Annotated in this window: 56 protein-coding genes (1 of these 56 cut by a window edge); 31 read left to right on the forward strand and 25 right to left on the reverse strand. The window is 59.2% G+C overall.

Annotated elements, in window-relative coordinates:
* The first annotated feature begins 78 nt into the window (after positions 1–78).
* The 3 genes from AC0ZWN_RS02585 (at position 79) to ppnP (ending at position 3,043) form a co-directional block, all read left to right on the forward strand.
* Positions 79–2,040 (forward strand): acetyl/propionyl/methylcrotonyl-CoA carboxylase subunit alpha, encoded by a 1,962-nt coding sequence (locus AC0ZWN_RS02585; RefSeq protein WP_476333954.1) that lies wholly within the window; start codon positions 79–81, stop codon positions 2,038–2,040.
* A 70-nt stretch (positions 2,041–2,110) separates the two neighbouring features.
* Positions 2,111–2,653 carry a 3'-5' exonuclease gene (locus tag AC0ZWN_RS02590; RefSeq protein ID WP_093435082.1) on the forward strand — a complete coding sequence of 181 codons (543 nt, stop codon included), beginning with the start codon at positions 2,111–2,113 and terminating at the stop codon, positions 2,651–2,653.
* 105 nt (positions 2,654–2,758) lie between these two features.
* Complete coding sequence (gene ppnP / locus AC0ZWN_RS02595; RefSeq protein ID WP_003226701.1) at positions 2,759–3,043, forward strand: pyrimidine/purine nucleoside phosphorylase; 285 nt, start codon at positions 2,759–2,761, stop codon at positions 3,041–3,043.
* Positions 3,044–3,113: 70 nt separating this feature from the next.
* Here ppnP and AC0ZWN_RS02600 read toward each other — a convergent pair whose 3' ends face one another.
* Both AC0ZWN_RS02600 and AC0ZWN_RS02605 read right to left on the reverse strand, forming a co-directional pair.
* Positions 3,114–3,920, reverse strand: coding sequence for an MOSC domain-containing protein (locus AC0ZWN_RS02600; RefSeq protein ID WP_095048434.1), 807 nt, complete (start codon positions 3,918–3,920; stop codon positions 3,114–3,116).
* Between the two features lie 167 nt (positions 3,921–4,087).
* Complete coding sequence (locus AC0ZWN_RS02605; protein ID WP_064391361.1) at positions 4,088–5,023, reverse strand: chemotaxis protein CheV; 936 nt, start codon at positions 5,021–5,023, stop codon at positions 4,088–4,090.
* A 454-nt stretch (positions 5,024–5,477) separates the two neighbouring features.
* Between AC0ZWN_RS02605 and AC0ZWN_RS02610 the strand changes: the two genes are divergently transcribed.
* From AC0ZWN_RS02610 to AC0ZWN_RS02620, 3 genes are all read left to right on the forward strand, one after another.
* Positions 5,478–5,945: a hypothetical protein gene (locus AC0ZWN_RS02610; RefSeq protein ID WP_093435088.1), complete on the forward strand. Its 468-nt coding sequence runs from the start codon at positions 5,478–5,480 to the stop codon at positions 5,943–5,945.
* Positions 5,946–6,432: 487 nt separating this feature from the next.
* Positions 6,433–7,326: a sensor histidine kinase gene (locus AC0ZWN_RS02615; RefSeq protein ID WP_093435091.1), complete on the forward strand. Its 894-nt coding sequence runs from the start codon at positions 6,433–6,435 to the stop codon at positions 7,324–7,326.
* A complete protein-coding gene (locus AC0ZWN_RS02620) occupies positions 7,323–7,982 on the forward strand; it encodes a response regulator (protein ID WP_093435094.1) in 660 nt (219 codons plus the stop codon). Before AC0ZWN_RS02615 ends, AC0ZWN_RS02620 begins: the two co-directional genes overlap by 4 nt.
* Here AC0ZWN_RS02620 and yegS read toward each other — a convergent pair.
* On the reverse strand, positions 7,966–8,883 hold the full coding sequence (yegS, locus tag AC0ZWN_RS02625) for a lipid kinase YegS (protein ID WP_099756837.1): 918 nt from the start codon (positions 8,881–8,883) through the stop codon (positions 7,966–7,968). The two genes, AC0ZWN_RS02620 and yegS, sit on opposite strands and share 17 nt — an antisense overlap.
* Positions 8,884–9,195: 312 nt before the next feature.
* Here yegS and AC0ZWN_RS02630 point away from each other — a divergent pair, with 312 nt between their 5' ends.
* Positions 9,196–9,504, forward strand: a complete 309-nt coding sequence (locus AC0ZWN_RS02630; RefSeq protein ID WP_175559630.1) for a hypothetical protein — start codon at positions 9,196–9,198, stop codon at positions 9,502–9,504.
* Between the two features lie 61 nt (positions 9,505–9,565).
* On the opposite strand, the gene AC0ZWN_RS02635 is transcribed toward AC0ZWN_RS02630, so the two are convergent.
* Positions 9,566–10,792, reverse strand: coding sequence for a molybdopterin molybdotransferase MoeA (locus AC0ZWN_RS02635; RefSeq protein ID WP_476333956.1), 1,227 nt, complete (start codon positions 10,790–10,792; stop codon positions 9,566–9,568).
* Positions 10,776–11,315 (reverse strand): molybdenum cofactor biosynthesis protein B, encoded by a 540-nt coding sequence (gene moaB / locus AC0ZWN_RS02640; protein WP_093435105.1) that lies wholly within the window; start codon positions 11,313–11,315, stop codon positions 10,776–10,778. Before moaB ends, AC0ZWN_RS02635 begins: the two co-directional genes overlap by 17 nt.
* A gap of 81 nt (positions 11,316–11,396) precedes the next feature.
* Here moaB and mobA point away from each other — a divergent pair, with 81 nt between their 5' ends.
* Positions 11,397–11,999, forward strand: coding sequence for a molybdenum cofactor guanylyltransferase MobA (gene mobA, locus AC0ZWN_RS02645; RefSeq protein ID WP_476333957.1), 603 nt, complete (start codon positions 11,397–11,399; stop codon positions 11,997–11,999).
* A 78-nt stretch (positions 12,000–12,077) separates the two neighbouring features.
* A complete protein-coding gene (locus tag AC0ZWN_RS02650; RefSeq protein ID WP_007908660.1) occupies positions 12,078–12,299 on the forward strand; it encodes a YgdI/YgdR family lipoprotein in 222 nt (73 codons plus the stop codon).
* An 80-nt stretch (positions 12,300–12,379) separates the two neighbouring features.
* Here the strand turns inward: AC0ZWN_RS02650 and AC0ZWN_RS02655 are convergent, their stop codons facing one another.
* The 3 genes from AC0ZWN_RS02655 to AC0ZWN_RS02665 form a co-directional block, all read right to left on the reverse strand.
* A complete protein-coding gene (locus AC0ZWN_RS02655; RefSeq protein WP_476333958.1) occupies positions 12,380–13,270 on the reverse strand; it encodes a pseudouridine synthase in 891 nt (296 codons plus the stop codon).
* Positions 13,271–13,340: 70 nt separating this feature from the next.
* Positions 13,341–13,658, reverse strand: coding sequence for a transcriptional regulator (locus AC0ZWN_RS02660; RefSeq protein WP_093435111.1), 318 nt, complete (start codon positions 13,656–13,658; stop codon positions 13,341–13,343).
* Between the two features lie 112 nt (positions 13,659–13,770).
* Positions 13,771–14,007, reverse strand: coding sequence for a glutaredoxin family protein (locus tag AC0ZWN_RS02665; protein ID WP_116256544.1), 237 nt, complete (start codon positions 14,005–14,007; stop codon positions 13,771–13,773).
* A 207-nt stretch (positions 14,008–14,214) separates the two neighbouring features.
* On the opposite strand from AC0ZWN_RS02665, the gene AC0ZWN_RS02670 reads away from it, so the two are divergent.
* Positions 14,215–15,927: a cation:proton antiporter gene (locus AC0ZWN_RS02670; RefSeq protein ID WP_476333959.1), complete on the forward strand. Its 1,713-nt coding sequence runs from the start codon at positions 14,215–14,217 to the stop codon at positions 15,925–15,927.
* Here the strand turns inward: AC0ZWN_RS02670 and AC0ZWN_RS02675 are convergent.
* Positions 15,924–17,132, reverse strand: a complete 1,209-nt coding sequence (locus AC0ZWN_RS02675) for an ammonium transporter (RefSeq protein ID WP_476333961.1) — start codon at positions 17,130–17,132, stop codon at positions 15,924–15,926. The two genes, AC0ZWN_RS02670 and AC0ZWN_RS02675, sit on opposite strands and share 4 nt — an antisense overlap.
* A gap of 305 nt (positions 17,133–17,437) precedes the next feature.
* On the opposite strand from AC0ZWN_RS02675, the gene AC0ZWN_RS02680 reads away from it, so the two are divergent.
* The 8 genes from AC0ZWN_RS02680 (at position 17,438) to AC0ZWN_RS02715 (ending at position 28,808) form a co-directional block, all read left to right on the forward strand.
* Positions 17,438–17,752: an ElaB/YgaM/YqjD family protein gene (locus AC0ZWN_RS02680; protein ID WP_007908653.1), complete on the forward strand. Its 315-nt coding sequence runs from the start codon at positions 17,438–17,440 to the stop codon at positions 17,750–17,752.
* A gap of 2 nt (positions 17,753–17,754) precedes the next feature.
* Positions 17,755–18,141 carry a phage holin family protein gene (locus AC0ZWN_RS02685; protein ID WP_007908652.1) on the forward strand — a complete coding sequence of 129 codons (387 nt, stop codon included), beginning with the start codon at positions 17,755–17,757 and terminating at the stop codon, positions 18,139–18,141.
* Positions 18,138–18,476 carry a hypothetical protein gene (locus AC0ZWN_RS02690; RefSeq protein ID WP_476333963.1) on the forward strand — a complete coding sequence of 113 codons (339 nt, stop codon included), beginning with the start codon at positions 18,138–18,140 and terminating at the stop codon, positions 18,474–18,476. Before AC0ZWN_RS02685 ends, AC0ZWN_RS02690 begins: the two co-directional genes overlap by 4 nt.
* Before the next feature lie 123 nt (positions 18,477–18,599).
* Positions 18,600–19,763, forward strand: coding sequence for an EAL domain-containing protein (locus tag AC0ZWN_RS02695; protein WP_099756841.1), 1,164 nt, complete (start codon positions 18,600–18,602; stop codon positions 19,761–19,763).
* A gap of 76 nt (positions 19,764–19,839) precedes the next feature.
* A complete protein-coding gene (locus AC0ZWN_RS02700) occupies positions 19,840–21,168 on the forward strand; it encodes a deoxyguanosinetriphosphate triphosphohydrolase (RefSeq protein WP_093435126.1) in 1,329 nt (442 codons plus the stop codon).
* Between the two features lie 367 nt (positions 21,169–21,535).
* A complete protein-coding gene (locus tag AC0ZWN_RS02705; RefSeq protein WP_007908640.1) occupies positions 21,536–22,162 on the forward strand; it encodes a response regulator transcription factor in 627 nt (208 codons plus the stop codon).
* Positions 22,163–22,170: 8 nt separating this feature from the next.
* The gene (locus AC0ZWN_RS02710) at positions 22,171–25,815 is read left to right on the forward strand and encodes a transporter substrate-binding domain-containing protein (RefSeq protein ID WP_476333964.1); all 3,645 of its coding nucleotides are present in this window, start codon (positions 22,171–22,173) and stop codon (positions 25,813–25,815) included.
* Between the two features lie 47 nt (positions 25,816–25,862).
* The gene (locus AC0ZWN_RS02715) at positions 25,863–28,808 is read left to right on the forward strand and encodes an HD domain-containing phosphohydrolase (RefSeq protein ID WP_476333965.1); all 2,946 of its coding nucleotides are present in this window, start codon (positions 25,863–25,865) and stop codon (positions 28,806–28,808) included.
* On the opposite strand, the gene AC0ZWN_RS02720 is transcribed toward AC0ZWN_RS02715, so the two are convergent.
* Positions 28,809–29,291: a GAF domain-containing protein gene (locus tag AC0ZWN_RS02720; protein ID WP_093435133.1), complete on the reverse strand. Its 483-nt coding sequence runs from the start codon at positions 29,289–29,291 to the stop codon at positions 28,809–28,811.
* The gene (locus AC0ZWN_RS02725; RefSeq protein ID WP_095048448.1) at positions 29,288–30,178 is read right to left on the reverse strand and encodes an ATP-binding protein; all 891 of its coding nucleotides are present in this window, start codon (positions 30,176–30,178) and stop codon (positions 29,288–29,290) included. The genes AC0ZWN_RS02720 and AC0ZWN_RS02725 overlap by 4 nt, the downstream gene beginning before the upstream one ends.
* 167 nt (positions 30,179–30,345) lie before the next feature.
* Between AC0ZWN_RS02725 and AC0ZWN_RS02730 the strand changes: the two genes are divergently transcribed.
* Complete coding sequence (locus tag AC0ZWN_RS02730; protein ID WP_476333966.1) at positions 30,346–32,667, forward strand: hybrid sensor histidine kinase/response regulator; 2,322 nt, start codon at positions 30,346–30,348, stop codon at positions 32,665–32,667.
* On the opposite strand, the gene AC0ZWN_RS02735 is transcribed toward AC0ZWN_RS02730, so the two are convergent.
* From AC0ZWN_RS02735 to msrB, 3 genes are all read right to left on the reverse strand, one after another.
* Positions 32,651–33,112 carry a MarR family winged helix-turn-helix transcriptional regulator gene (locus tag AC0ZWN_RS02735; protein WP_476333967.1) on the reverse strand — a complete coding sequence of 154 codons (462 nt, stop codon included), beginning with the start codon at positions 33,110–33,112 and terminating at the stop codon, positions 32,651–32,653. The genes AC0ZWN_RS02730 and AC0ZWN_RS02735 overlap by 17 nt on opposite strands.
* On the reverse strand, positions 33,109–33,594 hold the full coding sequence (locus AC0ZWN_RS02740; protein WP_016985485.1) for a glutathione peroxidase: 486 nt from the start codon (positions 33,592–33,594) through the stop codon (positions 33,109–33,111). Before AC0ZWN_RS02740 ends, AC0ZWN_RS02735 begins: the two co-directional genes overlap by 4 nt.
* Positions 33,595–33,703: 109 nt before the next feature.
* On the reverse strand, positions 33,704–34,099 hold the full coding sequence (gene msrB / locus AC0ZWN_RS02745) for a peptide-methionine (R)-S-oxide reductase MsrB (RefSeq protein WP_093435141.1): 396 nt from the start codon (positions 34,097–34,099) through the stop codon (positions 33,704–33,706).
* A 224-nt stretch (positions 34,100–34,323) separates the two neighbouring features.
* On the opposite strand from msrB, the gene AC0ZWN_RS02750 reads away from it, so the two are divergent.
* Together AC0ZWN_RS02750 and htpX are read left to right on the forward strand one after the other, a co-directional pair.
* Positions 34,324–35,535 (forward strand): pyridoxal phosphate-dependent aminotransferase, encoded by a 1,212-nt coding sequence (locus AC0ZWN_RS02750; RefSeq protein WP_007908620.1) that lies wholly within the window; start codon positions 34,324–34,326, stop codon positions 35,533–35,535.
* Between the two features lie 303 nt (positions 35,536–35,838).
* Positions 35,839–36,726, forward strand: coding sequence for a protease HtpX (htpX, locus tag AC0ZWN_RS02755; protein ID WP_007908619.1), 888 nt, complete (start codon positions 35,839–35,841; stop codon positions 36,724–36,726).
* A 201-nt stretch (positions 36,727–36,927) separates the two neighbouring features.
* Here the strand turns inward: htpX and AC0ZWN_RS02760 are convergent, their stop codons facing one another.
* The gene (locus AC0ZWN_RS02760) at positions 36,928–37,575 is read right to left on the reverse strand and encodes a thiopurine S-methyltransferase (protein ID WP_476333969.1); all 648 of its coding nucleotides are present in this window, start codon (positions 37,573–37,575) and stop codon (positions 36,928–36,930) included.
* A 103-nt stretch (positions 37,576–37,678) separates the two neighbouring features.
* Between AC0ZWN_RS02760 and AC0ZWN_RS02765 the strand changes: the two genes are divergently transcribed.
* Positions 37,679–38,446, forward strand: a complete 768-nt coding sequence (locus AC0ZWN_RS02765; protein WP_257355719.1) for a DODA-type extradiol aromatic ring-opening family dioxygenase — start codon at positions 37,679–37,681, stop codon at positions 38,444–38,446.
* Positions 38,447–38,549: 103 nt separating this feature from the next.
* Here AC0ZWN_RS02765 and AC0ZWN_RS02770 read toward each other — a convergent pair whose 3' ends face one another.
* On the reverse strand, positions 38,550–40,223 hold the full coding sequence (locus tag AC0ZWN_RS02770; RefSeq protein WP_008088238.1) for a DEAD/DEAH box helicase: 1,674 nt from the start codon (positions 40,221–40,223) through the stop codon (positions 38,550–38,552).
* A 422-nt stretch (positions 40,224–40,645) separates the two neighbouring features.
* Between AC0ZWN_RS02770 and AC0ZWN_RS02775 the strand changes: the two genes are divergently transcribed.
* The gene (locus AC0ZWN_RS02775; RefSeq protein WP_093435147.1) at positions 40,646–41,437 is read left to right on the forward strand and encodes a crotonase/enoyl-CoA hydratase family protein; all 792 of its coding nucleotides are present in this window, start codon (positions 40,646–40,648) and stop codon (positions 41,435–41,437) included.
* A gap of 108 nt (positions 41,438–41,545) precedes the next feature.
* Here AC0ZWN_RS02775 and AC0ZWN_RS02780 read toward each other — a convergent pair whose 3' ends face one another.
* On the reverse strand, positions 41,546–42,301 hold the full coding sequence (locus AC0ZWN_RS02780) for a spermidine synthase (RefSeq protein ID WP_476333971.1): 756 nt from the start codon (positions 42,299–42,301) through the stop codon (positions 41,546–41,548).
* A gap of 153 nt (positions 42,302–42,454) precedes the next feature.
* Between AC0ZWN_RS02780 and AC0ZWN_RS02785 the strand changes: the two genes are divergently transcribed.
* Positions 42,455–43,801, forward strand: a complete 1,347-nt coding sequence (locus AC0ZWN_RS02785) for a class II 3-deoxy-7-phosphoheptulonate synthase (protein ID WP_093435151.1) — start codon at positions 42,455–42,457, stop codon at positions 43,799–43,801.
* A 98-nt stretch (positions 43,802–43,899) separates the two neighbouring features.
* Here the strand turns inward: AC0ZWN_RS02785 and AC0ZWN_RS02790 are convergent, their stop codons facing one another.
* Together AC0ZWN_RS02790 and AC0ZWN_RS02795 are read right to left on the reverse strand one after the other, a co-directional pair.
* Positions 43,900–45,126 carry a winged helix-turn-helix domain-containing protein gene (locus AC0ZWN_RS02790; protein WP_476333972.1) on the reverse strand — a complete coding sequence of 409 codons (1,227 nt, stop codon included), beginning with the start codon at positions 45,124–45,126 and terminating at the stop codon, positions 43,900–43,902.
* Positions 45,127–45,206: 80 nt separating this feature from the next.
* On the reverse strand, positions 45,207–45,428 hold the full coding sequence (locus AC0ZWN_RS02795) for a DUF1127 domain-containing protein (protein WP_093435156.1): 222 nt from the start codon (positions 45,426–45,428) through the stop codon (positions 45,207–45,209).
* 96 nt (positions 45,429–45,524) lie between these two features.
* On the opposite strand from AC0ZWN_RS02795, the gene AC0ZWN_RS02800 reads away from it, so the two are divergent.
* The gene (locus AC0ZWN_RS02800; protein ID WP_007908606.1) at positions 45,525–46,379 is read left to right on the forward strand and encodes a LysR substrate-binding domain-containing protein; all 855 of its coding nucleotides are present in this window, start codon (positions 45,525–45,527) and stop codon (positions 46,377–46,379) included.
* Here the strand turns inward: AC0ZWN_RS02800 and AC0ZWN_RS02805 are convergent.
* On the reverse strand, positions 46,369–47,118 hold the full coding sequence (locus AC0ZWN_RS02805) for a sulfite exporter TauE/SafE family protein (protein ID WP_175559623.1): 750 nt from the start codon (positions 47,116–47,118) through the stop codon (positions 46,369–46,371). The two genes, AC0ZWN_RS02800 and AC0ZWN_RS02805, sit on opposite strands and share 11 nt — an antisense overlap.
* A 109-nt stretch (positions 47,119–47,227) precedes the next feature.
* Here AC0ZWN_RS02805 and AC0ZWN_RS02810 point away from each other — a divergent pair, with 109 nt between their 5' ends.
* The 4 genes from AC0ZWN_RS02810 (at position 47,228) to AC0ZWN_RS02825 (ending at position 50,503) form a co-directional block, all read left to right on the forward strand.
* Positions 47,228–48,184, forward strand: a complete 957-nt coding sequence (locus tag AC0ZWN_RS02810) for a LysR family transcriptional regulator (protein WP_476333974.1) — start codon at positions 47,228–47,230, stop codon at positions 48,182–48,184.
* Positions 48,185–48,256: 72 nt separating this feature from the next.
* The gene (locus tag AC0ZWN_RS02815; protein WP_176471266.1) at positions 48,257–48,712 is read left to right on the forward strand and encodes a MarR family winged helix-turn-helix transcriptional regulator; all 456 of its coding nucleotides are present in this window, start codon (positions 48,257–48,259) and stop codon (positions 48,710–48,712) included.
* 326 nt (positions 48,713–49,038) lie between these two features.
* The gene (locus AC0ZWN_RS02820; protein WP_016985496.1) at positions 49,039–49,458 is read left to right on the forward strand and encodes an organic hydroperoxide resistance protein; all 420 of its coding nucleotides are present in this window, start codon (positions 49,039–49,041) and stop codon (positions 49,456–49,458) included.
* Between the two features lie 34 nt (positions 49,459–49,492).
* A complete protein-coding gene (locus tag AC0ZWN_RS02825; protein ID WP_476333976.1) occupies positions 49,493–50,503 on the forward strand; it encodes an alpha/beta hydrolase in 1,011 nt (336 codons plus the stop codon).
* A 122-nt stretch (positions 50,504–50,625) separates the two neighbouring features.
* Here the strand turns inward: AC0ZWN_RS02825 and AC0ZWN_RS02830 are convergent, their stop codons facing one another.
* Together AC0ZWN_RS02830 and earP are read right to left on the reverse strand one after the other, a co-directional pair.
* On the reverse strand, positions 50,626–51,195 hold the full coding sequence (locus AC0ZWN_RS02830; protein ID WP_007908599.1) for an elongation factor P: 570 nt from the start codon (positions 51,193–51,195) through the stop codon (positions 50,626–50,628).
* 48 nt (positions 51,196–51,243) lie between these two features.
* Positions 51,244–52,386 carry an elongation factor P maturation arginine rhamnosyltransferase EarP gene (gene earP / locus AC0ZWN_RS02835; protein WP_476333978.1) on the reverse strand — a complete coding sequence of 381 codons (1,143 nt, stop codon included), beginning with the start codon at positions 52,384–52,386 and terminating at the stop codon, positions 51,244–51,246.
* A 124-nt stretch (positions 52,387–52,510) separates the two neighbouring features.
* Between earP and AC0ZWN_RS02840 the strand changes: the two genes are divergently transcribed.
* Together AC0ZWN_RS02840 and AC0ZWN_RS02845 are read left to right on the forward strand one after the other, a co-directional pair.
* Positions 52,511–52,918: a hypothetical protein gene (locus AC0ZWN_RS02840; RefSeq protein WP_476333980.1), complete on the forward strand. Its 408-nt coding sequence runs from the start codon at positions 52,511–52,513 to the stop codon at positions 52,916–52,918.
* Between the two features lie 2 nt (positions 52,919–52,920).
* Complete coding sequence (locus tag AC0ZWN_RS02845) at positions 52,921–53,403, forward strand: GreA/GreB family elongation factor (protein WP_034155245.1); 483 nt, start codon at positions 52,921–52,923, stop codon at positions 53,401–53,403.
* 9 nt (positions 53,404–53,412) lie between these two features.
* Here the strand turns inward: AC0ZWN_RS02845 and cysB are convergent, their stop codons facing one another.
* From cysB to AC0ZWN_RS02860, 3 genes are all read right to left on the reverse strand, one after another.
* The gene (cysB, locus tag AC0ZWN_RS02850; protein WP_003183769.1) at positions 53,413–54,387 is read right to left on the reverse strand and encodes an HTH-type transcriptional regulator CysB; all 975 of its coding nucleotides are present in this window, start codon (positions 54,385–54,387) and stop codon (positions 53,413–53,415) included.
* Positions 54,388–54,500: 113 nt separating this feature from the next.
* Positions 54,501–55,004 (reverse strand): universal stress protein, encoded by a 504-nt coding sequence (locus tag AC0ZWN_RS02855; RefSeq protein WP_016985500.1) that lies wholly within the window; start codon positions 55,002–55,004, stop codon positions 54,501–54,503.
* A 97-nt stretch (positions 55,005–55,101) separates the two neighbouring features.
* Positions 55,102–55,707, reverse strand: partial view of a 5'-nucleotidase gene (locus AC0ZWN_RS02860; protein WP_093435175.1) — the 3' portion only. 300 nt of this gene lie beyond the right edge of the window; 606 of the gene's 906 nt are visible here — the last part of the coding sequence; the start codon falls outside the window, past its right edge; the stop codon is at positions 55,102–55,104.

The following is a 55,707-nucleotide window of genomic DNA, read 5'->3' on the forward strand; positions in this document are numbered from 1 at the left end:
GTTCATAAATCCCCTGTGGGAGCGAGCTTGCTCGCGAAGAGGCCAGCACCTGCGACGCAACTTCTGAGGAAATAGCCCATGCCCGCCATCCACAAAATCCTGATCGCCAACCGCGGTGAAATCGCCTGCCGCATCCAGCGCACCGCCCAAGCCTTGGGCTATCGCACCGTCGCCGTCTTCAGCGATGCCGACGCCGATGCCCTGCACGTTCAGATGGCTGACCAAGCCGTTCGCATTGGTCCGTCCCCCGTTCAACAGTCATACCTCAACATCCCGGCGATCCTCGACGCCGCTCGCCGCAGCGGTGCTGACGCGATCCATCCCGGCTACGGCTTTCTTTCGGAAAACGCCGAATTCGCCCGTGCCTGTGAACAGGCCGGGCTGATCTTCATCGGCCCCAGCGTCGAAGCCATCGAATTGATGGGCAGCAAACGCCAGTCAAAAATCGCCATGCTCGAAGCGGGTGTACCGTGCATCGCCGGTTATCAAGGTACCGAACAGGACGACGCCACTCTGCTGCGCGAAGCCGAGCGAATCGGCTACCCACTGATGATCAAGGCCAGTGCCGGCGGTGGTGGGCGCGGCATGCGTCTGCTGCAAAATGCGGCTGATCTGCCGGCGCAACTGCGCACCGCGCGCTCCGAAGCATTGAACGCGTTCGGCAGCGACGAACTGATCCTCGAACAGGCGCTGATCGAACCGCGGCATGTCGAAGTGCAGCTGTTCGGCGATCAGCACGGCAACCTGATCTACCTGGGCGAACGTGACTGCTCAATTCAGCGTCGCCATCAGAAAGTCATCGAAGAGGCGCCATGCCCGGTGATGACCGCCGAGTTGCGTCAGGCCATGGGTGAAGCGGCATTGAAAGCCGGGCGCGCAGTGAACTATGTCGGCGCCGGCACCGTTGAGTTTCTGCTCGACACACGCGGCCAGTTCTACTTTCTGGAGATGAATACGCGTCTGCAAGTCGAGCACCCGGTAACTGAACTGATTACCGGGCTGGATCTGGTCGCATGGCAATTGCTCGTTGCCGAAGGTCAGCCGTTGCCGCTGACCCAGGATCAGGTTCAGCTCAACGGACATGCCATGGAGGTGCGGCTTTACGCCGAAGATCCCGCGCAAGACTTCCTGCCACAAACCGGCCGAGTGCAAGCCTGGGAACCGGCGCTGCAGCACGGTACGCGAATCGACCATGGTTTGCTTGAAGGGCAATCGGTCAGCCCGTTCTACGACCCGATGCTCGGTAAGCTGATCGCCTCGGGTGCGACTCGCGAGGAAGCCCGACGCAAACTGTTGCGCGCGGTACAGGACACGGTGCTATTGGGTGTACAGAGTAATCAGCGCCTGCTCGTCAGTCTGTTGCAACACCCGCAGTTCATCAGCGGCGACTTCAGTACTGCCTTGATTGCCCGGCACTTCAGTGATCACCCTTGCCTGCACCGCTCCATTCCGGATGCCGAGCAGTTGGCGATCGCAACGGTACTTTTCTATCAAACCAGCGCCCGCAGCCACCGCGCACCACTTAACGGCTGGCGCAATAACGCGAATGTGCCGCTGCATTATCGCCTCGGCCTCGACGATCAGACCTGGACCGTGCAACTGCTCGCTGAGGCACAAGGCGTGTTCAAGGTGCAGATAGCCGAACGCACACTTGAATTGAAACTTATCGATCACGATGCCCAGTCGGTCACGCTGGAAGTTGACGGCCTTCGTCAGCGCCACACCTACCGCCAGAATGACGAGCAACTCTGGTTGTTCTGCCATCCCGGCAGTCTGCGCCTTGAGGATCGAACTCACGCCGTGATCGACAGTCAGACCAGCGTCAGCTCCGGAACCCTGAAAGCCCCCATGGACGGTGCCATCGTCGAAGTACTGGTCAGCGAAGGCAGTCCGGTCAGTAAGGGTCAGTTGCTGGTGGTGCTGGAGGCAATGAAAATGGAGCACCCGCTCAAGGCCGGTATCGACGGCGTGCTCAAGCGGGTGCAGGTCAAGGTCGGCGATCAGGTAAAAAATCGTCAGGTTCTGTTGCAGGTCGAGTAGTCAGCCACACGCCCGTGCGGGTTTTGACTACGCTCTGAGTTATCAGAACGCGGAAATCAGGAACCCTGCGATGCCTCACTGGCTGGTCATAGATCTGGAAGCCACCACCGATGAGGGTGGCTGGCCAGTCACCGAAATGGAAATTATCGAGATCGGCGCCACCCTGGTCGATCGCGCCGGGCGCGAGCAGGATCACTTCCAGCGTTTCGTCAAACCGACGCGACGGCCGTTGCTCACGCCTTTCTGTCGTGAACTGACACACATCACCCAAGCCAATATCGACTCGGCGCAAGTGCTGACCGAAGTCTGGCCGGCGTTCGAACGCTGGCTCGCGCAACATCAGACACGCCTTGAAGGCTGGGCCAGTTGGGGCGATTACGACCGCAAGCAGTTGTTGCAGGAATGGCAGCGTCTGCAAATCGACAGTGGCTTGAGCAAAGTGCCGCACATGAATCTCAAACAACGCTTCGCCAAGGCCCGCCGCCTGGAGCGTCCATTAGGCCTCAACGGTGCACTGCAATTGGCCGGCATGCAGTTCAGCGGCCAGCAGCATCGGGCACTGGAAGATGCGCGCAACACCGCGCGGTTGTTGCCACTGGTCTTGCCACTCTAGGGTCAATTCGAGAACTCACCAGACAGACGCCGGGCAGGTGACGGCGCGAAAAGCCTTGTGCATACTGGCCGCCTCCAATTTCTAACCCTTTTCGAGGAATCGCCCATGTTTAAAGTCAACGAGTACTTCGACGGCACCGTCAAGTCGATCGCCTTTGGCACCGCTGAAGGTCCGGCGACCATCGGCGTCATGGCCCCGGGCGAATACGAATTCGGCACCGCTCAGCGTGAAATCATGCATGTGGTTTCCGGCGCACTGACCGTCAAACTGCCCGACAGCAGCGACTGGGAAACCTTCGCCGCCGGCAGCCAGTTCAACGTCCCGGCCAACAGCAAGTTCCAGCTGAAAGTTGCGGTCGACACCGCTTACCTGTGCGAGTACCGCGGCTAAACCCACGGCTTTCACTGTGATAAAAAATGCCCGTGTCCAAGGACACGGGCATTTTCGTTTCAGAGACGGATTACTCGAGAATCTCCACCGGCATGCCGACTTCGAGTCGGCCATTGTTGTCGTTGACCAGATTCTGGCCGAACATCGCACCATCGGCTTCGGCGCGGTACTTCTGCAAGGTGGCCAGAGGCTCGCGATCGGCACTGCGCTCACCGGTTTGCGGGTCGATGGTGGTGAGGATACAACGCGAACACGGCTTGACCACGCGGAATTCGACATCGCCAATGCGAATGCGCTTCCAACTGTCTTCGGCATAAGCCTCACTGCCTTCGATCACCAGGTTCGGCCGAAAACGCAGCATTTCCAGCGGTCGTCCGACCTTTTGCGCAAGATCCTGCAGGGATGCCGCGCCGATCAACAACAGTGGAAATCCGTCAGCGAACGCAACCTGATCGTCATCCTTGCCGAAGCCTGCCTGGGTGGTCCGGGCGCGATCCAGCGGCACCTGCACCAGCCGGGTCGGCTTGCCGATGAAATCGCTGACCCAGCGCGCCGCCTCATCACCGGCATCCGGCACGCGCAAGGTATCGCGCCAGATCGTCACGCCACGCAGTTCGGCATCGTTGCCCGGCAAGGCGATTTCGATGGGAGGCTGTTGCGGCGCACTAAGGGTCAGACCGCCCTGCGCATTCCATAGCGCCGACAACTGACTCATCTTCGCTTCAGCGCGCTGGGTCAGAAAGCGCCCGCTGGCCTCGTCCACGAGCATCCAGCGTCGATCGCCATCAAGCCCCAGCTTGTCGAGATCAACACTTTGCAGCACATCGACTTTGCCGGATTTCAACGGGTAACGATAAAGCGCGCTCAGACGCAGCATGGCCAGCTCCCTGGAGGGTAAAAACGCCACCCTATACGAGCTTGATCAGGAATCAAAGAGCAATAACTGTAGGAGTGAGCCTGCTCGCGATAGCGGTGTGTCAGGTAATGATTCGGGGCTGACACACCGTTATCGCGAGCAGGCTCACTCCTGCAATGGGTGTGTGATCAGGCCGGAACTTCGTCGAGCATCAGACGCTGGCGAACGACGTCGACCAGTTTGTCCGGCTGGAATTTGGAGAGGAAGTTGTCGCAGCCGACCTTCTTCACCATCGAGTCGTTGAAGCTACCGGACAGCGAGGTATGCAGCACCACGTACAAGCCACGCAGACGCGGATCGTTACGAATTTCGGTGGTCAGGCGATAGCCGTCCATTTCCGGCATTTCCGCATCGGTGAAGATCATCAGCAGCTTGTCGGTCATGTTCACGCCGGTATCGGCCCAGGCCTTGAGCATGTTCAGCGCCTTCAGGCCATCGCTGGCAATATGCATTTTCACCCCGAGCTGGCCGAGGGTGTCGCGCAACTGCGAGAGTGCCACGTTGGAGTCGTCCACCAACAGCACTTCACGGCCACGGGCGCGCTCGAGCACCGGATCATCGAGTTTTTCACGCGAGACCTTGGCGTTGTACGGGACGATTTCGGCGAGGACTTTCTCGACGTCGATGATTTCCACCAGTTGATCGTCGACCTTGCTGATCGCGGTCAGATAGTGCTGACGCCCGGCGCTGGTCGGCGGCGGCAGAATGGCTTCCCAGTTCATGTTGACGATGCGATCCACACCGCCCACCAGGAAGGCCTGCACCGAGCGGTTGTATTCGGTGACGATGATCGTGCTGTTGGGCCCCGGCACCAACGGACGCATACCGATCGCCTGCGACAGATCGATCACCGGCAAGGTCTGACCGCGCAGATTGACCACTCCGCATACAAACGGGTGACGCTGCGGCATCAAGGTCAGTTTCGGCAGTTGCAGCACTTCCTGAACCTTGAACACGTTGATCGCGAACAACTGACGCCCGGCCAGTCGAAACATGAGAATTTCCAGGCGATTCTCACCCACCAGTTGCGTGCGTTGGTCTACCGTGTCGAGAATGCCGGCCATCAATGACTCCTGGGCTTGTTCTGATGAATTCACTATGTGAGGTTATCGGCGGCAAATCGCAGTTCTTGATTGCCATACCCGACCCCATCAAAAATGCCATGAACAGGCATTGATGTCACATTAACATCATGGTTTACTGGCCCGGTGATTTTCATCTGCTACATTCTCTGCGGCGCGACCTCGGTTTGCACGGTAGGTTCCCGCGCCTAAGGGATTCCCCTAGTAACAATCAGGCCCAACCTGATATTCGCAATATCCAATAGCCATTAATGTGACGCCATTCTCATTGCATGAACGGAGTCAGGCTATTGTGTGCGATCGCAGTTCAGTGGAAACAAGCCCTCTGGAACCTCTCAGTCTGTGCACTTGCACGGCTGGGCGCGATCTCCCGACGATTCACGATCGTCGCCACACACGGCATTCCCTCATCAGACATGACGTTGTGGAGATAAGCATGCCAATGGACCGCAAAGAGTGGGTACAACGCTTCCCCGAATTCCTTGTCGAGGCTGAGCAACTCCTGGCCAAGTCCGAAGAATGCCTCAGCCATCTGCAATTGATCAGCAATGACAAGGACGCCATCGAGTGCATGCTCGGTACTCTGCTGAAACTCGCACGCAGGGCTGAAGCCCTCGCGCTGGAGGCGATTTCCGAGTTTTCCCTGCACATTTACAGTCTGCTCAACCTCAATCAGGATCACGTCGACCTTCACGAACAGGCCCTGCAAGCCTTGCAGGATTGCTTCACATTGATGGCCTGGCAGCTTGAACTGGTCGATCAGCAGACAGGGCAACTGAGTCTGGATGAAAGTGAGCAGGCTTCGCTGCTCGAAGCATTCGCCTTCCAGGTCAACCAAAGCCGCCATCAACCACCCCGGACGGGCAAACGATTGCCCCAACTGCCCTACTCGGGACAAGCCTGACCCGCACTCGATACCCGCGCAAGCACTTGGAACACAAGCGTTGAACGTCGCAATTGAATAGTTCATACCTGCCAGCGACAAGTCGAACTAAATAATCACTGAAAGCCGACGCCGATATTTTTTGCCGGCCTCAGGGTTTACCTGTGTGCAAACAAGCACAACTTCAGGCAACACTGACATCTATCGAACACAACAAATCGACTTTTCCATTATGGAACTTGCGTCCAATATCACGTATTTCCTGACTCAATGGACATATATAGCAAACGCGACCAACGGTATCTTAAGTGGTATTATGCCGCCCATTAGTTGCTTTCAAATTAGTGGCACAGTGACCTCAGAGATCGCTATCCACTGATAATTGGGCGGCCAATACGTTTACTGAACCGCGTTGAAATCAATAACATAATTGATAGCATTTTCAGACAGAGACCCGTCAGCCTCCGGCCGGTCTGCCCGCAGCGAACATCCATTGGCTCCATCCGTTATGTACGCCAGCCTCAAGTCAATCACTACATGGCCACCCTCCCGCGAAAATGCTCGCCGGTTCACACTCATACTGTGTGTCGCGGCCACGCTCGGCAGTCTGCTGACCTACGCTCTTTCAACACCACTTTGCCTGGGATTGCTGCTGCTCGATATCGCTGCTACTGCGTGCGTCTGGGTGCAATATCGACTGTCACGCAAATCGATCAAGTTTCAGCCGCAGGAACTCGCTGACCGCTTGCTGGAAGTCCAGGAAAACGAGCGCCATCGCCTCAGCCGCGAACTGCACGACGATATCGGCCAACTGCTGACGGCCGCCAAACTGCAAAGCGAATGGCTCAAGCGGCGCATGCCCGACGACTTGCAGGAACAATGCACCGCGTTGTGCGACACCCTGGAAGAAACCCTCAACAAGGTGCGCGACGTTTCAGCCATTCTCAACCCACGCCAGTTGACCAGCCTGGGACTTGAAGCCAGCCTGCGTGCGCACCTGCTCAAGACATTGGCCAACACTAACGTGCACTGGAGCCTCGATTGCCAGCAGCGGCTCAATGGCATTCCGGAAGAAATGGCAGTCGCCGCCTTTCGTATTACCCAAGAGGCTGTTACCAATATCCTGCGTCATGCACAGGCAAAAAATCTGGTGATACGCGTGCAACGTCTGCCCAAAGGTCTGACGTTGCTGATCAGCGATGACGGCCTGGGATTCGCCCCGGCGGCCAACCCCGGTCGTGAAGGACAACGAGGCATGGCCGGGATGGCCGAACGTATCGAGCAACTGGGTGGCACCCTGAACGTCATCAGCGAACCGGGCAAAGGCACTCAAATCGAAGCACTCTTCCCGTGGGCGCCACGCGCACTCGAGCGGGCCAGTACGAATAAGGTTATGCGTTGACTTGCAACTTACTTCTGGTGGATGACCACTCGCTGATCAGGGCCGGCGTGCGCGCTCTGGTGCTGGATATTCCCGGTTACGCGGTGATTGGCGAGGCCAATGACGGTTCGCAGCTGCTCGAAATGGTCGAGCAACTGAATCCGGATATCGTGTTGCTGGATATCTCCATGAAAGAAACCGGTGGCCTGGAAGCCCTGCAACGGCTCAAGCGGGTACGCCCGCAGAGCAAGGTGCTGATCCTGTCGATGCACACCGATCCGGCGCTGATCATGCAGGCGCTGGAATCCGGCGCCCACGGCTACCTGCTCAAGGACACCACAGCGACAGAACTTGAGCATGCACTGGAAGCCCTGCGCAACAACGAGCGCTACCTGAGTCCGGCCATCGCCCATACCGTGATCAATCAAGCCCTGACCCGTAATCAGAAGCAGCAGCCGGAGGCAGCCGACTCGCACAATCTGACAGCGCGCCAACTGGAAATCCTGCGCTTGATCGTGCGCGGAAAATCCACACGGGAAATCGCCAATGGCCTGGGCCTGAGCATCAAGACTGTCGAGACCCACCGTTCACAAATCATGAAGCGTCTGCAAATCTACGACGTGGCGGGTCTGGTGCTGTTCGCCGTGCGTGAGCAGATCATCAGCCTGGACGACTGATCAGCCCGGCGCTGCTCAACAAAGGAGAATGTTCCGGCAAATGCACGCGCAACGCCGCCGGACGCGCCTCGAATCGCATGCTGTCACCTTCGAGCGGTTCGCCATCAAGATTGATGCACAGCCCCTCGGCCACCTTGATTTCGACCCATGGCAAACGGGTGCGAACAAACATGTTGTCGATCCCGAAACCATCGCTGAGCAGCGTCTTCAAGGTGCCCACCAACTCCTGTGGCGCCGGTAGAATACTGATATCCAGCAAGCCATCATCGGCCAGCGCCTCCGGGCACAACACGTGCCCACCGCCGGCCTGTCGGCCATTGCCGATACCCAGTGCCAACAGCTCGCCACGCCAGTGAAAATCCGGCCCCTGAAGTTCGCCGTAAGCGGCATGCAGCTCGCTGAATCGTGACAAGCCAGTGAACAGATAAGCAGCACCGCCAAGTACTTTTTTCAGGTCCTCGGAGGTATTGGCCGTGACCTGGCTGCCGAAACCACCGGTGGCCATGTTGAGAAAAATCTGCCCGCCCACTTCACCCAGATCGATGGCGCGCGGTGGCACATCGAGCAGCTCAAGGGCTTCGGCAGGCTCCAGCGGTACGCCGGCGGCACGGGAAAAATCGTTGGCAGTGCCCAAAGGCAGGAGTACGAGGCTGGCTTTGCCAGGATGCGCGGCGAGCGCTTCGGCGATATCGCGCAAGGTGCCATCGCCGCCCCCGGCAATGATTTTCGTGTAGCCGTCGGCCAAAGCTTGTTCTACCCAGCGCTGTGCGTCCCCTGCCTCCCAGGTCAGACGCACGGCCAGCTCCCAGCCTTGCTTGCGCTTGTCCTCGACGGCGGTGCGTACCGCCTCGTTGAGTGCCTGCTTGCCATGCAGAATCAACAGCGCCCGGCGTTCACTCATAACATCACTCCCAAATCGATCGGTTAAGACATCTTGACCACTGGCGCACGCAAAAAAGCCGTCATACCCGTAATTAATTCAGCCTCCTGGCGCCGGACGTCCTACACAGCGGTACTTTTTCTTACAAAACATGCGGAATCGGCTTAATTGACCCGGTTCGAGCATTGCGTCACCGTGTGTTGGCGGTATCGATTTTCAATCCAACACACAAGGACGTGCATGTAATGAGTGGATACACCCCATGGGCTCTTGCCGGTTCGAGAGCTGGAAAAGGTTGCAAGCAAACAGTTGAAACAATCGGTGGATGCTTCCATGCCTGGTCATGAAGCGAGAATACCCATGAGCCCGGTTGGACCGATTGTCGAAAGTCGCGCGAATCACAAGTCCGATTTCAAAAACAGCGCCAGAACCACTGGAGAAGTTGATATGGAACCCCGTGTTACCGAGCTGGAAACCCATCTCAAATACCTTCGACGGGACATGGACGAAATTCGTGGTGATGTCCGAACGATCAAACACCGGCTTGCCTACTCGGCGGGTGCAACAGCGGTAGTGCTGGGTTTGCTGGGCTGGGTGGCCAATAGCCGATTCGATCAGCTTGTGACATTGATCAGCAATTAATTGAATCAGTCATTGCAGGCGCCGCCTGAGTCAGCCGACGCCTGCATTTACAAGATAGCGATCAGTCGAGCAAGTCACTCAGCGGGATGAAGACCACTTCGTCTCCGGCGCTCAGCGTGCGACCTTCCAGCACCTCGACCAATCCATCTGCCCACGCGGCGCTACGCAGTACACCTGAGCTCTGGTTGCGGTAGACAGTCGCCCGTCCTTGCTCAAGGCGGCCTCGCAGGTACTCACGCCGATTGCCTGCCACCGGCCAGTCAAACCCCGCTGGCACGGTGAACTTCAACGGCTCGACGACCCGAACGCCCTGACGGCGTAACAGATAAGGCCGAGTGAGCAGCGCAAAGGTCACCAGTGTCGACGCTGGGTTGCCTGGCAAGCCAATGACTGGCACGTTGCGGAAATGGCCAAAAGTTAGCGGTTTTCCGGGTTTGATCGCCAGCTTCCAAAGGGCAAGCTCGCCCTCTTCACGCAATGCGACACCCAAAAAATCCGCCTCACCCACCGACACGCCACCGGTGGAAAGAATCAGATCAACATCCTGCAACTCACCCAGACGCGCTCGGGTTGTGGCCAGATCGTCCGGAAGAATACCGGCATCAACTACCTCACAGCCCAGGCGTTGCAGCCAACTGCACAGCAACACTCGATTGCTGTTGTATATCTGTCCCGGCCCCAGGGCCTGGCCCGGCTCGACCAATTCATCGCCAGTGGAAATCACCGCGACACGAACCTTGCGCACGACCTTCAACCCGGCGCAGCCCAACGATGCGGCTAATCCCTGCTCTATCGGACCCAGCCGAGTTCCGGCGGGCAGGATCAGTTCACCGACTGTGGTTTCCTGACCTTGCGGGCGAATGTTCTGCCCGGCCTTCATCGGTTCAAGGAAACGCACCCTTTCATCGGTTTGAACCTCAGCGTTTTCCTGCATTTCCACGCAATCAGCGCCCGCGGGCACCGGCGCCCCGGTGAAGATCCGTGCACAGGTGCCCGGCTTCAGCGGTTCGGGGGATTGCCCGGCAAACACCTTCTGACTGACCGGCATCGGTTCGCCCGTCCAGTCGGCCAGATTCAGCGCATAACCGTCCATGGCGCTGTTTGGCCAGGGTGGCAGATCCAGCGTCGAAATCAGGTCTTCGCCCAGCACACGCCCCTGAACATGAGCCAGCGGCAAATACTCATGATCGACAATCGGCGAGGCCTCGGCCATGTCGAGCAGGCGCTCCAGCGCCAGCTCGACCGGCATCAGCGCTCCGGTCTTGCCCGGCTTACCCACGGGATTCACAAGGCGCTGCCTGCTTCAAGTGAGTCACGAAGTTGCACGGGCGATGACGCGCGTCCAACTGCTCGCCCAGGATGCCATCCCAACCGGTGCGTACGGCATTGGTCGAACCTGGCAAACAGCACACCAGCGTGCCGTTGGCCAAACCGGCCAGCGCACGGGACTGAACTGTCGAGGTACCGATATCGGCTACCGAAATCTGCCGGAACAACTCTCCAAACCCGTCGACCTGTTTATCCAGCAGGCAGGCAACCGCTTCCGGCGTGCTGTCGCGACCGGTAAATCCGGTACCGCCGGTGATCAGCACGACCTGCACGACATCGTCGGCAATCCAGGTGGCGACTTGCGCGCGAATTTTGTAGAGGTCATCTTTGAGCAAAACCCGCTCCGCCAAACGGTGGCCCGCCGCCGTCAAGCGATCGACGAAGACCTGGCCTGAGGTGTCGGTTTCCAGAGTTCGGGTGTCACTGACTGTCAGCACCGCAATATTGAGCGGCACGAAAGGTACATCAGCCTTGGCTTTCATAGGCTCGTCCAGTTGTAGGAGAAACAGCCCGGTGTTATATCACAGCGCCCTATTTTTTCGCCGCCCCTCTGGAGAGCAGCCATGACCCGCGATTCGCAATTGCCCCCCTGCTCCATTCTGCTCCTGGCAGGCGGGCGCGGCCAACGCATGGGCGGTCAGGACAAAGGCCTGGTCGAGTGGCTGGGCGAACCGTTGATTGCACATTTGCAGCGTAAGGTACGCGGGCTGACTGACGACCTGATCATCTCCTGCAACCGCAACCGCGAGCGTTACGCACCGTTTGCCGATCAATTGGTGGTCGACGACGAGGGCGATTTTCCGGGGCCATTGGCGGGTATTCGTGCCGGTCTCAAAGCGGCGCGCCATAGCCACCTGCTGGTTTTGCCGTGCGACGTTCCGCGAATTGACGCCGCGCTACTGCAAAGCATGCGCGAGACTGCCAATCAGCATGCTGAAAAACCTTTAATGTTGCGCCATGACGAGCATTGGGAACCCTTGCTGTGTGTGATTCCGGTGGCTCTTCTAACGGCTTTCGAAGATGCCTGGAATGCCGGTGAACGCAGCCCCGGCCGAGTCATGCGCGGTCTCGGCGCCACTGCCCTGGAGTGCCCTGACAACGACCCGCGGCTGGCCAACCTGAACACCCCCGAACTGTTAAATTCCCACAACACTGTGTCAGACTGACACCATTCAAGGAACTCTCAAGCCTTGTATACGTCTCAAGCTCAGTAACCAAAAGAATTCCCATTCGGAGACACACCCATGACTCAACGGACCCTCGCCACTTTCATGCTCGCACTGGGCCTTGCCACCCTCGCCGGTTGCTCGTCGCCTACAGTGATCACCTTGAATGACGGTCGCGAAATCCAGGCCGTCGACACCCCGAAATACGATGACGATTCGGGCTTCTACGAGTTCAAACAGCTGGACGGCAAAGAAACCCGCATCAACAAGGATCAGGTTCGTACCGTTAAAGAGCTGTAAGCTCTGGATCGACACCGGATACAGAAAAGCCCGCATTGATTGCGGGCTTTTTCATGGGCGCTCGAAAAGTGAAGTCGATATCACCACTGCAAGGTGATCCGGCTCTCGAATTCGCGCTCCTCACCGGTCACCGGGTCGATAAACCGCAGGCCTTGCGCCAGCAGCTTCAGCGGATTGGCGTAATCGTCCTCGACGTCTTTCAACACCTGCGGATAAAACGGATCGTTGCAGATGCTCGCCCCCAGCGCAGCCATGTGGACGCGCAGTTGATGTTTCTTGCCGGTCACCGGAAACAATCCATAACGCCACAAATCGCCATGCTTTTCCCGAACCTCCACCGCCGTTTCGGTATTGCTGGCACCCACGCCTTCCTGCATGCGGAAAAACGGTTCGCCATCGACCAGACGGCTTTTGTGCACCAAGGGGAAATTCAGATCGGGCAGTGCCGGAGCGATGGCCTCATAACGCTTGTCGATCTGCCGCGTGGGGAACAGCGACTGATAAGCCGATCGGGTTTGCGGATTGGCCGAGAAAATCACCAGTCCCGCCGTATGCCGGTCGATGCGGTGCAGCGGCACCAAGTGAGGATTGTCCAGGCGATGAATCAGCCTGCGCAACAGGGTTTGCTCAACGTATTCGCCGGCGGGCGTCACCGGCAGAAAATGCGGTTTGTCAGCCACCACCAGATGTTCGTCTGCATACAGAATCGACTCGACTACCGGGATCGGCTTCTCGTCCGGCACTTCGCGAAAATAATGAATCCGCAAACCTTCCTTGTAAGGCAAGTCCACCGGGATCGGCTGGCCATGGCCGTCCAGCACACGTCCCCGAGCGATGCGGTCCAGCCATTGCTCACGGTCAATGGCGCTGAAATGCTCGCACAGGCAATCGAGTACGGTCAGCCATTTACCGGGCGGCAGATAAAGTGTGCTCGCCTGATTCTGAGCAGCGGAAAATGTAGATGTGGACATACGAAAATCGAACCCTCAATGCAGGGCGGCATTATCCAGCACTGAGGGAAACGAACCTAGCGCAGAATGTTCAGGCCGGAATTGTTTTCAGCGCTGCGGCATCAGTGAATTCCTTGAGCCAGCGCAATACATCAACTGCCTCCCAGCGGCCCGGATCGTACAAGGCGTAGAGCAGCCCCTGATAACCGACCACATCCAGTTGCTTGTGGTAACCGGCACGCTGAAACAAGGCCTCGATTTCGGCAAAGCAAGTATTGAAATGCAGCTTGTTGAACGGCGTCTTGCCTTCCGTGACCAGCCCGTCCAGGCGCAATTCGAGAACGGCCTCGCGCACCACGTCAACCGACATCCGGTTCACGCTGTTTTTCAACTGTTCGACATTGACCACGGTTCATCCCTCTGACGCATTTACTGTATGAACATACAGTAACCGATGAAAACGCAAAATGCCAAGGAATGCATGGCAGTAGCGACCGGCGGGATAAACCAGAAAATGCGGATTAACCCAGAAACGCAACGACCTCATCAGCGCTGAATGGCCAGTCCAGCTCAGCCCCGCTGTCGACACGGCGCAACACCGGAATCCGCAGGCTATAAGCCGCATACCAAGCCTCATCCTCAGCAATATCGACCAGTTCAACCAACAAACCATGCTCGACAAGAGGCATCAGCTCGGCTTCGGCGACTTCACACAAGTGGCATCCAAGGGTGCCGAACAGCTGACATTCAGGAGGCATGATTGCTCAACCAAAAAATGAGTGGGCCTATTCTAGGCCGCACCTGAAAACCCGTCGAGCCAGCGCCGCCCAAAGGCTCCAGCCCCTCAACAAAGGGTCACAGGCAAAACCCTGACGCAAATCAGTCCACAGAAAAATCATTTGCGCGATCCTCCCGGTCTTTTTGCCTCTACGCTTGAAAAGCCTGATCTGCCATCGGAGTGTCCAGTGTTTGCCAATCTGTTGATCATTCTCGCCTCGTCCCTCGTGGTCATTGCCCTGTTCCGTCGCCTGCGGTTGCCACCGGTTCTGGGTTACCTGTGCGTGGGACTGCTGGTCGGGCCGAGTGCCTTCGACTGGGTCAACGAAAGCGAACACTTGCCTGACGTAGCCGAGCTGGGCGTGGTGTTTCTGTTGTTCTCACTGGGCCTGGAATTCTCCCTGTCGAAGATGATCGCCCTGCGCCAGGTGGTGTTTCGTCTCGGCAGCCAGCAGGTGCTGATCAGCACCGCACTGCTCGGTTTGCTGCTGATGCTGTTGGGCATGCCGATGACGCCGGCGCTGTTGCTCGGTGCCGGACTTTCGCTGTCATCAACGGCGATTGTGACCAAAGAATTGGGCAGCCTCGGCGAGGTGTTCAGCAGTCATGGCCAGAATGCTGTCGGCGTTTTGCTGTTTCAGGACGTTATCGCGGTATTGCTGCTGACGTTGGTGCCGGTGTTCGCCGGCAGCAGCGAGCAAGTCTGGTACTGGGCGTTGCCTTTGACCCTGGCGAAAACCGTGGTGCTGTTCGTCGGTCTGCTGCTGGCCAGTCGCTGGTTACTGCCGAGGCTGTTTCATGAAGTGGCCGCGTCACGCTCGGCAGAACTGTTTGTGCTGCTGGCGCTGGTGATTGTGCTGTTGACCGCGTGGCTAACGCACCTGCTGGGGCTGTCCCCTGCCCTTGGTGCATTTCTGGCCGGCATGTTGCTCGGTGAAAGCCACTATCGACACCAGATCGAGGCGGATATCCGGCCGTTCCGCGACATTCTGCTCGGGGTGTTTTTCGTCAGCATCGGCATGCTCATCGACCTGCAACTGTTCGTCAGTCACAGCCTGCTGATCCTCGGGCTCACCGTCGGTTTGATGGTGATCAAGGGTATCGTCGTGGCCCTGCTGGTGAAGTGGCGCGGCAGTGACAGCGAAACAGCATGGCGCAGCGGTCTGGCGCTGGCCCAGGGGGGCGAGTTCTGCTTCGCCCTGATGGCACAGATGCAGCAACACAGCATGATGCCCGAAGCACTGAGCGACCTGCTGCTCGCAGCGACGTTCTGCTCGATGTTGTTGACGCCCCTGTTGCTGCGCGCAGCGCCACGCATCGCAGCAGTGCTGCATCGCAAACCCAATCAGGAGGCGCAGATCGAAGAGATCAGCGCACTCAATGCCGACCTCAACAAGCATGTGGTGATTTGCGGCTACGGCCGCGTCGGCCAATCCATCGGTCGTTTCATGCGCAACGCCAAGCAGCCTTTTATTGCGCTGGACAATGACCCGGTGCGGGTACAGGAAGCCGCCAGTGGAGAAAGCGACGTGCATTACGGCGACTCGTCGCGCGGCGACCTGCTGACCGCCGTGGGCCTGCTACGCGCCAGACTGCTGGTGGTTGCTGTGGATCAGAGCGACATTGCCCTGCGTATCCTCAAGGAAGCACGTCGGCTCAACGCCCACGTGCCGATATTGGTGCGTACCCGCGACGACAGCCAGTGGGCCGAACTGAAAGCCGCCGGCGCCACCGAAGTGGTGCCGGAACTGTTGGAATCGAGCCTGATGCTCGCCTCTCACGCCTTGATCATGCTCGGCTTGCCGGCGCATCAGGTGCAGGAAAAAGTCGATCAGGTGCGCATCGATCGGTATCGCCTGCTTCACGGTTTTTATCCCGGTAGCGACGATGCCGAGACTTAATCCTGACTTACCGCGCCGATCTTGTGCAGCGACAGGTCGGCGCCGTAATACTCTTGTTCCTGACTCAGGCGCAGCCCGTGCAGCGCCTTGATCACGCCGTACACAGCGAAGCCACCGATCAGCGCCACCGCAACACCCAGCGCGGTGCCGATCAACTGGCTGATCAAGCTGACGCCGCCAATACCGCCGAGCGCAGTCTGGCCGAAGATCCCGCAGGCAATCCCGCCCCACACGCCGCACAACCCGTGCAATGGCCACACACCCAAGACATCGTCGATGCGCCATTTCACCTGGGCGGCGGTAAAGCACCAGACAAACAGTGCACCGGCGATCGCGCCAGTCACCAGCGCGCCGACCGGATGCATCAGATCCGACCCGGCACAGATCGCCACCAACCCTGCCAACGGGCCGTTATGCAGAAAGCCCGGGTCATTACGTCCGACAAGCAGCGCCGCCATGGTGCCGCCGACCATCGCCATCAACGAATTGACCGCCACCAGGCCACTGACGCCTTGCAGCGTCTGCGCGCTCATCACGTTGAAGCCGAACCAGCCGACAATCAGAATCCACGAACCCAAGGCCAGAAAGGGAATGCTCGACGGTGCGAACGCCACCAGACGACCGTCGCGATAACGGCCATTACGGGGCCCCAGCAGCAATACCGCCGCCAGCGCCAGCCAACCGCCCATGGCGTGCACCACCACGGAACCGGCAAAGTCATGGAAAGCGGCACCGAACTGTGCCGTCAGCCACGCTTGCAAACCGTAGTTGCCGTTCCAGATCATGCCCTCGAAAAAGGGGTAGATGAACGCGACAATCAAGGCCGTGGCGCACAACTGCGGCACGAAACGCGCGCGCTCGGCGATACCGCCGGAAATGATCGCCGGGATCGCTGCGGCAAAGGTCAGCAGGAAGAAAAACTTCACCAGTCCATAACCGTGATCGGCACTCAGTACCACCGCCGGCTGCATAAACGTCACGCCATAGGAAATCCAATAGCCTATAAAGAAATAGGCCAGGGTCGAGACGGCGAAATCACTGAGAATTTTCGACAGTGCATTGACCTGGTTTTTCTGGCGCACCGTGCCGACTTCCAGAAAGGCGAAACCGGCATGCATCGCCAGCACCATCACCGCACCGATCAGAATGAACAAGGTATTGGAGCTGTGAACCAGGGTGTCCACAGCGCTTTGCAGATTTTCCATAAGCAGGCAGACCTAAAGGCGAAAAAGGCACCAAAGCGGTTCATGCGCACATTTCATGCACCAAGTTGCGACCACGCAGTCACAGATCCGAAGGTCCGGCGAACCGCTTTGGCGCACGAGGTCGATGTCCTGACACGAACCGGGCTTGTTTGGGATAAGGTTTCTCAATGCGCACGCCCGGCGACAGCGCACAACCGCCGGGGAACGCACCACGACACAGCAAAAGTTGTACCAGTCATTTGTACTGAACCTTCGCGCAAGGCTCATACTCGAACGCTTCAGACGTCACTTACGGAGATCCACCCATGGCCAGCATCAAGGCAAAGACCGCTCAAGAAATCCTGATGAACGACTTCCAGACTTTGGTCGCCGACACCGAGCGCTTGCTCGAGCACACCGCCACCCTGGCCGGCGATCAGGCCGATGAGCTGCGCGAGCAGATTCACGACAGCCTGCTGCGCGCCCGCGAAACCTTGAAACTGACCGAAGAAACCTTGCGTGATCGCGGCCAGGCGGCGGTCACTGCCACCGAAGATTACGTCTCGGCCAACCCTTGGCAGTCCGTCGGTATTGCCGCCGGTGTCGGCTTCCTGATCGGCCTGCTGGCTACCCGGCGCTGATTATGTCGATCGGTGAATCCGGCCCGACTGCGGGCACCGCCTCTTCCACGCGACGCCTGGGCGCCGCCGTTCTCGGTCTGCTGCACAGCCATGTCGAATTGTTCGGCATTGAATTGCAGGAGCAGAAATCACGTACCGTCAGCCTGTTACTGTTCGCAGGCCTGGCGTTGGTTTTTGCCCTGTTATTACTGGTGGGCTTATCGACACTGGTGATGATTGTGTTCTGGGACACTTATCGCCTTGCTGCGATCATCGGCCTGTGCGTGTTCTATACCCTGGCCTCGATCTTCTGCGCGCTGCGCCTCAAGGCTGCGATCTTCGATGAGTCCTCGCCTTTCCACGGCACGCTCGAAGAGCTGGCCAACGACCGGGAGCGCCTGCTGCCATGAGCCTGCCTGAACTGCCACACAACAGCTCGCGTCGGGAAATGCGCAAGGCGTTGATCCGCCTGCGCATGGAAATGCATCGTCAGGAAATCCGCCATGAAGCCGGGCAAGTGATGCAGCCTCTGCAGCGCATGCGCGGCATGTCGCAAAATCTGCAAGGTGGTTTCGGCATCAAACACGCGCCTTTGTGGGGCGTGGCCGCCGTTACGCTATTGGGATTCGTCACCGGCAAAGGCGCGAAAAGCGGCGGTGTCGGTGGCCTGACCCGCTTGATCCGGCTCGGCACCAGCCTGGGGCCGCTGATCAAACTGGTGATGCAGAGCTCGGCGAAACGCTAAACAGATACATCTGGCTACATTCTTGCACTGTCGGCGGGATGAATCTCTTTATCCGGAGATTCGATCCCGTGCGCCTACCCGGTCGGCGGGGTTCACCAGAACAAGAACCACTAAGGAGGCCCCGTGATCGACGGGCAACCGCTCGCCTGCTTTCAGCCTTTCATCGATACCGCCACCGGACGCATTGCCGGCGTCGAAGCACTGGGGCGCCTGCGCCAGGCCGACGGTCAACTGAACTCGGTTGGGCCTCTATTCGCCGACCCGCGCACGCCCGCCATTGCCCTGCGCCGTCTCGACCGGCAGATCCGCGATAACGCCTTGAGCCGCTTGCATGAAGCGCCGGCAGACTGGTTTCTCAGCCTGAACATGTCGCCACGCTGGATCAGTCGCCTGCGCGCCGATCAGGCCTTGCCCAGTCTCAAGCAATTGGCACGCTACGACATCGATCCGCAACGCATCGTCTTCGAGATCACCGAACTGGGTGGCAATGGTCAACGTCTGGCCGAAGTCGTCGCGCGCTATCGCGAGGCGGGAGCAAGAATCGCCATCGACGACTTTGGCGCCGGCTACTCGCAACTGGATCGGGTGCTGGCGCTGCAACCGGACATTCTCAAACTCGATATGCGCCTGTTCCAGGCCGCGGCACTGGGCGGGCCGAGCAGCGACGTGGTCAAGGCCCTCGCGCAGATGGCCGAGAAGACCGGCTGCTGGATCATCGCCGAAGGCGTCGAGACCGAAGCGCAGTTGAATTTCGCCCTGGAATGCGGATCGCGCTATGTGCAGGGATTCCTGTTCGCACGGGCACAGGAGGCGTTTTTCCCCAGTGACGCGTTCGTCCAACGCTTCGCCGAGCTGCGCCAGCGCTATGTCCGGCAGAAACTCGTGGAGCGCGGACGACTGATGCAAATGCGCCAGCAACTCGCTGAACTGATGTCGATCCTGCAAGCCTGGGCTCAGGCCCATGCCCCTTTGAGCGCTTTGCCACAACTGGACGCCTTCCCCTGGCTGCTGCGGTTTTATCAATGCGATCGCCACGGCACGCAACTGACGCCCAATCTGGAATGGCGGCAGCATGGCTGGGTCGCCGACAATCGCTATCTGGGGCACAACTGGTCGTGGCGCCCGTACTTCTATCATTTGCTCGCCGAAGGTTGGGAGGAGCGGCGCTTGACGCTCTCCAATACCTACCGCGATGCCACCAGCAATCAGTACTGCCTGACAGCCGGGCAGTTTTTCGACAACGGTGAACGTTTGCTGCTGATCGACATTGACGCCGCCGGACTGTAGTTCCGCTTGCAGGGGCGGACGTGAACCGGGAAGCTAGGGGCCAACGCCCCCAGTCACCTGACGGAGAGAATCAGCCTTGGATTGGCACACCCTGCTCAACCGCGAACGCCTCGGCAAGCCGCTGCACAGCCCGCAAGAACTTGGCCGCAGCCCTTTCCACAAAGACCATGACCGCATCATCTTCTCCGGCGCCTTCCGCCGTCTCGGGCGCAAGACCCAGGTCCACCCGGTCACCAGCAACGATCATATTCACACGCGCCTGACCCACTCGCTGGAAGTCAGTTGCGTCGGCCGTTCGCTGGGCATGCGGGTGGGTGAAACCCTGCGCAATGCCTTGCCCGAATGGTGCGACCCGGCCGATCTCGGCATGGTGGTGCAATCGGCGTGTCTGGCCCACGATATCGGCAATCCGCCGTTTGGTCATTCCGGTGAAGACGCCATCCGCCACTGGTTCCAGCAGGCCGCCGGACGCGGCTGGCTCGACGGCATGAGCGAAGCCGAACGCGCCGACTTCCTCAATTTCGAAGGCAATGCCCAGGGTTTCCGGGTCCTGACTCAGCTGGAGTATCACCAGTTCGACGGCGGCACCCGACTGACCTACGCCACCCTCGGCACTTACCTGAAGTACCCGTGGACCGCGCGCCACGCCGACTCCCTGGGCTACAAGAAACACAAATTCGGCTGCTATCAGAGCGAGTTGCCGCTGCTCGAGCAGATCGCCCACAAACTGGGCCTGCCGCAAATCGAAGACCAGCGCTGGGCGCGTCATCCGCTGGTGTACCTGATGGAAGCCGCCGACGACATCTGCTACGCGCTGATTGATCTCGAAGACGGTCTCGAAATGGAGCTGCTGGAGTACGCCGAAGTCGAATCGCTGCTGCTCGGGCTGGTGGGTGATGATCTGCCGGAAACCTATCGCCAGCTCGGCCCGCAGGATTCGCGCCGACGCAAACTGGCGATCCTGCGCGGCAAGGCCATCGAGCATTTGACCAACGCCGCCGCACGGGCCTTTGTCGAGCAACAGGACGCCCTCCTCGCCGGCACGCTGCACGGCGATCTGGTCGAGCACATGCACGGCCCGGCCAAGCGTTGCGTGCTGAATGCCAAGGACATCGCCCGCAAGAAAATCTTTCAGGACAAACGCAAAACCCTGCATGAAATCGGCGCCTATACAACGCTCGAGATTCTGCTCAACTCGTTCTGCGGCGCGGCGCTGGAACAACACAACGGTCGTACACCGTCATTCAAAAGCCGGCGCATTCTCGATCTGCTGGGCAGTAACGCACCGGATCCGCAGGGATCGTTACACACGTCGTTTCTGCGCATGATCGATTTCATCGCCGGCATGACCGACAGCTACGCCAGCGACATGGCGCTGGAAATGACCGGGCGCTCCAGTCACTGACCCGCTCGCCTACGGGCGGCCATAACGATGGCCGCCCGTATCCACACAGCCTGTGATTATCGACCCACAAGTGTCGACTGGCGTCTGATATGGCTGGAATAGCGGCAATTATTGCGCCGACGAATCAGCAACTTTAAACATCTTTAAAAAGCCATTTACGGCCAGTACTTGCAAATCATTCAAGTCAAACTATAAGCCCGTTCAAATCCAGCACTTCCTTACGTCAAACCTAGTTTGGTTGTAGTCCGTTTCTTCATTAATTGTAGGATTAATCCGATATCGTGACTGAAGCCATGTCACTTCATGCGAGTGCTCATTCAACTGAGCTAAGGTGCGCGCTTTATTCGTGCTTGCATGGGATTTGATTATGAACTCCGTTTTTATTGTCGACGATCACCCGGTCATCCGTCTCGCCGTTCGAATGCTGCTGGAGCATGAAGGTTACAAGGTCGTCGGTGAAACCGATAACGGAGTCGATGCCATGCAAATGGTGCGCGAGTGCATGCCCGATCTGGTCATTCTCGATGTGAGCATCCCCAAGCTGGATGGCCTCGAAGTACTGGCTCGCTTCAATGCCATGGGTTCCCCGTTAAAGATCCTGATCCTGACGGCACAGTGTCCGACGCTGTTCGGCATTCGCTGCATGCAATCCGGCGCATCGGGTTATGTCTGTAAACAGGAAGACTTGAGTGAACTGGTCAGTGCGATCAAAGCGGTACTGTCCGGTTACAACTATTTCCCCAGCCAGGCATTGAATCCGGTGCGCAGCGACGACATCCGTTTTGCCGAACTTGAATTATTCAAATCCGTTAATGATCGCGAGTTGATGGTCTTGCAACTTTTCGCCCAGGGTCGCACTAACAAGGAAATAGCCAAGGGCATGTTTCTGAGTAATAAAACCGTCAGCACCTACAAAAAACGTCTGATGCAAAAACTCAAGGCCAAATCCCTTGTAGAACTTATCGAGATGGCCAAACGAAACGCACTCGTGTGAGAGCCCGCATGCCTAGCCGTTTAAAGGACTATTTAATTGCGTTGAGCGCAGGTTTTTACCTGAGCGCCAATGTGTTCGCCATGCCCGGCAGCTCACCTGACTATGCCTTGCTCAGCCGGTCGGCGGACGAGCCAGTGCCGGTCACGCTCGAACACTCCCAACGGCAGTGGCTGCTGACACGTAACGAACTGGTCGTCGGCACCTCCGCGCCCGACTACCCGCCTTTTGACATGACGACCAGCGGCAAGGATTACGAAGGTCTGACGGCCGATTACGCCGGGCTCCTCGGCCAGGCCACCGGTCTACCGATCCGGGTGCAGCGCTTTCCCTCTCGGGACGCGGCGATTAGCGCACTGGTCGATGGCCGGATCGACCTGCTCGGTACCGCGAACGGTTTCGAAGCGGGCAATGCCAACCTGGCGCTGTCGATACCCTACGCCGTTGACATGCCGGTGCTGGTTACCCGCGAGGACGAAACCCGCTCACTCACCGAAGGCCTGGCCGGGCTGCGATTGAGCATGGTCTATCACTATCTGCCGTTGCCCGAAGTCAAAGCGCTGTACCCCAAAGCGCTCATCACCTGCTACCCCTCCTACCAGAATGCAATCAACGCCGTGGCGTTCGATCAGGCCGATGTGTTTCTCGGCGACACGCTTTCAACTCACTACATGATCAACAAGGGTTATCTGAACAACGTGCGCATGGCCAATTTCGGCAAGCAGGAAGCCCAGGGATTCAGCTTCGCCGTGCGCCGCAACAACCCACAACTGCTGGCGATCATCGATGCAGTACTAAAAGCTGTGCCGGCCAGTGAGCGTGACAATATTGCCAAGCGCTGGAGCGCTGGCAGTGATCTGCTGCTCACCGACCGGAAACTGCAACTGACCCAGCGCGAAGAAGCGTGGCTCAAACAACATCCGGTCGTCAGTGTGGTGGTCAATGAAGCGTTCGCGCCGCTGACATTCTTTGACAACGACGGTAATTTTCGCGGCATCAGTGCCGACCTGCTCGAGCTGATCCGCCTGCGCACCGGCCTGCGTTTCGAGATCCGTCGCAGCCGCAACGACGCGGAAATGATCCAGCAGATCGACCGTCATCAAGCCGATCTGATCGCCGCATTACTGCCGACGGCGGAGCGCGAGAAAACCCTCAATTTCAGTCGTCCCTATCTGGAAAACTCCTACGTTCTGCTGACCCGCAAAAGCGCGGATGGTCCGACCAATCTGGGCAAGCTCAAGGGCAAGCGACTGGCGATTGCCCAAGGCAATCCGATGGTCGAGTACCTGCGTCGGGAATATCCGCGCATCCAGTTGATCGAAACGGCAGATACGTTCAGCGCGGTGTCCCAGCTCGCTGAAGGCCATGTCGACGGTGCGGTGAACTCGCTGGTGATTGCCAACTACTTCATTTCTTCACGAATCTTCAATCAGGCGCTGCAGATCACCACCACGATCGGCACGGGTCAGGCGGCGTTTTCACTGGCGACCGCGCGGGACAACACGGAACTGACGTCGATCATCAACAAGGCGTTGTTGAGCATCGCCCCCGACGAACTGGGGGTGATCAATGGACGCTGGCGCGGTTACTCGACTGTCTCGCAGAACATCTGGCACAACTACCAACGCCTGTTCTATCAAGTGATCATCGGCGCTTTCCTGTTACTGCTGTTGCTGCTGGTCTGGAACGCTTACATGCGCCACCAGATCAAAAAACGCCAGGCTGCCGAACGAGCGCTGAACGACCAGTTCGAATTCATGCGTTCGCTGGTCGACGGCACACCGCATCCAATTTACGTGCGCGACCGCCAGGGCCGGTTGCAAAGTTGCAATGAGAGCTATCTCGAAGCATTCAATGCCCGCCGCGAGGATGTCATCGGCAAAAACGTCATCGATGGCTCCCTGAGCAATGCCTTCGAGGCCCAGGCCTTTCAGGCCGATTACCAGCGTGTCATCGCCGAAGGCACGCCGATGGTCGTCGACCGGCCCCTGCACATCGGCAACCGGCGTCTGACGATCTATCACTGGATACTGCCGTACCGCGACTCCAGCGGTGAGGTGAAAGGCATCATTGGCGGCTGGATCGACATCAGCGAGCGCCGCCAGCTGTTCGACGAGTTGCGTACGGCCAAAGAACGGGCGGATGAGGCCAACCGGGCGAAAAGCACCTTTCTGGCGACCATGAGCCACGAGATCCGCACGCCGATGAACGCGGTGATCGGCATGCTCGAACTAACGCTCAAACGCATGGATCCGCAGCATCCGGATCGCTCATCCATCGACACCGCGTACCACTCGGCCAAGGACTTGCTGGGTTTGATCGGCGACATTCTCGACATCGCACGGATCGAATCCGGGCGTCTGAGTCTTTGCCCGGAACGGGTCAATCTGGTCGATACGGTGACGTCAGTCGCCAGGATCTTCGACGGTCTCGCCCGGCAGAAAAACCTCTCCCTGCAAGTCATCTTCAACCCACCGGATCTGGCCGTCGATGTGCATCTGGACCCACTGCGTTTCAAGCAGGTGCTGTCGAATCTGGTCAGCAATGCGATCAAATTCACTGAGCAGGGGCATGTGCGGATCACCCTCGACCTCATGAACACCGATGTACCTGCCCGCGCCCTGATGCAGCTGACCGTACAGGACAGCGGCGTCGGTATCAGTGCCGAGGATCAGCAGCGCTTGTTCGAACCGTTTGCCCAAGCGGAAAACAGCAGCCAGCAAGGCAGAGGTGGTGCCGGCCTGGGGCTGGTGATCAGCCGCAACCTGTGCGAAATGATGGGCGGGCAATTGCAATTGAGCAGCCAGCCTGGCATCGGCACCCAGGTCTGCGTCTCGCTGGCACTGGAAACGCTGCCGATACAGCTGAGCACGGTCAAAAGTGAATCCCCAATCAAGGCATCGCAGACCCCCTTACGCGTGTTGGTAGTGGACGACCATCCCGCCAATCGCCTGCTGATGTGTCAACAACTGGAGTTTCTCGGCCATCACTTCAGCATTGCCGAGAACGGTTGTAGCGGCCTGGAACTGTGGAAGACCGGCCACTTCGATCTGGTGATTGTCGACTGCAACATGCCGTTGATGAATGGCTATGAACTGACCCGCGCCATTCGACAGCAGGAACTGCAGGCGCGCTGTCCGCCATGCACCGTGCTGGGTTTCACGGCCAATGCGCAGCCCGAAGAAATCCAGCGCTGCAAGCAGGCCGGCATGAACGACTGCCTGTTCAAACCCCTGAGCCTGAGCCTGCTCAGCCAGTGGGTCGATGGCATCACACCGACATCAGCGCCGCCGGCTTTCAACCTGCAAAACCTGAACATGCTGACCGGTGGCAATCCGGCCCAGGCTCGCCGTCTGCTGGCGGAATTGCTCAAAAGCAGCCGTCTCGACCGAGAGGAACTGCTCGCGCTGTCGCCAGAACAGGATCGCGGGGCGCTGGCGGTGGTCGCTCACAAAATCAAGGGCGCGGCACGTATCGCGCAGGCATCGCGCGTAATCGAGTGTTGCGATGCCCTTGAGCAGGCCTGCGCCGAGGCCATGGCGACAGACGAAGTTGCTCGCCGTTGCGAGGCGATCAACCGCGCCATGCTCGAACTGGAGCAGGCATTACAGCAACAATTGGCGGTGTCGGATCGAAGCACAATGAGCTTGCCTTAACTATGCTTGGCGCTGAGCAGTGAGTTAACCATCATGGAGAGTCCGAAATGCCCAGCCCACTGCGCCCGGAGCAACGCCGGTTTCCGCTGCATGTACACATCAGCGTCATGTTCACATTCCTGTTGCTGCTCACCGGGGTCGTACTGGGCCTGTTCAATTACCACCAGACGACGCAGATCATCCTGTCGAGCAGCGAAAAGCTGTTCGAAAGGATCGAACAAGACGTACGTCTGGACATGTCCGCAACCTATCAGCCGATTCGGCACCTGCTGAGTTTGCTGGCGGATGACCCCGCCACTCAGGCCGCGCGCCTTGAACAACGCTTGCCCTTGCTCCGACCGTTTAGCCAGTCGCTCAGCGACAATCCCAATCTGGCGTCGCTATATCTGGGTTATGCCAATGGCGATTTTTTCATGGTGCGTCCGCTGCGCAGCGCCGCCATCAAGACATTGCTCAAGGCCCCTGAAGCGGCGGCGTATCAGGTCTGGAGTATCGAACATGACCCGCAGGGCGCGGTGCACTCGCAATCGCTGTTTTTTGACCAGACATTGTCGCTGATCAGCCGCCAGGACAACCCCGACGACAGCTACGATCCGCGTAGCCGTGCGTGGTTCAACCATGCTCGCCAGCAAAACGAACAAATCACCACCGAGCCCTACGTGTTTTTCTCCACGCGCAATGTCGGCACGACGCTGGCCCGACGCAGCGGCGAGAACGCCGTCATCGGTGCTGACCTGACGCTGGTCGCCCTGTCGGCGGCGCTGAGCAAACATGTCGTCACACCCTCCACCGAAATTGCCCTGTTCGATGCCGACGGCAACGCCGTGGCCTATCCCGACAGCGAACGCCTGATCGTCGACAGTAGCGGCGCGCATCTGGCCAAAGCGGCGGATCTGAGTCCGGGCTTGCATGCGCTGTTGTCCGGCGCAGCCACAGGCAATCGCCTGGAAGCCGATGGTCGCCAGTGGATCGTCGCCCGCAGCAACATTCAGGAGGGCGGTCCGAAAGGTTTGCAGTTGGCGCTGCTGGTGCCCGAGGACGAGTTATTGATCGATGCCTACCGCCTGCGCTGGCAAGGCGCGCTGATCACCCTCGCGACCCTGCTACTGTGCCTGCCGCTGGGCTGGGTGATTTCGCGAATTCTGGTCAAGCCGTTGCATGCACTGGTCAAGGAAGCCGACGCGATTCGCAGTTTCGATTTCAACTTTCCTCTGGCCCGCCGCTCGCCGGTGCTTGAAGTCGACCAGTTGAGCGTGTCGATGGCGCGGATGAAAGACACTCTGGCGAGTTTCTTCCGGATTACCGACACCCTCGGCGCCGAAACCCGCTTCGCCCCGCTGCTGCAACGGGTGCTATTTGAAACGGTGCAGATTGCGCAGGCGCAGGCAGGGCTGATCTATCTGCGTGAAAGCGACAGCAGCCGCATGGAGCCATACGGGCTGGTGATCGATGGTACGTCTCAGGCGTTGGAAGCATTCGACATTCAGGGCCACGACCTGCAGCAGAACAAAGGGCCGGCGTGGTTTGAACAATTGGTCGGCGCCAATAACGTGGTGAGCAACTTCGGCGTCGATCAGGCCGGCGACTTGCAGAAGGTCCTGCTGGCAATGCAATCGCCCCGCATCCATCTGATCGGCATCCGCCTGCACAACCGCCACGACGAAACCATCGGCCTGCTGATTCTGCTGGTGAGCGACAGCGGCACGGCAGCCGATCTGGAAAAACTGCGCCCTGATCGCATCGCGTTCCTCCAGGCTGTCTCCGGCGCGGCGGCGGTCAGCATCGAGAGCCAACGCCTGCAAGCCCGCCAGAAGCAATTGCTCGACGCCTTCATTCAACTGCTCGCTGGCGCCATCGACGCCAAGAGTCCGTACACCGGCGGCCATTGTCAGCGCGTGCCAGAGTTGACGTTGATGCTCGCTCAGGCGGCAGCGGCAAGCGAGGCGCCGGCGTTCAGTGCCTACCAACCGAGCGAGGACGAATGGGAAGCCTTGCACATTGCCGCGTGGCTGCACGACTGCGGCAAGGTGACGACGCCGGAATACGTGGTCGACAAGGCCACCAAACTGGAAACCATCAACGACCGTATTCATGAAATTCGCACGCGTTTCGAAGTGCTCAAGCGTGATGCCTGGATCAGCTATTGGCAGGCGCGCGCTCTGGGCGGCGATGAGACTGCACTGGCCAAATTGCGCGATGCCACGCTGACGGCGCTGGACGACGATTTTACGTTTGTCGCGCGCTGCAATCTGGGCAGTGAAGCGATGGCAGAGGCGGATCTGCAGCGCCTTGACCATCTGGCGCAACGCACCTGGCTGCGCACCCTTGATGACCGCTTGGGCGTGTCATGGGAAGAGAACCGGCGTCAGGCGCGCACGCCGGCACCGAATCTGCCGGTCAGTGAAAAGCTTTTGGCAGACAAGCCAGAGCACTTGCTTGAACGCGACCCGAACGAGTTGATCCCCGAAGACAATCCATGGGGCTTCAAACTGGATGTACCGCACTACAAATACAATCGCGGCGAGCTGTACAACCTGAGCATCAACCGTGGCACCCTGACCCGCGAAGAGCGTTACATGATCAATCACCACATGGTGCAGACGATCATGATGCTCAGCCACCTGCCCTTCCCCGGCCACCTCGACAGCATTGCCGAAATTGCCGGCGGTCATCATGAAAAAATGGACGGCACCGGTTACCCGAAACGCCTGAAGCGTGAGGACATGAGCCTGCCCGCGCGGATGATGGCGATTGCCGATATCTTTGAGGCGCTGACCGCAGCCGATCGCCCGTATAAAAAGGCCAAAACCCTGAGCGAGGCCTTGGCGATCATGGCCACCATGTGCCGTGAGGCGCACATCGATGCTCAGCTATTCGGATTGTTCATCAACGAAGGCGTTTACATGCAGTACGCCGTGCGTTTTCTCGATCCCGCACAGATCGATAACGTCGATCCGGCCAGCCTGTTGCACAAGGCTGGCCTCACCGCATGATCAGCAGTCGGTCAGACGCAGGAAAATCGCTGCCAGTTGCTCAATGCCAGCCTGATCCTGCGCGGTAAAACGCGCCAGCTTCGGGCTGTCGAGGTCGAGTACACCGATCAGGCGACCGTCCTTGACCAACGGTACGACCAGTTCGCTGTTCGAGGCGCTGTCGCAGGCGATATGCCCCGGGAACGCGTGTACGTCTTCAACGCGCTGGGTTTGCCGAGTGGCCGCCGCCGCGCCACACACACCACGGCCAAACGGGATGCGCACGCAGGCGATCTGCCCCTGGAACGGACCAAGCACCAGTTCTTCGTTGCGATTGAGGTAAAAGCCCGCCCAGTTCAGGTCATCGAGCTGGTTGAACAGAAACGCCGAAAACTGCGCGGCGTTGGCGATGAAATCGCGCTCGTCCGCCAGCAGCGATTCCAGTTGTGCGGCCAACATGCCATAGCCTTCGAGGCCCTGGCCGCTTTGTTGCAAATCAATCATGCCTTGTGCTCCAACAATTTCAGTCCCACCCAGTAACGGGCGAATTGGTACGCGCAACGTCCGTTGCGATTACCGCGGCCGGTGGCCCAACGCACGGCGAGGATGTCCAGTGCTTCGTCGCGCTGCCAGCTCAGGCCGGCCTTGGCGGCCAACTGACCGATCCAGTGTTCGACGACGTTAAGGAAGTGTTCTTGGGTAAACGGATAGAACGACAGCCACAGACCGAAACGGTCCGACAGCGCGATCTTGTCTTCAACGGCTTCGCTGGGATGCAGTTCGCCGTCGACGCGTTTCCAGTTTTCGTTATCGCTCTCCTTTTCCGGCACCAGGTGGCGGCGGTTGGAGGTGGCGTACAGCAAGACATTGTCCGGGGCCTGCTCAAGCGAGCCGTCGAGCACGCTTTTGAGAACGCGATAATCGCCTTCACCGGATTCGAACGACAAGTCATCGCAAAACAGCACGAAGCGTTGTGGCAGCTTGCCGATCTGCTCGACCACCCGCGGCAGATCCGCCAGATGATCACGCTCGATCTCGATCAGGCGCAGGCCGGCGGCGGCGTGTTCCGCCAGCAAGGCCCGCACCAGCGACGACTTGCCGGTACCGCGCGAACCCCAGAGCAACGCATGGTTGGCCGGCATGCCATCGAGAAACTGCTGGGTGTTGCGCCCCAGTTGTTCGAGCTGACGGTCAACGCCGATCAGGTCGGACAGGCGCATGTCGAGGCTGACTTCCAGCGGCATCAGATAGCCGCTGCGCCCGTCGCGTTGCCAGCGCGCCGCCAGACAAGTGCCCCAGTCGATCACCGGCCGTGGTGCCGGCAACAACGGTTCGATACGCGCCAGAACCGACTCGGCGCGTTCAAGAAAAGCATTTAATCGGGAATCCACGTCTTCTCCTCGGGCACGTTCACAGTGATGATGGTGAATCATGCGACGACACACAGATAAAAATCACCCTACCAAGCCTTGTTACAAGGCGATTCGGGAACCTCGGTATCCATACATGATCGACTATGCTTGAGCAGCGAAGGGAAACGGAAGTGGTTCAACACCCCATGGATATCAAATTCACCCACCGGCTGTCTTACAAGCAAGCCAGGCTTACCGTGCTGGTCGGGTTCATTCTGGGCACGCTGCTCAGCCTGCTGCAAATCGGCATCGATTATGCCAGTGAAGACGCCTCCATCAACCGTGAAATCCTGTCTTTGCTGGAAATCAGCCACAACCCGGCCTCACGGATCGCCTACAACATCGACGCCGAACTGGCGCAGGAACTGACCCTGGGCCTGTTGCGCTCGCCGGCGATCATTTCTGCGCAACTGATCGACAACAACAATACGGTGCTGGCCAGCGTCAAACGACCGGAACTGCAAAGCGGCTATCGGGTCATCAGCGACTTCCTGTTTGGCGCCAAACGCCAGTTCGAAGACCGTCTGTATCTGGATCATCTGCCCAATGAATCGCTGGGCGTGTTAAGCCTTGAGGTCGACACCTATGCCTTCGGCAGCCGCTTCCTGCGCCGCGCCGAGGTGACCCTGCTCAATGGCTTCGCCCGCAGCCTGATTCTCACCGGCATCCTGTTGGCGCTGTTCTATGTGATGTTGACCAAACCACTGGTGCGGGTCATCCGCGAACTCAGCGGGCGCGACCCGCGCAGCGCCGAGCCGACCACGCTGGAGTGCCCGTCCGGCCACGGCAACGATGAAATCGGCGTGCTGGTCAAAGTCGCCAATCAGCAATTCGAGAACATTGCCACCGAGATCCAGCAGCGACGCAACGCCGAAAACCGTCTGACCGACTACCTCGGACAACTGGAAAACATCGTCTCGGCGCGCACCGCTGAACTCAAGGCGATCAACGCACGGCTGAGCCAGTCCAATCAGGAACTCGAAGTCGCCCGCAGCACCGCCCTGGAAATGGCCGAGGCCCGCTCGGCGTTCCTCGCCAACATGAGCCATGAGATCCGCACGCCGCTCAACGGCCTGCTGGGAATGATCGCGCTGTCACTCGACGGTCCGTTGAATGCCGAACAGCAGCAACAACTGTCGATCGCCCACGACTCGGGCAAGGTGCTGGTCGAATTGCTCAACGATATTCTCGACCTGTCGAAGTTCGATGCCGGGCAACTGGAGCTTGAGCACATCCCGTTCGATCTTGGCTCGTTGATCGAAGACACCGCCAATCTGCTGTCGCAGAATGCCGCGCCGAGCGTCGAACTGACCTGCCTGATCGACCCGCACTTCCCGGCACTGGTGCTGGGCGATCCGACCCGCGTGCGGCAGATCGTCAGCAATCTGCTGTCCAACGCGCTGAAATTCACCCGCTTCGGCCGGGTGGATGTGCGCTTGTCGACCTACAAGGATGGCGTGCGCATCGAGATCTGCGACACCGGCATCGGTATCGCCCAGGACGCGCAGCTGAAAATCTTCCAGCCGTTCACTCAAGCGGGCGCCGGCATCACTCGACAATACGGCGGCACCGGGCTGGGTCTGGCGCTGACCTACAACCTCTGCGAAGCCATGCAGGGGCGCCTGACCATCAGTTCCGAAACCGGTTTCGGCAGTCAGTTCTGTGCCGAGCTGCCACTGCCGTGTCATACCCGCGCACTGGTTCCGGCGCCGCTGCACGGAAAAATCCTCGCCATCACCGCTGCCAGCAGTGGACTGGCGGAACTGTTGCAGAGCCTGCTGCCGGTGTGGGGACTTGCATATGAGCAGCGCACCATCGATGACTCACTGCTGGGCCTGACGCCGGACGTGGTGATCACCGATTGTCCGGAGTGTCTGTTCGGCTTGCGCCCGACGCTTGGGGCACCGATTCTGCTGGTAACCGCCTACGGCAGTTTCCTGCCGAGCGAAGAAGCCGCCGCACTCGCGCCTCTGCAGCAACAGGCCCGACCATTGGCGCGAAATGCTCTGTACCAGAACCTGCGACGCACCCTGCAACCGGACGTGGTCGCCGTTAACGATGCGCAACTCGAAACGTCTCCCTCGGTGCGGCGCGGGCGGGTGTTGCTGGTTGAGGACAACCCGGTCAATCAACTGGTGGCCAAAGGCATGCTCGGCAAACTGGGCTGCGAGGTCATCGTCGCCGCCCACGGTGCCGAAGCGCTGGATCAGTTGGAGTATCACGAATTCGATCTGGTGCTGATGGACTGCAACATGCCCGTGATGGATGGCTACGAAGCCAGCCGGCAGATCCGTCAGAGCGGGCGCTGGCCGAGCCTGCCCATCGTCGCTCTGACCGCCAACGCCATGTCCGAGGAACGCGAACGCTGCCGCGCAGCCGGCATGAGCGACTATCTGGCCAAGCCGTTTCGCCGTGAAGAGCTGGCGGCGCTGCTCGATCAGTGGATCCCGACTACGACAGCGCTTTGATCTGCCCCAGCAAGTGATCGAGGCCGTCACGCAACTCATTGAGACGGTCCAGATCCACCCCGCTGTCGCACAGCAATCGGGCCTTGAGCGGTCCGACCTGCTCGCGCAAGGCTTGGCCTGCCGGTGTCAGACTCAAGTGCACTTCGCGCTCGTCACGCGTTGAACGCTGACGCTGCACCCATTGCAACTGCTCCAGACGCTTGAGCAATGGCGTCAGCGTGCCCGAGTCCAGTGCCAGACGCTCGCCCAACGCCTTGACCGTCGGTTGCTCCGGTGCAGCGTCCTGCCATTCCCACAACACCAGCATCGCCAGATATTGCGGGTACGTCAGGCCGAGCTGATCGAGCATCGGTTTGTAGGCACGAATCACCGCTCGAGAGGCGGCGTACAGCTTGAAGCACAACTGGTTGTCGAGCCTCAGCGAATCGACCGGCAAGCTGTTCATTTGAGCAGGGCTTCGATCTCGCCGCTCAGCTCCTGCGGCTTGGTGGTCGGGGCAAAACGCTTGACCAGTTTTCCGTCCTTGCCAATCAGGAACTTGGTGAAGTTCCACTTGATGCCTTGGGAGCCAAGCAGGCCCGGCGCGCGTTTTTTCAGCTGCACGAACAGCGGATGCGCGTCTCCACCGTTAACGTCTATCTTCTTGAACAGCGGGAAGCTGACGCCGAAGTTCAGCTCGCAGAACTCACTGATCGCCCCTTCGTTACCCGGCTCCTGCTTGCCGAACTGATTGCACGGAAAGCCCAGAACCACCAGGCCCTGATCCTTGTAGGTCTGCCACAGTTCTTCGAGGCCTTTGTACTGTGGGGTGAAACCGCATTTGCTTGCGGTGTTGACCACTAAAACCGCTTTACCGGCGAAATCGGCGAGGGTCTTTTGCTCCCCCTTGATGGTAGTGCACGGAATGTTCAACAGGTTGTCGCTCATGGCGTCGGGCTCCGCAGACAGTCAAGAAAGATCAAACATAGCGAGCAATTAAATTGTGTGCAATTTAATTATCGAATAATAAGGCGACCCGAAGGTCGCCTTCATTCGTTTATGCGCGTGGAACCAGATCCAGGCAAACCGAATTGATGCAATAACGCAAACCAGTCGGCGGCGGGCCGTCCGGGAACACATGGCCCAGATGCGCATCACAGCGCGCGCACTTCACTTCCGTGCGGATCATGCCGTGGCTGATGTCACGGATTTCGGTCATCGCGCTTTCGCCGATTGGCGCGTAGAAGCTCGGCCAGCCGCAGCCGGAGTCGAATTTGGTCTTGGAGTCGAACAACGGCTCGTTGCAGCAGACGCAGTGGTAGATACCATCGGTCTTGGTGTCGTTGTATTTGCCGGAGAACGGGCGCTCGGTCGCGCTCAGACGACAAACGTTGTACTGCTCAGGGTCGAGCATCGCCCGCCATTCTTCCAGGGTTTTTTCCAACTTTTCCATCATCACACCTCAGCGGCTGAAAAAGCCCGATCTGTACCTTTTCCACGGATCGGGCGGCACGTATGATTGCGCCTCGTCACGCACCAGTCTGGCAGCCAGACCGGGCGCATTCAAACGGATTATGGGAGCCACGGCTCAAGACGTCCGCCTGTGTGAAGACGCAGGAATCCCAGTACGGTTGTCCATCCGCCGCCTGGATCGTTCATTTTCGGGATCACATCGCCATGCAGTTCAGCAAATCGAACAAGCTCGCCAACGTCTGCTACGACATTCGCGGCCCGGTGCTCAAGCACGCCAAACGACTGGAAGAGGAAGGCCAGCGCATCCTCAAGCTGAACATCGGCAACCCGGCGCCGTTTGGTTTCGAAGCGCCGGACGAAATTCTTCAGGATGTGATCCGCAACCTGCCGACCGCGCAAGGCTACAGCGACTCCAAAGGTCTGTTCAGCGCGCGTAAAGCGGTGATGCAGTACTACCAGCAGAAGAATGTTGAAGGTGTCGGCATCGAAGACATCTATCTGGGTAACGGCGTTTCCGAACTGATCGTGATGTCGTTGCAGGCTCTGCTCAACAACGGCGACGAAGTGCTGGTGCCCGCCCCGGACTACCCGTTGTGGACTGCCGCCGTCAGCCTCGCCGGCGGTAACGCCGTACATTACCTGTGCGACGAAGGCGCCGACTGGTTCCCGGATCTGGCCGACATCAAGGCCAAGATCACCCCGAACACCAAAGCGATGGTGATCATCAACCCGAACAACCCGACCGGCGCGGTGTATTCGAAGGAAGTGTTGCTGGGCATGCTGGAAATCGCCCGTGCGCACAACCTGGTGGTGTTCTCCGACGAGATCTACGACAAAATTTTGTACGACGATGCCGTGCACATCTGCACCGCGTCGCTAGCCCCGGACTTGCTGTGCTTGACCTTCAACGGTCTGTCGAAGTCGTACCGTGTGGCGGGTTTCCGCTCCGGCTGGATCGCCATTTCCGGGCCGAAGCACAATGCCCAGAGCTACATCGAAGGCATCGACATGCTGGCCAACATGCGCCTGTGCGCCAACGTGCCGAGCCAGCATGCGATCCAGACCGCATTGGGCGGCTATCAGAGCATCAACGACCTGGTGCTGCCGCAGGGTCGTCTGCTGGAACAGCGTAACCGCACCTGGGAATTGCTTAACGACATTCCAGGCGTGAGCTGCGTCAAGCCGATGGGCGCGCTGTATGCGTTCCCGAAGATCGACCCGAAAGTCTGCCCGATCCATAACGACGAGAAATTCGTCCTCGACCTGCTGCTCTCCGAGAAGCTGCTGGTGGTACAGGGCACGGCGTTCAACTGGCCGTGGCCGGATCACTTCCGCGTGGTCACCCTGCCCCGCGTCGACGATCTGGAAATGGCCATCGGCCGTATCGGCAACTTCCTCAAGTCCTACCGCCAGTAACTGGCCAGCAGTGCGCAACGGCCAAACGTTGCGCACTGTCTGATTCAGCAACACTTCTGCGTTCCGCGTCCGCGCACGCCTTCTACACTTGCGATTCGTACCGTTTACCTGCGTCCAGCTTAATGGCGACGGGTCGCGGCTGGCCGTCATCCCTATCGTTATCTGTCGTGGGAAATGTGCCGGGCACCGAAGAATCCGCTGTAGGACACAGTTTGAAATAGTCACTCAGTTGAATAGCCCGGTGCAGCACCTTATATACCCCGCAGTACGCTACATCTTTAGCTTGAGGAGATTTCTACAACCATGATGCGCATCCTGCTGTTTTTGGCCACTAACCTGGCGGTCGTGCTGATAGCCAGCATCACCCTGAGCCTGTTCGGCTTCAACGGGTTCATGGCGGCCAACGGGGTTGATCTCGACCTTAGTCAGCTGCTGGTTTTCTGTGCGGTCTTTGGTTTCGCCGGCTCGCTGTTCTCGCTGTTCATCTCCAAGTGGATGGCGAAGATGAGCACTGGCACCCAGATCATCAGCCAGCCACGTACCCGGCATGAGCAATGGCTGCTGCAAACTGTCGAGCAACTGTCCCGCGAAGCCGGGATCAAGATGCCCGAAGTCGGTATTTTCCCGGCCTACGAAGCAAACGCCTTCGCCACCGGCTGGAACAAGAACGACGCGTTGGTCGCGGTCAGCCAGGGCTTGCTCGAGCGCTTCTCACCCGATGAAGTGAAAGCCGTGCTGGCCCACGAAATCGGCCACGTCGCCAACGGCGACATGGTCACCCTGGCGCTGATCCAGGGCGTGGTGAACACCTTCGTGATGTTCTTTGCGCGGATCATCGGCAACTTCGTCGACAAAGTGATCTTCAAGAACGAAGAAGGCCAAGGCATCGCCTACTACGTGGCGACCATTTTTGCCGAACTGGTACTGGGCATTCTCGCCAGTGCGATCGTCATGTGGTTCTCGCGCAAGCGCGAATTCCGTGCCGACGAAGCCGGCGCCCGCCTGGCCGGTACCAGCGCAATGATCGGCGCACTGCAACGCCTGCGCGCCGAACAGGGCCTGCCGGTGCACATGCCGGACACCCTTAACGCCTTTGGCATCAACGGTGGTATCAAACAGGGCTTTGCCCGCATGTTCATGAGCCACCCGCCGCTGGAAGAGCGTATCGACGCCCTGCGTCGTCGCGGTTGATCCGACCGGTGTAACAATGAAAAAGGCCCGCAGTGATGCGGGCCTTTTTTACATCTTTGGATTGTGCGCCGACAGTGCCGGCCCTTTCGCGAGCAAGCTCGCTCCCACAGAGTTCTGCGGTGTTTAGGCAATCTGTGACATAGCACAAATCACTGTGGGAGCGAGCTTGCTCGCGAAGAGGCCCGTAACGGCGCCAACAAACTATCGGGAAGAAACCCGGTAGACCCGCTCCTCCAGCCGCGTCACGCCAGCCTGAAGGAACTTCCCGCTCTCCCCCAGCACATCCTGCTCTTCCAGCATCTGCACCTGCCAGGCACCACTCAGCAACCGCTGCACCTCATCATCCCCCACCGCAAACGGCGGCCCCGGCATCTGCGCCTGATCGTAGTCCAGCGTAATCAACAACCCGTGCACACCCTGCGGCAGAATCTGCTGAAGATGCGCCGCATAGCGCTCACGCATCGTCGCCGGCAAGGCAATCAGCGCGGCGCGGTCGTACAACGCGACGCAATCGGCCACATCGGCGGCCGTCAGCGCAAAAAAGTCACCGCACCACAGTTCGATGGCATCACCGCGATAGACCTTGAACGCGCCCTTCTGGCTAATCTGCGGCTGCACCTGATGTTCACTGAAAAAGTCCTCGATAGCCTTTTCCGACAGTTCGACCCCGAGCACCTGATGACCGCGTCCGGCCAGCCACGCCAGATCCAGACTTTTCCCACACAGAGGCACGAGCACTCGCGCCGCAGCCGATACCGCCCAGTGCCGCTGCAAATACGGGTTTACCTCAGGCAGATGGAAACCAATCTGCCCCGAAGCCCACTTCTTGTGCCAAAACTCAGGTTGCATGCATCACTCCCAATAATTCGATCAAAAAGCGTTAAAACTTATATTAGATTTAGATCAATGATCTGACTGAAGATGAAGCCATCTTAACGCTCAGGAACCCATCATGTTGCCCAGCCTGTTCATTTCCCATGGTTCACCCATGCTGGCCCTGGAGCCCGGCGCCAGTGGCCCGGCTCTGGCTCGTCTGGCCGCCGAATTGCCGAAACCCAAAGCCATCGTCATCGTCTCCGCGCACTGGGAAAGCCAGGAACTGCTGGTCAGCAGCCATGCACAACCGGAAACCTGGCATGACTTCGGCGGCTTTCCCCGGGCGCTGTTTGAAGTGCAGTATCCGGCACCGGGTAATCCGCAACTGGCTGCTGAGGTGGCTGATCTACTGACTGCCAACAACCTACCTGCCCGTCTCGATCCGCAACGCCCGTTCGATCACGGTGTTTGGGTGCCACTGTCGCTGATGTACCCGCTGGCGGATATTCCAGTGGTGCAGGTTTCGCTACCTAGCCGCGCGGGCCCGGCGCTGCAAACCCGAGTCGGCCGGGCACTGGCGAGTCTGCGTGATCAGGGCATTTTGCTGATCGGCTCCGGCAGCATCACGCACAACCTGCGCGAACTGGACTGGCACGCCGGCCCGGAAAGCGTTGAGCCCTGGGCGCGGGATTTCCGTGATTGGGTGATCGACAAGCTCGCGGCCGACGATGAGGCAGCGCTGCATGATTATCGTCAGCAGGCGCCGCATGCGGTGCGCAGTCATCCGAGTGATGAGCATTTGTTGCCGTTGTATTTTGCCCGGGGTGCGGGCGGTGAGTTCAGCGTGGCGCACAAGGGATTCACAATGGGTGCGCTGGGCATGGATATTTACCGCTTCGGTTGACGCCTTCGCGAGCAGGCTCGCTCACAAAGGCAAAAAACAGGCAAAAAAAATCCCCGAACCAGTCGGGGATTTTTTATGTTCGATCAATCAGCCCAAGGGCGGATCAATCTTCGCGATAGCGACGCAGCTTCAGCTGCTTACCGGCAACGCGAGTGTCCTTCAGTTTGGTCAGGAGTTTGTCCAGACCATCTTCCGGCAGCTCGACGAGGCTGAAGCTGTCACGCACCTGGATGCGACCGATCGCTTCACGGGCCAGACCGCCTTCGTTGAGGATGGCGCCCAGCAGGTTCTTCGCAGCGATACCGTCACGCGCACCCAGCGCGGTACGGCAACGAGCACGGCCTTCGCCCAAAGGCATTGGCGCGCGACGCTCGCGGTCACCACGATCAGGACGATCACCAGTGCGCTCAGGACGGTCGCCACGCGGTGCGTTGTTCGGCACCAGTGGACGTTCCTTCTCGATCGCCGCCAGGTTCAGCGCTTGACCGTTGGTGGCTTTGCGCAGCAGCGCAGCAGCCAGAGCACGCGGGGTGCAACCGATGTCTGCAGTCAGACGATCGAGCAGCTCACCGTGGGTCGATTCGGCATCAGCGACCAGCGGCGACAGGCTGTTGGTCAGTTTTTTGATGCGCGCATCGAGAACGGCTTGAGCGTCCGGCAGGCGTACTTCAGCAACTTTCTGACCGGTTACACGCTCGATCACCTGCAGCATGCGGCGCTCACGTGGAGTCACCAGCAGCAGTGCACGACCTTCGCGACCGGCACGGCCAGTACGGCCGATACGGTGAACGTAGGACTCTGGGTCGTACGGCATGTCAACGTTGAACACGTGAGTGATGCGCGGAACGTCCAGACCACGAGCAGCTACGTCGGTCGCGACAACGATGTCCAGACGGCCATCTTTCAGCGAGTCAATAACGCGCTCACGCTGGTTCTGGGCGATGTCACCGTTCAGCGCCGCGGCTTTGTAGCCTTTGGCGTCGAGGGCGCTGGCCAGATCCAGGGTCGCTTGCTTGGTGCGTACGAACATGATCAGAGCGTCGAAATCTTCCACTTCCAGCAAGCTGAGAACGGCCGAAGTCTTCTGGTCAGCGTGAACCAACAGGTGAGCCTGTTCGATCGCGGTAACGGTCTGGGTCTTGGTCTGGATCTTCACGTGTTGCGGATCGCGCAGATGGCGTTCGGCAATGGCGCGGATCGACTGCGGCAGGGTAGCCGAGAACAAAACGGTCTGACGGGTCGCTGGCAGAGCCTTGAAGATGACTTCCAGGTCATCCATGAAGCCCAGTTTCAACATTTCGTCAGCTTCGTCGAGAACCAGGTGGTTCACGGTCGACAGAACTTTTTCGTCGCGACGCAGGTGGTCGCACAGACGGCCCGGAGTGGCGACAACGATCTGTGCGCCATTACGGATTGCTTTCAGTTGTGGGCCCATAGGCGCGCCGCCGTAAACGGCCACAACGGTAACGCCCGGCATTTGCTTGGCGTAGGTTTCAAAAGCGGTTGCTACTTGCAGCGCCAACTCACGAGTTGGCGCCAGGATCAGGGCTTGCGGTTCGCGCTTGGCAGGATCGATGCGGTGCAGAATAGGCAGTGCGAACGCGGCGGTTTTACCGGTACCGGTTTGCGCCTGACCAATCATGTCCTGGCCGGCCATGATGATCGGGATCGATTGCTGCTGAATCGCCGAAGGCTCTTCGTAGCCAGTCGCTGCGACGGCTGCAAGAATATTCGGGTTAAGATTAAAAGCGGCGAATCCGCCGGTTTCCTGGGTCATGGGTCTGCCTCTAAGTGCATCCGCAAAGACCCATGCTCCAAAGCTGCGCATGCCGTGTTGAGACTCAAGAGTCGCCCTGGCAGCTTTGTCGGCGGGGATTTGCGAAAACGAATGAATGAAAAAAAGAATCGTCCGGGAAGAGCCCGCAATGCGGACGTGCAGCCGAAGCTGACTTCGGGAAATGCGCTACCTAAACGCGGCCCGGTTAAAGGCCGGCGCGCACTATACCGGATTTTGCCCAAAAAGGGAGCTTTTTTTATTGCCTGAATGAGCGTGTCACCGCTGTGTAACGGGGTTTTGCGGATAATCGCGCGAAGGTCTATTTTTCAAAGGCCCGGCCCTGCGGGCGATGACGCTTAAACGATTCACTGATGTGCGGCATACCGTCGCTGCACCCGCCCTTCCCGCCCGAGGATCTACCCATGAATCAGCCCTGCCCCGGCCGCGTCAGCCGTGAACGTCGTGGTCACGTCCATCTGATTGGCCTGGATCGAGCGGCCAAGCGCAATGCTTTCGACCTCGACCTGCTCAACGAGCTGAGCCTGGCCTACGGCGAGTTCGAGGCCGACAGCGAAGCGCGGGTGGCGGTGGTGTTCGGGCATGGCGAGCACTTTACCGCTGGCCTGGATCTGGTCAACGCCAGTTCCGCCCTCGCCCAGGGCTGGCAGGTTCCGACCGGCGGTTGCGATCCGTGGGGCGTTTTCGTCGGGCCACGGGTGAGCAAACCAGTGATTGTCGCCGCGCAGGGTTACTGCCTGACCATCGGCATCGAGCTGATGCTGGCAGCCGATATAAACCTGTGTGCGAGCAATACCCGCTTCGCGCAGATGGAAGTGCAGCGTGGGATCTTTCCTTTTGGTGGTGCGACTTTACGTTTTCAGCAGATCGCCGGTTGGGGCAACGCGATGCGCTGGCTGCTGACCGGCGATGAGTTTGATGCGCACGAGGCATTGCACCTGGGGTTGGTGCAGGAAGTCATGGCCAGCGAAGACCTGTTGCCGCGGGCGATTGAATTGGCTGAGCGGATTGCCCGGCAGGCGCCGTTGGGGGTGCAGGCGACGTTGATGTCGGCGCGGCAGGCAAGGTATGAGGGTGAGACGGCGGCCGCGCAAGGGTTACCGGCGTTGGTGAAGAAATTGTTGGCGAGTGAGGACGCCAAGGAAGGGGTGCGGTCGCTGGTGGAGCGGCGGCCTGGAGTCTTCAAAGGGATCTGAAATATTTGCTGGTTATCAGATCCTCTTCGCGAGCAGGCTCGCTCCCACAGGGAAAATGCATTCCAATGTTGGAGCGAGCCTGCTCGCGAAGAGGCCGTCACTGACGACTCAGGTCGCCAGGCGAATACTGTTGATCAACGACTGCAACGAATACCCCAACCGCGGCGCCAGCGCTTCAGCCCGGGTCGTCAGTGCCTGCATGTCCAGCTCCTGATCGAGGTCCGCCGGCACAATCAGAATCACGTTGCCCTCCTTCACCGGCAATTCCCAGTAATGCCGGTGATACAGCCCGCGCAACAACGCCGCGCCCAGAGGCTTGCCGTCATCGGTGGCCCACTGATTGATCACCAGCCAGCCCCCCGGATTCAGACGCTTCTGGCAGTCGCCGAGAAAACTCCAGGCCAGATGCCCAACGCCCGGACCGACATCGGTATACAGGTCGACAAAAATCAGATCCGCCGGCTCAGCCGTCGGCAGTAACTCCAGCGCATCGCCAACACGGATGTACAGCCGCGGATCATCGTCCAGGCCAAGGTATTCGATGGCCAGGCGCGGCACATCCGGACGCAGTTCAATGGCTTCGACATCTTCCAGCGGCAGGAACTTGAGGCAGGCCTGGGTCAATGTACCAGCGCCGAGCCCGAGAAACAGCGCGCTCTCCGGCTGCTCGTGGCACAACGCGCCGATCAGCATCGCGCGGGTGTAATCGTATTCTAGCCAGCTCGGGTCGGCGGTGAACACGCAGCTCTGCTCGATCGCATCGCCGAACTCGAGAAAGCGGTAATCGGCCACTTCCAGCACGCGAATCACGCCGAACTCATCCTGTACTTCGGCGAGCAGATGCTCGACGCGCTCCTCAGTCATTTCGTCTCCTGATGGTCACCGGGCGCGGTGACGCGATGGCACCGCTGTGGCGCCGTGGCAAAACGGCGATTGTCGGCGATGGGGCGGGAGCAGGTCACGTACTAATTGCTGCTACCATGGGCTTCCCGTGCGTAGAACCAATTAGAGACCGTGATGAGCCAACCGTGGAGTCCTGATAGCTGGCGCGCCCTGCCGATCCAGCAACAACCCCAATATCCTGACGCGGCGCATCTGCGCCAGGTCGAGCAGACGCTGGCCAGCTATCCGCCACTGGTGTTTGCCGGCGAAGCGCGCGAACTGCGCCGCCAGTTTGCCGAAGTCACCCAGGGCCGGGCATTCCTGCTGCAGGGCGGTGATTGCGCGGAAAGTTTTGCCGAATTCTCCGCTGCGAAGATTCGCGACACGTTCAAAGTGTTACTGCAAATGGCGATCGTCATGACCTTCGCCGCTGGCTGCCCGGTGGTCAAGGTCGGGCGCATGGCCGGTCAGTTTGCCAAACCGCGCTCGGCCAACGACGAGACCATCGACGGCGTGACGCTGCCGGCTTACCGGGGCGACATCGTCAACGGCATCGGCTTCGACGAAAAGAGCCGCGTGCCGGATCCAGAGCGCCTGCTGCAGTCCTATCACCAGTCCACCGCGACCCTGAACCTGCTGCGCGCGTTTGCTCAGGGCGGTTTTGCCGACCTGCACCAAGTGCACAAGTGGAACCTCGATTTCATCGCCAACTCGGCGCTGGCTGAAAAATACAGTCACCTCGCCGACCGCATCGATGAAACCCTGGCGTTCATGCGCGCCTGCGGCATGGACAGCTCGCCGCAACTGCGCGAAACCAGCTTCTTCACCGCCCACGAAGCACTGCTGCTGAACTACGAAGAAGCCTTCGTGCGCCGCGACAGCCTGACCAACGATTACTACGATTGCTCGGCGCACATGCTGTGGATCGGTGACCGTACTCGTCAGCTCGACGGCGCGCACGTCGAATTCCTGCGCGGGGTGAACAACCCGATCGGCGTCAAAGTCGGCCCAAGCATGGATCCCGATGACCTGATCCGCCTGATCGACGCGCTCAACCCGGACAACGATCCGGGGCGCCTCAACCTGATTGCGCGGATGGGCGCGAACAAGGTGGGCGATCACCTGCCGGCGCTGATCCGCGCGGTGCAGCGCGAAGGCAAGCAAGTGCTGTGGAGTTCCGACCCGATGCACGGCAACACCATCAAGGCCAGCAGCGGCTACAAGACCCGCGACTTTGCGCAGATCCTTGGCGAGGTTAAACAGTTCTTCCAGGTGCACGAGGCGGAAGGCAGTTATGCCGGCGGCATTCACATCGAGATGACCGGGCAGAATGTCACCGAGTGCATCGGTGGTGCACGGCCGATTACTGAAGATGGCTTGTCGGATCGCTATCACACGCACTGTGATCCACGGATGAATGCTGACCAGTCGCTGGAGTTGGCGTTTTTGATTGCCGAAACCCTGAAACAAGTTCGCCGCTAGACCGCGTCGCCTCCTTCGCGAGCAGGCTCGCTCCCACATAGGTTTTGTGTACGACACAGATCCAGTGTGGGAGCGAGCTTGCTCGCGAAGGGGCCAACTCAGTCACCACCGATCTCGGCCAATGCCACCCGCAACCGCGCCGCACTCTCGCGCTGACAATTCAACTGCACCCGCGCCAGCCCCAACCAATCCGCCATCCGCCGCAGATTCTCCGCCAGCGCCAGCATCCCCTGCTCATCCAGCCCCGGCGCTTCCTCGTGCAGCGCATGCACCGCCAACTGCCCCGCCGCCCGCTCAGCCCGCAAATCCACCCGCGCAGCAATCCGCTCGTTGTGCAAAAACGGCAACACGTAATAGCCGTAAACCCGTTTGTCCTGTGGCGTATAAATCTCCAGCCGATAGCGAAAATCGAACAAGCGCTCAGTCCGGCTACGCTCCCAGATCAACGAATCAAAGGGCGACAGCAGCGCACTGGCCATGACCTTGCGCGGGACGCTCGGCTCCGGCAGGCAATAGGCGATTTGCCGCCAACCGGCAACCTCGCACATCTGCAATTGCCCGGCCTCGACCAGTTCCGCGAGACGTGGCCGCGCATCCGCCGGATTCAGGCGAAAGTAATCACGCAGGTCTTTTTCAGTACCGACACCCAAGGCCTGTGCCGCGTGCAATAGCAGGCCACGTTGCGCTTCGGCTTCATCAGGCAACGCCTGTTGCAGGATCGATGAAGGGATCACCCGCTCCGGCAAATCATACAAACGCTCAAAACCACGCCGCCCCGCCACCGTCACTTCACCCGCCGCGAACAGCCACTCCAGCGCATGCTTTTCCGCGCTCCAGTCCCACCACGGCCCGGCCTTGTCTGCACGGGTTGAAAGGCTGCCGGCGCCCAACGCGCCCTGCTCTTCCACCGAATTCAAGACCCGACGCACCACGTCCTGCTGCTCGCGACCGAATCTGGCCAGTTGCTGATAAATATCCTCGCCACGCCTGGCCCGCTGCATGCGCCAGCCCAGCAACGGATACATCGACATCGGCAGCAACGAGGCTTCGTGTCCCCAGTATTCGAACAACGTGCGACGTCGCCCCGAACTCCAGGCAGCCTGGTCGAGCAAATCGGAAGAATAGGAGCCGAGACGGGAAAACAGCGGCAGGTAGTGCGAGCGCACCACGGCGTTGACGGAGTCGATTTGCAGCAAACCCAGCCTTTCGATCAGCCGGTTGACGTGTGGCGCCTTGACGGTCGGCGGCTGGCGCCCGTTGAACCCTTGGGCAGCCAGCGCCAGTCGTCGCGCCTGTTTGAGGGAAAAGGCCAGAGTCGCGGGCATGAGCATCTCCTTGTCTGCTCGCAACCTACCTCACTGGAAGAGGGTTTGTGTAGCGTTCTGCTGATCATTTATGCAGCGGGTCATTTATGCATCGGATCATCCCAGAACGGCCGCACGGACTCGTGTTCAACGTCGGCACGACTGACGCCGATGTCTTTCAACGCTTCGTCGCTCAGACTGGCAAGCAACTCGCGTTCACGGTGCAATTCGTACCAGCGGCTAAACTTGTGCAGCAGGTCGGAAACGAGATGGCCGTGGCCGGAAAATTTTGCGTCGTCTACATACTCTCTTTGACCTTTCATCGTGTTGCCTCCTTTGTGGATGGCTCAAGTCTCGCGCCGGCGCTAAGATCAATCCAACGAATGTTTCTGATGGCATGCATCACGGAGATTCATCAATTGTCGGCCTACCCCAGTATCGATACCGATGTCCTGCGCACCTTTGTCGCGATTGCCGATCAGGGCGGTTTCACCCGCGCCGGCGAAATGGTCAACCGCACGCAGTCGGCGGTGAGCATGCAGATGAAGCGTCTGGAAGAAGACGTGTTGCAGCGGCAGTTGTTCGAGCGCGACGGACGCCAGGTGCGTCTGACCGCTGAAGGCCAGGTGCTGCTCGGATACGCGCGGCGCATCCTCAAGCTGCACAGCGAAGTGTTCAACACCTTGCGCGAGCCGCACATGGTCGGCACCGTGCGCATCGGCACGCCGGATGACTACGTGATGCGTTTTCTGCCGGGGATCCTGTCGCGGTTTGCGCAGTTCTATCCACTGATCCAGATCGAAGTGCATTGCGAATCGACCAAACAACTGTTGCAGCGTACTGACCTGGATTTGTCGATCGTCACCCGTGAACCGGGCAACGAAATCGGTCAGTTGCTGCGCAAGGAGCGTTTTGTCTGGGCCGAGGCGCAGAATTTCAGCGCCCACGAACAAACGCCACTACCTCTGGCGATGTTCAACAGTGATTGTTTCTGCCGCTTGTGGGCGTGTAACGCACTGGATGCGATGGGCCGCGAATACCGCATCGCATATAACAGCACCAGCCTCTCGGCGTTGATGGCAGTGGTGAGCGCGGGTCTGGCGATCACCGCGCAACTGGAAAGCCTGATCACCCCGGACATGCGCATTCTCGGCGCCGCCGAAGATCTGCCGCTGTTGCCCGAGGCCAGCATCATGCTGATCCGCAACCTGAACAATCCGTCGCCGATCACCGAGTGCCTGGCCGAGCATATCGTCGAAGGTTTTAAACTTTAAACGCGAGCATCACCGCACACAGCACCAGAAAACCGCAGAACAGCCCGCGCAGAAGTTTTTCCGGCATGGCGTGGGCAACTTTCACCCCCCAACTGATGCTCGCCAGACCGCCGATGGCCAGCGGCAGGCCGATCATCCAGTCCACTTCGTGATGTACCGCGTAGGTCACCAGGGTCACGCCGGTGCTTGGCAACGCCAGCGCCAGCGACAAGCCCTGAGCGACCACTTGCGTGGTGCCGAAGAGGCTGGTCAGCACCGGCGTTGCCACCACGGCACCGCCGACACCGAACAAGCCGCCCATGGTTCCGGACGCCGCACCGAGAACGCCGAGCCAAGGCCAGGAATAGCGCATCTCGGAAGTCGCAGCGGGTTGCTTGCCGAACATCTTCAGCAGGTTGTACGCCGAGAGCACCACCAGGAAAGCGACAAAACCGATGCGCATGGTTTGCGCATCGATACCCACCGCCCAGATCGAACCGATCCACGCAAAGCAAAAACCCATCAAAGCCAAGGGCAACGCATGCCGCAGTTCGATGCGATTGCGCTGGTGATAGCGCCACAGCGCCAACATCACGTTCGGCACCACCATGACCAGCGCGGTGCCTTGGGCAATCTGCTGATCGAGGCCGAACCACACACCAAGCAGCGGGATAGCAATCAAGCCGCCGCCGATGCCGAAAATGCCGCCAAGGGTGCCAAGCGCGGCGCCGAACAGCAGGTACAACAAAAACTCCATCACAGCTCAATTCCTCTTACGTCAGGCGATTCATCCTACGCAGTCATGGCTGGCGGGGAAACGCACAGCAACGCACAATGGCTATGCTGATTTCGCACAAGCGTGAATTCTTATGAACCCCAACCAACTGACTGAACAATTAGAGTTGTTTCTCGATGTGCTGGAGAGTGGCAGTTTTTCCGCCGCCTCGCGCCGTCATCCGCTGACACCTTCGGCCGTTGCGCGACGCATCGACAGCCTGGAAAGCGCCGTCGGCAGTCAGTTATTTATACGCAGCACTCACGCCGTCAGAGCCACACCCGCCGGTCTGGCGTTTGCCGAACGTGCCCGGCGCATTGTCGCCGAGTTGCAACTGGCGCGGGCCGAAGCCGTGTCCTTGAGCAGCGCGCCGGAAGGCTTGATTCGCATCGACGCCCCCGCCGCGTTCGGGCGACGGCATCTGGCACCGGTGATCGCCGACTTTCTCGTCCTCTACCCGGGGCTGGATGTGCAGTTGCACTTGATCGACAGTTTCGTCGACATGGGCGGCTCGAACCTGGGCAAGGTCGATCTGGTACTGCGTGCCGGGCAAATGGCTGACACGCGATTGGTGGCCACGCCTTTGGCGAGCATGGTGCGCATAGCCTGTGCCAGTCCTGACTATCTCAAACGCCGGGGCGTGCCCGGCAGTCCGGCACAACTTGGTGAACATGACGGTCTGGACTGGGAAGGCCTCGCCCCGCCTTTTGCCTGGCGGTTCGAGCAGGACGGCCAGATGCACTTGCACCGCCCGGCGCGCATCCGCATGAGCGCCAACAATGCCGAAGCGCTGGTGTGTGGGGCTTTGGCGGGATTAGGGATTGCGCATTTGCCGACCTGGCTGGCGAGCGAATACCTGCTGCGCGGTGAACTGGTCCCGCTGTTCTGCGAGAGCGGCCTGCCGGCCCCGGAATCCACCGGCATCTACGCACTGCGCATGGAACAGCAAACCAACTCGCGCAGCCGCTTGTTGCTTGAATACCTCAAAACTCGTTTCAGTCCAGTGCCGCCGTGGGATCTGGCACTGCAACGGGATCTCGGCCGCCATTAGATCCGGAGAATTATCTGGCGCATTAAAGATTCGAGCGCTAGATTCATGACCATCACCGAACAAGGCTTTGACATGACTTCCCAACGCGACACCTGCGACGACCTGCTGCTGGATAACCAGGCCTGCTTCGCCCTGCATTCCACTTCGCTGATGATGACCAAGGTCTACAAGCCGCTGCTGCAAGCCTTGAACCTGACCTATCCGCAGTACCTGGCGATGATGGTGTTGTGGGAGAAGGATGGATTGACGGTCGGAGAAATCAGCTCGCGGTTGCTGACCGATCCCGGCTCGCTGACTCCGCTGCTCAAACGCCTGGAGGGCGAAGGGTTGCTCAGCCGCACGCGCAGTCGTGAGGATGAGCGGGTAGTGATTGTCGAGCTGACCGAGCAAGGCCGAGCGCTGAAAGAAAAAGCCCAGACCGTTCCGCAATGCATCCTCGGCGCCAGCGGCTTCTCTCTGGAACGCCTGCAGAAGCTGCAATCAGAGTTGCAGGCGCTACGCGGTCACTTGCAAGAAAGCCTGATCTGACCTCCACACAGTCCCTGTGGGAGCGAGCCTGCTCGCGAATGCGTAGTGTCAGTCGATATGAATGGTGACTGATACACCGCATTCGCGAGCAGGCTCGCTCCCACATTGGTTTCATCGACAGCAAAATATTTTCACCACCTGATCTACCGCGCAATCCGCTCTAACTCAAGCCTTACAGCCACCCTCTCATACCCGCCCCTTCGTGGAAGTGCAGATTTTTCAAAAATTTATCTTGCGCACTAAATATTCGCGCGATACATTCACCTCGCACTTACTTAGCGCGCAAACAATTAGCGCACAAAACCACACCCAATGAGGCTCACACCATGCAAACTCTCTACACCGCAATCGCAACCTCCACTGGCGGCCGTGATGGTCGTGCGATCTCCAGCGACAACATCCTCGACGTCAAACTCGCCACTCCGAAAGAACTCGGCGGTGCCGGCGGCGCGGCGACCAACCCAGAGCAACTGTTCGCGGCCGGCTACTCGGCCTGCTTCATCGGCGCACTGAAATTCGTCGCCAGCCAGACCAAACGCAAAATCCCCGACGATGCCTCGATCACCGCCCACGTCGGTATCGGCCAGATCCCCGGTGGCTTCGGTCTGGACATCGACCTGCACATCAGCCTGCCTGGCCTGGAACAAGCCGACGCACAAGCGCTGGTCGACGCTGCTCACCAGGTCTGCCCGTACTCCAACGCCACCCGTGGCAACGTCGATGTACGTCTGCACACCACCGTTTAACTGCTGATACCCCAGGCCCGAACAGGAAATGAACATGCACACTTTCAGCAAAGTCTTGACCGGTACCCTTCTCGCCCTGTCCATCCACAGTGCATTTGCCGGTGATGTCGAACACAACACTCAGGCATTTCTCGATGTGCTGAATGCCGGCACCGGCAAACCGATGGAACAGCTGACACCCAAAGATGCCCGCGCCGTGCTGGTCGGCGCGCAGTCCGGGGTCAAGCTGACGCTGCGCAAAACGGACGTCAGCGAGAAAACCATCCAGATCGATGGCCAACCGTTGAGCCTGACCATCGTCCGGCCGGCCGGGGTCAAGGGCGAGCTGCCAGTGTTCATGTTCTTCCACGGTGGTGGCTGGGTGCTGGGCGATTTCCCGACGCACGAGCGGCTGGTGCGGGATCTGGTGGTCGGTTCAGGAGCGGCGGCGGTGTTCGTCAATTACACGCCTTCACCGGAAGCGCATTACCCGGTGGCGATCAACCAGGCCTACGCGGCAACGAAGTGGGTCGCCGAGCACGGCAAAGAAATCAATGTCGATGGGAAACGTCTGGCCGTCGCAGGCAACAGCGTCGGCGGCAACATGGCGGCCGTGGTTGCACTGATGGCCAAAGACAAAGGCACGCCGGCGATCAAGTTCCAGGTGCTGTTGTGGCCTGTGACGGACGCCAATTTCGACACCGGCTCCTACAACCAGTACGCCGAAGGGCACTTCCTCACGCGCAACATGATGAAGTGGTTCTGGGACAACTACACCACCGACGCCAAGCAGCGAAACGAGATCTACGCCTCGCCGTTGCGGGCCTCCACGGCACAACTGAAGGGCCTGCCGCCCGCGCTGGTGCAGACCGCCGGCGCCGATGTGTTGCGTGATGAGGGTGAAGCCTACGCACGCAAACTCGACGAGGCCGGTGTAGCGGTGACGTCGGTGCGGTACAACGGCATGATTCACGATTACGGTTTGCTTAACGTGGTCAGCCAGGTGCCGGCAGTACGTTCGGCGATGTTGCAGGCATCTGAAGAACTTAAGCAACACTTGAAGTAACCACAATCCCATTGTGGGAGTGAGCCTGCTCGCTCCCACAGGGGATTGTGTGAAGCTCAAATCGCAGGCACAAAAAAGCCCGGCTCAATGGCCGGGCTTTTTCTTTCCGTAAAAAGCGGTGCTTATTTAGCACGGCCTTTGTAGGAACCGCCTTCGCGGGTATCGATTTCGATCTTGTCACCGATTTCGATGAAGTCAGCAACTTGCAGCTCAGTACCGTTGGCCAGCTTGGCTGGCTTCATGACTTTGCCGGAAGTGTCGCCACGAGCCGAACCTTCGGTGTAGTCAACTACGCGCACGATGGTGGTCGGCAGCTCTACGGAAACCAGACGCTCTTCGAAGAAGATCGCTTCGCAAACATCGGTCATGCCTTCTTCAACGAAAGGCAGAACAGCTTCGATGTCTTCAGCGTTCAGCTCGTACATGGTGTAGTCAGTGGTGTCCATGAACGTGTAGGTGTCGCCGCTGATGAAGGACAGGGTCGCTTCTTTGCGGTCGAGGATTACGTCGTCCAGTTTGTCGTCAGCGCTGTAAACGATCTCGGTCTTGTAACCGGTCAGCAGGTTTTTCAGCTTGGTCTTCATGATCGCGCTGTTACGGCCCGACTTGGTGAATTCAGCTTTCTGAACCAGCCAAGGATCGTTCTCGAGACGGATCACGGTACCGGGTTTCAGTTCTTTACCAGTTTTCATTGCGAATATCCGAATTTGGATGGGATTTACAAAAATCTAGGCCGCGTATCATATCCAATTTAGGTAAAACTGTACCAGCGCTGCGGCAAGATCGGCCTGCAAGCCTTGTTCCAGACACCACGCTTCGGCATTTTCCTGCAGTTCTGGCCAATGATTGCGGACTTCGAGCCAGTGTTCACCGATGGGCTGACCGGCGCTCCAGGCTCGCCACAGACCGTTCATCGCCTCGGCAGCGGCCGGTGACAGACCTTTTGTGTAAAGCGCGAGGAAGGCATCAAGCTTGTCCAGATGGATGTCTTCATCCTGCTGATAGATGTGCCAGAGCATCGGCCGCCCCGCCCACTGCGCCCGCACGAACGAGTCCTCACCACGCACCGCGTTGAAATCACAGCACCAGAGCAACTGATCGTATTGATCCTGACGGACGAACGGCAACACCTGCACGGTCAATGACTGACGCACATTGATCTCGCCCACCGTCAGGGCTTCCACCCCGAGCCAGCGCGCCACGTCGCCAAGAATCCGCCCCTCCGGCACCAACAGGTGAGTCGGCGCAGCGTCCGCCGCCAAAACGTCCAGCCAACTGGCCAGCCCGGCATTCTCGTAGGCAAACAACGAAATCAGCTGGGCTTCAGACGCAGGATAGATCCCGAGACCTTGCAGGAATTGCCGTTGAGCTTCGGCATCCTGTTGAAACTGCCGACGCTGCTCGAGCAAGCCGCGCTCACGCAACAGCCCACCAGTGCCTGGCTGGAATCCGGGAAAGAAAAAGAACTTCTGCACCGATTTGTATTTGACCGACGGCAAGCCGTGACAACCAATCACCCAGTCTTCGGCGCTGAGATAGTCGAGGTTCATCCACAAGGGCGGCGGCTCTCGCGTGGCCATCGCGTCCATGTAATCACTGGGCAACTGACAGGCGAACGCAGCGATCACCACATCCGCCGCCTCTGTGTGCACCCAGTCAGCCGGCCAGTGCCGCACTTCAACGCCATGTTGCGATTGCTGTGCGGCGTTGATATCGATCGCCGGGCAAATGCGTTCGAAGGCGCGCAGATCATCGACCCACAAGCGCACCGCCAAACCATGCTCAGCCACCAATTGCCGAGCCAGACGCCAGGTCACGCCGATGTCGCCAAAGTTGTCGACCACCGTGCAGAAAATATCCCAGCGGGGTTTCAATTGCGGCATTCAAGACTCCCGTTGGCAAAAGCTGCGATTGTCCGCATAAATCACCTCGCGCAGAAGAGCCGACGGCGATTAATCTTCGTGCGACAATCGCCACTTGCCCGCAATCATCCGCCAGGAGGCAGCCATGCCCTATCGCCCCAATCCGCGTCGCCCGTTGCCTGTTCAGCTTAGCGCGCTGCATTTGACCGGCAGCATTGCCCTGGGCATGTGGCTGGGCTTTGTCGCCATTGCGCTGACCTGCTGGCTGCTGTCGCACTTTTTGCTCAAGGAGCAATTGGCACCGGTTGCGCAAGCGGTGCAGCAACTGGCCAATCCACCGGCCGTGCAGGTGCAACCGGACATTCCTCCGCCGAGCCCGCAGTTCCAGCAATACGAAGAAAACCTGCGCAAGAACGAACAACAGGCACGTCTGGATCAGGCACGCGGCAGCACGCGTAATCTGTCCAATCCGAAGTGCCAGTTCTGGCTGCAACAGGATCAGACGGCCCCGAGCGAGAAAAGCCGCGCCAACGTTTTGCAATTCTGCGATTGATCATGAACAAGCACATCGTCCACCAACTGATTCTCGACAAACTGCGCATCGACCTCGACATCGCCGAGCGCGCCGCGCAAACCGCTTACGAAACCGCGACGCACGAAGAAAACATCGCCGAAAACAAGTACGACACGCTGGGTCTGGAAGCGTCGTATCTGGCAGCCGGGCAAGCAAAACGGGTCGAGGAAATCCGTCAGTCTTTGGCGTTGTGCCAGAATCTGACGCTGCGGGCCTACGATGAAAACCGTGGTATCGAAGTCGGTGCCCTGCTCGGCCTGGAGGACGAAAAGGGTCGCGAGCAATGGCTGTTTCTGGCGCCGGATGCAGCAGGCCTGAAAGTCGATGTGGTCGGTCAGCCGATTACCGTCATCACTCCGCGCTCGCCGCTGGGCAAAGGTCTGCTGGGCAAGTGCGAAGGTGATGAGGTGGAGATTCTGGTGGCGGGCACTCGGCAACAGTTTGCTGTCACCGAGGTACTCTGAGGCAACTGATCAGTGAACGGGTAGCTCGACGCCGTCGAACAGCTCTTCCAGTTCCTGCTTGTTGTGGCACTGAATGGCTTTGGCCATGACTTCGCGAGTCAGATGCGGGGCGAACTTCTCGATGAAGTCGCACATGAAGCCGCGCAGGAAAGTGCCGCGACGGAAACCGATCTTGGTCACGCTCGATTCGAACAATTCGCTGGCGTCCAGCACCACCAGATCGTTGTCGAGCTTGGTGTCGACTGCCATTTTAGCGACGATGCCCACGCCCAGCCCCAGACGCACGTAAGTCTTGATCACGTCGGCGTCGGCGGCGGTGAACACCACTTTCGGCGTCAGGCCGCGATGGCTGAAGGCTTCGTCGAGTTTCGAACGGCCGGTGAAACCGAACACGTAAGTCACGATCGGGTATTCGGCCAGCGCTTCCAGGGTCAGCTTTGGCAACTTGGTCAGCGGATGGCCCTGCGGTACGACCACGCAACGATTCCAGCGGTAGCACGGCATCATCACCAGATCGCCGAACAGCTCCAGCGCTTCGGTGGCGATGGCAAAATCCACAGTGCCATCAGCGGCCATTTCGGCGATCTGCATCGGCGAACCCTGGTGCATGTGCAGCGCCACGTCCGGGTATTGCTTGATGAAATTGCTGATCACCGGCGGGAGTGCATAACGTGCTTGGGTGTGGGTGGTGGCGATCGACAGGGTGCCTTTCTTCTCGTTGGAGAATTCCTGGGCGATCTGCTTGATGCTTTCGACCTTGCGCAGAATCTCACCGGCGGTGGTGATGATGCGCTCGCCGGCCGGGGTCACGCGGGTCAGGTGTTTGCCGCTGCGGGCAAACACTTCGACACCGAGTTCGTCTTCCAGCAGGCGGATTTGTTTACTGATGCCCGGTTGCGAGGTGTAAAGGCTTTGGGCTGTAGCGGAAACGTTGAGGTCGTGGTGCGCCACTTCCCAGATGTAGCGCAATTGTTGAAGCTTCATATGAATCCCTCAAAGCAGGTAGACGCCACGGGCATCAGCGACGGTATATAACTATATTAATGGTTTGAATAATAAATCTAGAACTTTTTTATCAAAGCGCCATTATTCCTTCCTTAGCGATCCTCCCGCCGCCGCCGCTCCACTAACGGCACCAGATAAACCGGCACCTTGGCCAATTGCAGGACCCGCGCCGCCGTGCGCCCCAACGGCGTTTCCGCGCCCACCCCATGGCTATGACTGCCTACGATCAGCAGATCGACAGAGAGTTTCTGCACCTGGTCGAGAATCACCTGCGACGGATCGCCCTGCAGCACGCGCACGGCGCGAATGCGCTGCAGATCCTGTTCGCCTTCATCCCCCAGCTCTTCGCGAAAACTGTCCAGCACCCGCTGCTCGATATTGGCAATGACAGTTTTCAGACCCTGGCTGTGAAATTCGTTCAATGCCTGCTCGTCGAGATAGCTCTGCAACACCGATTCGGCAAACAGCCCCATCGGCTCCACCGCGTGCACTACATACAAATCGGCATTGAACGTTCGCGCCAACGCCAGGGCATGCTGCATCACTAACGGTGCGTACAGACCGAGGTCAGTGGCATACAGCATCGAACGAATCATATGACCTCCTCGCGTGCCAACATGGCGGAGATTTGATTCAGCTTAGCAGTGCCTTGGCGAGTACGACGTGCGGCGCAACGTCTTGAAGCACAGGGCTTTAGATGGACGGCTCATTGCTGATGCCGTGAGGCACGTGACCGGTGGCGACCACTTCGCGGGCGAGTTCGCAGTGACCGGCCTGATCGTCGAAAAACACGTCCGCGGCGAAGGCTTCAAGGAACGCCGATTTGGTCAGGCCACCGAGAAACAGTGACTCGTCGAGACGAATGTCCCACTCGCGCAAGGTGCGGATCACCCGCTCATGGGCCGGCGCCGAACGTGCAGTGACCAGCGCCGTGCGGATCGGGCAATCGTCATCGGGAAACTCGCGCTGCAACAGATTGAGCGCCGCCAGAAAGCCCTTGAACGGCCCACCGCGCAACGGCTCGCGAGCCGACTCACGCTCCTTGGCCTGGAACGCTTCGAGCCCGCCGGACTGATAGACGCGTTCCGACTCGTCGGAAAAAATCACTGCGTCGCCGTCGAAGGCGATGCGCAATTCGTCACTGGCCGCACGACTGGCACCACCGGACAGAATCGTCGCCGCTGCGAATCCGGCATCCAGCGCCGCGCGCACATCTTCGGCATGGGTCGAAAGAAACAGGTCGCAACCAAAGGCTTTCAGATACGGATACGGACTGCGCCCGCCAACAAACGCCGCGCG

It is taken from the genome of Pseudomonas sp. 3B-A001-10F (assembly GCF_056313565.1).

Coding starts and splice junctions, on each gene's coding strand:
- AC0ZWN_RS02585 (WP_476333954.1), top strand. CDS start 79: ATGCCCGCCATCCACAAAATCCTGATCGCCAACCGCGGTGAAATCGCC.
- AC0ZWN_RS02590 (WP_093435082.1), top strand. CDS start 2,111: ATGCCTCACTGGCTGGTCATAGATCTGGAAGCCACCACCGATGAGGGT.
- ppnP (WP_003226701.1), top strand. CDS start 2,759: ATGTTTAAAGTCAACGAGTACTTCGACGGCACCGTCAAGTCGATCGCC.
- AC0ZWN_RS02600 (WP_095048434.1), bottom strand. CDS start 3,920: ATGCTGCGTCTGAGCGCGCTTTATCGTTACCCGTTGAAATCCGGCAAA.
- AC0ZWN_RS02605 (WP_064391361.1), bottom strand. CDS start 5,023: ATGGCCGGCATTCTCGACACGGTAGACCAACGCACGCAACTGGTGGGT.
- AC0ZWN_RS02610 (WP_093435088.1), top strand. CDS start 5,478: ATGCCAATGGACCGCAAAGAGTGGGTACAACGCTTCCCCGAATTCCTT.
- AC0ZWN_RS02615 (WP_093435091.1), top strand. CDS start 6,433: ATGTACGCCAGCCTCAAGTCAATCACTACATGGCCACCCTCCCGCGAA.
- yegS (WP_099756837.1), bottom strand. CDS start 8,883: ATGAGTGAACGCCGGGCGCTGTTGATTCTGCATGGCAAGCAGGCACTC.
- AC0ZWN_RS02630 (WP_175559630.1), top strand. CDS start 9,196: ATGCCTGGTCATGAAGCGAGAATACCCATGAGCCCGGTTGGACCGATT.
- moaB (WP_093435105.1), bottom strand. CDS start 11,315: ATGAAAGCCAAGGCTGATGTACCTTTCGTGCCGCTCAATATTGCGGTG.
- mobA (WP_476333957.1), top strand. CDS start 11,397: ATGACCCGCGATTCGCAATTGCCCCCCTGCTCCATTCTGCTCCTGGCA.
- AC0ZWN_RS02650 (WP_007908660.1), top strand. CDS start 12,078: ATGACTCAACGGACCCTCGCCACTTTCATGCTCGCACTGGGCCTTGCC.
- AC0ZWN_RS02655 (WP_476333958.1), bottom strand. CDS start 13,270: ATGTCCACATCTACATTTTCCGCTGCTCAGAATCAGGCGAGCACACTT.
- AC0ZWN_RS02665 (WP_116256544.1), bottom strand. CDS start 14,007: ATGCCTCCTGAATGTCAGCTGTTCGGCACCCTTGGATGCCACTTGTGT.
- AC0ZWN_RS02675 (WP_476333961.1), bottom strand. CDS start 17,132: ATGGAAAATCTGCAAAGCGCTGTGGACACCCTGGTTCACAGCTCCAAT.
- AC0ZWN_RS02680 (WP_007908653.1), top strand. CDS start 17,438: ATGGCCAGCATCAAGGCAAAGACCGCTCAAGAAATCCTGATGAACGAC.
- AC0ZWN_RS02685 (WP_007908652.1), top strand. CDS start 17,755: ATGTCGATCGGTGAATCCGGCCCGACTGCGGGCACCGCCTCTTCCACG.
- AC0ZWN_RS02690 (WP_476333963.1), top strand. CDS start 18,138: ATGAGCCTGCCTGAACTGCCACACAACAGCTCGCGTCGGGAAATGCGC.
- AC0ZWN_RS02705 (WP_007908640.1), top strand. CDS start 21,536: ATGAACTCCGTTTTTATTGTCGACGATCACCCGGTCATCCGTCTCGCC.
- AC0ZWN_RS02710 (WP_476333964.1), top strand. CDS start 22,171: ATGCCTAGCCGTTTAAAGGACTATTTAATTGCGTTGAGCGCAGGTTTT.
- AC0ZWN_RS02715 (WP_476333965.1), top strand. CDS start 25,863: ATGCCCAGCCCACTGCGCCCGGAGCAACGCCGGTTTCCGCTGCATGTA.
- AC0ZWN_RS02720 (WP_093435133.1), bottom strand. CDS start 29,291: ATGATTGATTTGCAACAAAGCGGCCAGGGCCTCGAAGGCTATGGCATG.
- AC0ZWN_RS02730 (WP_476333966.1), top strand. CDS start 30,346: ATGGATATCAAATTCACCCACCGGCTGTCTTACAAGCAAGCCAGGCTT.
- AC0ZWN_RS02735 (WP_476333967.1), bottom strand. CDS start 33,112: ATGAACAGCTTGCCGGTCGATTCGCTGAGGCTCGACAACCAGTTGTGC.
- AC0ZWN_RS02740 (WP_016985485.1), bottom strand. CDS start 33,594: ATGAGCGACAACCTGTTGAACATTCCGTGCACTACCATCAAGGGGGAG.
- msrB (WP_093435141.1), bottom strand. CDS start 34,099: ATGGAAAAGTTGGAAAAAACCCTGGAAGAATGGCGGGCGATGCTCGAC.
- AC0ZWN_RS02750 (WP_007908620.1), top strand. CDS start 34,324: ATGCAGTTCAGCAAATCGAACAAGCTCGCCAACGTCTGCTACGACATT.
- htpX (WP_007908619.1), top strand. CDS start 35,839: ATGATGCGCATCCTGCTGTTTTTGGCCACTAACCTGGCGGTCGTGCTG.
- AC0ZWN_RS02760 (WP_476333969.1), bottom strand. CDS start 37,575: ATGCAACCTGAGTTTTGGCACAAGAAGTGGGCTTCGGGGCAGATTGGT.
- AC0ZWN_RS02765 (WP_257355719.1), top strand. CDS start 37,679: ATGTTGCCCAGCCTGTTCATTTCCCATGGTTCACCCATGCTGGCCCTG.
- AC0ZWN_RS02770 (WP_008088238.1), bottom strand. CDS start 40,223: ATGACCCAGGAAACCGGCGGATTCGCCGCTTTTAATCTTAACCCGAAT.
- AC0ZWN_RS02775 (WP_093435147.1), top strand. CDS start 40,646: ATGAATCAGCCCTGCCCCGGCCGCGTCAGCCGTGAACGTCGTGGTCAC.
- AC0ZWN_RS02780 (WP_476333971.1), bottom strand. CDS start 42,301: ATGACTGAGGAGCGCGTCGAGCATCTGCTCGCCGAAGTACAGGATGAG.
- AC0ZWN_RS02785 (WP_093435151.1), top strand. CDS start 42,455: ATGAGCCAACCGTGGAGTCCTGATAGCTGGCGCGCCCTGCCGATCCAG.
- AC0ZWN_RS02790 (WP_476333972.1), bottom strand. CDS start 45,126: ATGCCCGCGACTCTGGCCTTTTCCCTCAAACAGGCGCGACGACTGGCG.
- AC0ZWN_RS02795 (WP_093435156.1), bottom strand. CDS start 45,428: ATGAAAGGTCAAAGAGAGTATGTAGACGACGCAAAATTTTCCGGCCAC.
- AC0ZWN_RS02810 (WP_476333974.1), top strand. CDS start 47,228: ATGAACCCCAACCAACTGACTGAACAATTAGAGTTGTTTCTCGATGTG.
- AC0ZWN_RS02815 (WP_176471266.1), top strand. CDS start 48,257: ATGACTTCCCAACGCGACACCTGCGACGACCTGCTGCTGGATAACCAG.
- AC0ZWN_RS02820 (WP_016985496.1), top strand. CDS start 49,039: ATGCAAACTCTCTACACCGCAATCGCAACCTCCACTGGCGGCCGTGAT.
- AC0ZWN_RS02825 (WP_476333976.1), top strand. CDS start 49,493: ATGCACACTTTCAGCAAAGTCTTGACCGGTACCCTTCTCGCCCTGTCC.
- AC0ZWN_RS02830 (WP_007908599.1), bottom strand. CDS start 51,195: ATGAAAACTGGTAAAGAACTGAAACCCGGTACCGTGATCCGTCTCGAG.
- earP (WP_476333978.1), bottom strand. CDS start 52,386: ATGCCGCAATTGAAACCCCGCTGGGATATTTTCTGCACGGTGGTCGAC.
- AC0ZWN_RS02840 (WP_476333980.1), top strand. CDS start 52,511: ATGCCCTATCGCCCCAATCCGCGTCGCCCGTTGCCTGTTCAGCTTAGC.
- AC0ZWN_RS02845 (WP_034155245.1), top strand. CDS start 52,921: ATGAACAAGCACATCGTCCACCAACTGATTCTCGACAAACTGCGCATC.
- cysB (WP_003183769.1), bottom strand. CDS start 54,387: ATGAAGCTTCAACAATTGCGCTACATCTGGGAAGTGGCGCACCACGAC.
- AC0ZWN_RS02855 (WP_016985500.1), bottom strand. CDS start 55,004: ATGATTCGTTCGATGCTGTATGCCACTGACCTCGGTCTGTACGCACCG.